Origin of the sequence: Halopseudomonas pachastrellae (genome assembly GCF_900114765.1) — a bacterium.
Lineage (GTDB): Bacteria > Pseudomonadota > Gammaproteobacteria > Pseudomonadales > Pseudomonadaceae > Halopseudomonas > Halopseudomonas pachastrellae.
The window spans coordinates 57,672-113,198 of the sequence record NZ_FOUD01000014.1 but is presented as its reverse complement, the minus strand read 5'-3'; the positions used below and the strand labels follow the sequence as shown (position 1 = coordinate 113,198).

Here is a 55,527-nt window from a genome sequence, read left to right as displayed (position 1 = left end):
CATGCGTCATATCGGCCGCCTGGGCATGGCCGTGACCGATGTCATGCTCGGCCGCTCCGAGCTGAGCCCAAGTGCTGACGACAAGCGCTTTGTCGACCCCACCTGGAGCCAGAACCCGCTCTACCGCCGCTATATGCAGACCTACCTGGCCTGGCGCAAGGAGCTCAACAGCTGGATTACCAGCTCCAACCTGCCCGCTCAGGATGTCAGCCGCGCCCAGTTTGTCATCGCACTGATGACCGAGGCGATGTCGCCGACCAACACCGCCCTCAACCCGGCCGCCCTCAAGCGCTTCTTCGAGACCGGCGGCAAGAGCCTGATGGATGGCCTGACCCACCTGGCCAAGGACATCGCCCACAATGGCGGTATGCCCAGCCAGGTCAACATGAATGCCTTTGAAGTGGGCGGCAACCTGGCGACCACCAAGGGCTCGGTGATCTTCCGCAACGAGGTATTGGAGCTGATCCAGTACAAGCCGCTCACCGAAGAAGTGTTCGAGCGCCCGGTGCTGGTAGTACCGCCGCAGATCAACAAGTTCTATGTCTTCGACCTGTCACCGGAGAAAAGCCTCGCGCGCTATCTGGTCAACAGTCACATGCAGACCTTTGTGGTCAGCTGGCGCAACCCGACCAAGAGCCACCGTGAGTGGGGCCTGAGCACCTACATCGAAGCCCTCAAGGAAGCCATCGACGTGGTGCTGGAAGTGACCGGCAGCAAGGACCTGAGCATGCTCGGCGCCTGCTCCGGCGGTATCACCACGGTATCGCTGCTGGGCCACTACGCCGCGCTGAAGGAGAAAAAAGTACACTCCTTCACCCTGCTGGTCAGCGTGCTGGATACCGAGCTGAAAACCCAGGTGGCGCTGTTTGCCGACGAGCGCTCGATTGAGGCCGCACGGCGCATGTCCTATCAGAGCGGCGTGCTGGAAGGCCGCGACATGGCGCGTATCTTCGCCTGGATGCGACCCAATGACCTGATCTGGAACTACTGGGTCAACAACTACCTGCTCGGCAACGAACCGCCGGTATTCGATATCCTGTTCTGGAACAACGACACCACCCGCCTGCCGGCCGCACTGCACGGCGAGTTCCTGGAGCTGTTCAAGAACAACCCGCTGACCCGCCCCGGCGCGCTGGAAGTCTGCGGCACACCGATCGACCTCAAGCAGGTCAAGAGCGACTACTTTGTCATCGCCGGCCTGAACGACCACATCACCCCCTGGGAGGCCTGCTACAGCTCGGCGCAGCTGCTCGGTGGCAAGTGCGAGTTTGTGCTGTCCTCCAGCGGCCACATCCAGAGCATCCTCAACCCGCCGGGCAACCCCAAGGCACGCTTCTTTACCAGTGGCGAGATGACCGGCGACGCCAAGCACTGGCTGGAAACCGCCACCAAGCAGTCCGACTCCTGGTGGCAGTACTGGCGCGACTGGCTGCATGCCCGCGGCGGTAAGCGCAAGGCTGCGCCGGCGGTGCTCGGCAACGACAACCACCCAGCGCTCGAACCGGCGCCGGGTACCTACGTTCACGAGCGCTGATCGGCGCCCAACAGAGACCCGCCTATGCCGCAGTCCTTTGTCTTTCGCACCATCGAGCTGGACGGCCAGTACCTGCGTACGGCCGTGCGCCCGGGCAACAGCGCCCTGCCGCCGCTGCTGGTCTTCAATGGTATCGGCGCCAACCTGGAACTGGTGTTCCCCTTTGTCGAAGCACTGGACCCGGACCTGGAAGTCATTGCCTTTGACGTACCCGGCGTGGGTGGCTCGTCCACCCCGGCCACGCCCTTCCGCTTTCCGGGCCTGGCCAAGCTGGCGGCACGCATGCTGGACTATCTGGACTACTCCCAGGTCAACGTCATCGGCGTGTCCTGGGGCGGCGCTCTGGCGCAGCAGTTTGCCTACAGCCACCCGGAGCGCTGCAAGAAGCTGATTCTGGCAGCCACCTCCGCCGGCGCCGTCATGGTGCCCGGCCGCCCCTCGGTGCTGCTGAAAATGGCCAGCCCGCGGCGTTACATCCAGCCCTCTCACGGGGTGAACATCGCGCCGGACATTTACGGCGGCGCTTTCCGCCGTGACCCGCACTTGGCCGAGAAACACGCCGCCAAGGTGCGCTCTTCCGGCAAGCTCGGCTACTACTGGCAGCTGTTTGCCGGCCTGGGCTGGACCAGCGTGCACTGGCTGCACAAAATCCGCCAACCGACGCTGATTCTAGCCGGCGATGATGACCCGATCATCCCGCTGATCAACATGAAGCTGCTGGCCTGGCGTATTCCCAATTCCGAGCTGCACGTGATCGACGATGGCCACCTGTTTCTGGTGACCCGCGCACAGAGCGTGGCGCCGATGATCATGGCCTTCCTGTCGGAGGAAAAGCAGCCAGCGGTGATTCGCCACGCGGCCACCCTGAGAGCCCCCAGAGCATGACGTTCAAGCCGCCAGCGGGCCGAGCGAGACCTCGGCCACAGTGCCCGCACGGCAGCCATTGCCGCTCGCCGCATTTGCGTTAGACTGCCAGCGACCTCCTCGCCACGGATCAGGACAGCTGGATGCCCGACCACCCCCAAGGACGACTGCACACAACCGCTATCCGGGGGGATATATCCGCCACCTTGCTTGCCCTGCTACGCAGCCTGGCAACCCAGCCCTGTCACCACGCCGGCTATCTGCGCCAGACCCTTGAGGAGGTGCTGCTCGCCGTGCAGGGCAGGCTGGACCTGAGCCCGCTGAACGACGACCCACGTTTTACTCACCCCGGCTGGCAGCGGCCCGCCGCCCAGCGCCTGCTGCAACTCTGGCAGGCCTGGCAACAGCCGCTGGCGCAGTGGCTACAGGGCCTGCAGCTGGCCGACCATGAGCGCGCCCAACTGCGCTGGCTGCTCGACCAGCTGGCCGCCGCCGCAGCCCCCAGCAACAGCCTGCTGAACCCGGCGATTCTGGCCGAGGCCCGCTCCAGCGGTGGGCACAGCCTCTGCCGGGGAGCGCACCACCTGTGGCAGGATCTGGCCAGCGGGCGCCCCTTCGCGCAGCCCAACCTGGACACCCAGTACCGCCTTGGTACTGACCTGGCCTGTACCCCGGGTCAGATAATCGCTCGCCACGCCGAGTTCGAGCTGATCTGCTATACCCCGCAGCAGCCGCAAGTGCATGAGCGCCCGCTGCTGCTGGTACCGCCGCCGATCAACCGCTTCTACCTGCTTGACCTCAGCCCCGGCAACAGCCTGGTCGAGCACGCGATGGAGCAGGGGCTGCAGGTTTACCTGATCAGTTGGCGCAACCCCAACCCCAGCCACTGCAACTGGGGCCTGGGGCGTTATGTCAGTGCCTGCCAACGCGCCCTGAATGAAACCCGCCTGCACAGCGGCACTGCTCAGGCAACCCTGACCGGTATCTGCAGCGGCGGTCTGATCGCGGCCCTGCTATGCGCCTGGCAACAAGCCGCCGGCTACGCGCAGCAGCTCAGCGCCCTGAGCCTGCTGGTCACCCCGCTCGACACGCGGCTGGACACCGATCTCATGCGTCTGAACGGCCCTGCCACACGCCAACGCCTGCGCCGCCAGGCCTGGCAACAGGGTTATCTGGATGAGCGCAGCAGTGGCGCCGCCTTTGGCTGGATGCGCCCGGAGCAGCTGGTCTGGACACCCGCCGTTACCCGCTACGGGCTGGGGCGCGAGCTACCCTGCAACCCGGTGGTGTACTGGGGGCACGATCACACCCGCCTGCCGGCGCAACTGGTAGACGACCTGCTCGACCTGTTTGACCGGGACCCGCTGGGCCAGCCGGGCAGCCTGCAGCTCAACAGCGAGGCGATCGACCTCACCAGCATCACCCTGCCAAGCTGGCATCTGGCCGCCCGCCGCGACCATATCGTGCCCTGGCACAACGCCTATCCCGGCACCCGAATGGGCGGCAAAAAGCACTTTACCCTGTGTCACAGTGGGCATATTCAGGGGTTGCTGTGCCCACCGGGCCACCCTCGCGCGCACTATCACAGCGGCCCGGCCGTTAGCGATAACGCCGAGAGTTGGCTGGCCACGGCCGAGGCGCAACAGGGCAGTTGGTGGCCCGCCTGGAGCAACTGGCTAAAAGACCACAGTGGCCCCTTGGTTAAGGCCCCTGCCAACGAAGACGGCGGCCTTGGCGCGGCACCCGGCCGCTACGTTCAACAGCACTGAGGAGCATGATGAAAACCCGCGACCGAATCCTGCTGTGTACCCTTGAGCTGTTCAACGAGCACGGCGAGTCCAACGTCACCACGCTGGAGATTGCCAACGAGCTGGAGATCAGCCCCGGCAACCTCTACTACCACTTCAAGGGCAAGGAAGCGCTGCTCGACGCGCTGGTCGATGACTTTGTGCTCAGCACCCGCAGCCTGCTGCTGAGCGACGACAACCCGGACGACGTCGAACCGGAAGACCTCTGGCTGCTGCTACATCTGTTGTTTGAAGCTATCGCCACGCACCGCTTTCTGTTCCAGGACCTGTCCAACCTGATGAGCCGCTACCCGGCCCTGCGCCAGCAGATGCAGCCCTGGATCACGGCCCTGCGCCAGCGCCTTGAGCAGGTGCTGCAGGCCCTGCACGCCAGCGAACACCTGCACGCGGACGATGGCGAACGCAACCGCCTGCTCGACGCCCTGTGCCAAACCTGCCTGTTCTGGCTGGACTACCAGCGCGTCTGCCACCCCAACGACCTGGACCCGGCCAGCGGCGTGCAACAAATGCTCGGCCTGCTGCAGCCCTGGCTGGATGCCGAGGGGCGGGATTGGGTGCAGGGGTTGATTGCGCGCTACGGTTAATTTACGCCATAAAAAAACCCGCGCTGCCGAAGCAGGGCGGGGTTCTGGTGCTGCAAGGTAACTCAGGACTCGGCGGGCTTGTCCGCCGCCGGTGCACTGGCCGGAGCCGGTGAGGAGGCGGTGGGTGTTGCTGCCGGAGCCTTCACGGCCGGTGTCGCCTTGGGCTTGGCAGGCGCCTTGGGCTTGGCGGCCGCACGCGGCTTGGCCGGAGCCTTGGGCTTGGCTGCTGCTGTGCTTGCCTTGGCCGCTGCCGGTTTGCTGGCAGTGGTCTTGGCAGCAGGCTTGGCTGCAGCAGGTTTAGCTGCCGGCTTGGCCGCAGTGCTGGCGGCGGGCTTGGCTGCCGGCTTGCGCGTGGTGCGCGGCTTGGCAGCCGGTTTGCTCGCTGCCGGGCTAGCCTTGGCCGCGACCTTGGGTGCAGCGGTCTTGCCGCTGGCCAGGCCTTCAATCAGCTTGGTCAGCTCGTCAACCTTGGCGTTCAACGCCTTAACTTCAGCCTGCGAGGGCACTCCAAGGCGGGAGACAGCACTGTTGAGACGCTTGTCGAACGCATCTTCCAGCTCGTTCCACTTGCCGGTCAGCTTGCCCTTGGCCTTGTCGGCCCCGGTCTTCGCTTTTTCCAGCGGGTTCTTACCGGACTTGGCCTTACCCTTGAGGGTGTCGACCTGCTTGTCGATCTCGGCCTTGGCTTTCTTCTCGGCAGCCTCACCATCCTTGATCAGGTTTTCGAAGAGCTTGACGCCCTCCTTCCCGACCTTGGCGTAGGCGCCCAGACCTGCCAGCCAGATCTGACGCGAATAGTTTTCGATATCAGCGACCCAACCCGGATCCTTGTCCTTCTTCTTACCCGCCATGGAGCAACTCCTCTGTGACCTTACTTGCTTTGCAGTGACTTGAGTGCAGCACTCAGATCATCCAGCTTAGCAGACAGCTGATCAATATCCTTCTTGCTCGGAATACCCATACGACCCAGGGTAGAAGCAACGCGCTCGTCGAATACTTCTTCTACCTTGCTGAAACGGCCGCCGGTTTTCTCGTGCACTTTTTCCTTGAAGGATTCGATGCGGCTGTTGGCTGCTTCAACCTGGCTGGCAACCAGCTCCTTGCCCTGCTTCTCGACTTCTTCACCTTCGCTGACCAGCGACTTGAAGTAATCGGCGCCTTCCTTGCCGGCCTTGGCATAGGCACCCAGGCCTGCCAGCCAGATCTGATGAGCGTATTTCTTCACGTCAGTGGCAAAACCAGCGGCGTTGTCTTCGATTTTCTTTGCGGTGTTCTTGGCCATGTTCGTAACTCCGTTAATCAGTAGATTGAGGTACTGCAATGGACCGATTGGCGATCCTTACAGCCAAAGCTACGCGGCAAAATTAGAAAACACATACTAATCGGCAAAAAACATCGCAACGGTGTCTGCACACCTGAGTGGTTCGCGCTGCCGCGTCAGGCCAGATACTTGTCCAGCGCCTTCTGCACTTCGCTCTTAACCATGCCGGCCATGGGCGTGAGCATCATCCCCAGCTTCACCTGCACTCGCACATCGGCATCGGTTACGGTGATGCAACCATCGGCACCGCTGCGCTTGAAGTGCAGTTGGTCGCCTTCCCAGCTGCACTTGGCGTCCAGCTTCTGGGCCAGCTTGTCGGCCAACTTCTGAGCGCGCTCCTTGGCCTGTTCCTTACCAAGGTCGTGTTCACGGGTGATATCTACGGTGGCCATCAGCTCATCCTCACGGTGGTGTCAAAGCTCGCCAGCATGCCGCAAACTGCGCAGCGCGTCACCACCAAAGCAGGCGCAGTGCAAGGCGCGGCATTTGGGCAGCGCTTCTGGCGGCAAAAAATGGTTAGAATGGAGCGGAATTTGCCAGCGCAGAGCCAAGTCATGAGCGATCAGCACGAGCACGAAAAAACCACCCACTTTGGTTACCAGACCGTCGCCGAGTCCGAAAAGGCTCAGCGCGTCGCCGAGGTCTTCCACTCGGTAGCCGCCAAGTACGACATCATGAACGACCTGATGTCCGGCGGCATCCACCGCCTCTGGAAGCGCTTCACCATCGAGCTGTCCGGCGTGCGCACCGGCAACCGGGTACTGGACATCGCCGGCGGCACCGGCGACCTGACCCGCCGCTTCGCCAAACGCGTGGGCCCGACCGGCGAAGTCGTCCTGGCCGACATCAACGCCTCCATGCTCAAGGTTGGCCGTGACCGCCTGCTGGATCTGGGCGTGGCCGGCAACGTACGTTTTGTCCAGGCCGATGCCGAGGCACTGCCCTTCCCGGACAATTATTTCGACTGCATCACCATCGCCTTTGGCCTGCGTAACGTGACCCACAAGGACGCCGCCATCGCCTCCATGCTGCGCGTGCTCAAGCCGGGTGGCCGGCTGCTGGTCTTGGAGTTCTCCAAGCCCAAGAGCGAGCTGCTGTCCAAGGTGTATGACCAGTACAGCTTCAAGCTGCTGCCGATGATGGGCAAGCTGGTGGCCGACGACGCCGATAGCTACCGCTATCTGGCCGAATCCATCCGCATGCACCCGGACCAGGAAACTCTCAAGGCCATGATGGAAGAAGTCGGCTTTGCCCGGGTGACCTACCACAACATGACCGGCGGCATCGTCGCCCTGCACCGGGGCGTCAAACCCTGATGCTCTCCGGCGCGCTGCTCCGCGCAGCCGAGCGCAGCATCGCTGCGGCCCTGGCTCGCGACCCGGTCACCGCCAGGCGCATCAGCGCACTGGCCGGCAAACGCATTTTGATCAGTAGCCGTCAGCCTGACTGGCAGCTGTGGCTGATGCCCGCGCACGGCACCATCAACCTGACGACTACCAGCGACGCGCCGGCCGATGTTGAACTGCACGCCCCCGCCAGCCTGCTCGCCCGGCTGCTGGTCAGCAGCGACCGCAAGGCCGTACTGCAGGACCCGGACGTCGAGCTGCTGGGCGACAGCCAGGTACTGATCGCGCTGCAGAATGCGCTGGCCGACCTGCAGCTCGATGGCGAGGCCGAGTTAGCGCGCTGGCTCGGCCCGGTCGCCGGCCATGCCATCGGCAGCGCCCTGCGCCGCAGCCACCAGTGGGGCCGTGACAGCCGCGCCAGCCTGCGCCAGACGCTGGCCGAATACCTGACCGAAGAAAGCCGCCAACTGGTCGGCCAGGCTGAAGCCCGCGCCCGCGCCGAACAACTGCATGACCTGCGCCTGCAACTCGACCGCCTGGAAGCGCGCGTCGCCCTGCTCTCTCCCACCAATCCGGACTCGCCCGACGCATGAGACTCACCGCCTTCGTGCGCCTGCTGCGCATCCTGCACATCTTTACCCGTTATCGTCTTGACCAGATTCTGCTGGACCTGCCGCTGCCGCTGCTGGGCCGCCTGCTGCTGCAACTGGGCCCATGGCGCCTGCGCCCGGCCCCGAAAGACCTGAGCCGAGGCGCGCGCCTGCGCAAGGCCTGTGAAGATCTGGGCCCGGTGTTTATCAAGTTTGGCCAGATTCTCTCCACCCGCCGTGACCTGATGCCCGACGACATCGCGCTGGAGCTGGCCCGTCTGCAGGACAAGGTGCCGCCCTTCCCGGGACCAAAAGCCCGCGCGCGCATCGAGGAGCAGCTGGGCGAGCGCATCGAGGATGTATTTGCCAGCTTCAGCGACGAGCCGCTAGCCTCCGCCTCGGTCGCCCAGGTACACGCCGCACGCCTGAAAGACGGCAGCGAGGTGGTGGTCAAGGTGGTGCGCCCAGGCATCGGCGAGACCATCGACCAGGACATCCAATGGTTGTTCGTCGCCGCACGCCTGCTGGAAAAGCTGTCCACCGAAGGTCGCCGCCTGCGCCCGGTCGAGGTGGTCGAGGACTACGAAAGCACCATTTTCGACGAGCTGGACCTGTACCGCGAAGCCGCCAACGCCTCCCAGCTGCGCCGCAACTTTGAAGATTCGGAGCTGATCTACATTCCCAAGATCTACTGGGACTGGTGCCGTCACAAGGTACTGGTGATGGAGCGCATCGAGGGCATCCCGGTGACCGACCTGCCGGCGCTGGCCGACCAGCGTACCGATATGAAGAAGCTTGCCGAACGCGGCGTGGAAATCTTCTTTACCCAGGTATTCCGCGACAGCTTTTTCCACGCCGACATGCACCCGGGCAACATCTTCATCTCGCGCAAGCACCCTTGGGAGCCGCAATACATCGCCATCGACTTTGGCATCGTCGGCAGCCTGACGCCCGAGGACCAGAGCTACCTGGCACGCAACCTGATGGCCTTCTTCAAGCGCGACTACCGCCGCGTCGCCCAACTGCATATCGACTCGGGCTGGGTACCGGCTGACACCCGCGTGAACGAATTTGAAGCGGCGATTCGCAGCGTCTGCGAGCCGATCTTCGAGCGCCCGCTGAAAGACATCTCCTTCGGCCAGCTGCTGCTGCGCCTGTTCCAGACCGCCCGCCGCTTCAACATGGAAGTCCAGCCGCAGCTGGTGCTGCTGCAAAAGACCCTACTGAACATCGAAGGGCTGGGCCGCCAGCTGTACCCCGACCTGGACCTCTGGAGCACCGGCCAACCCTATCTGGAGCGCTGGATGCGCGAGCGCATGCTGCCGCAGAATCAGGTCAAGCACTGGCAGCAGCATCTGGAACGCGTACCCGCGCTGATAGACAGCGCCCACCGCGCCCTCGACAACCTGGCCGACGCACCGCTGCGCGAGCAGCCGCCGCAGCGCCCACGCTGGCCACTGCAACTGGCCGGTATCGCCCTGGTGGTATTTGGCGCCAGCGCGCTGGGCGGCGACGACCCGCAGCTCTGGCTGCACGCCGCACCCACCCAGTGGGCGCTGATCGCCCTGGGCGGCTGGCTGATTCTGCGCCGCAGATAGTCAGCCGCGTGCATAACTGGCACACTTGCACCATTGAACGAACGACGACCCGCCATGACTGATTCAACCGCCGCCAATGACTGGCTCGACAGCATCAACTGGGATGCCGACGGCCTGGTTCCCGCCATCGCCCAGGATGTACACACTCAGCGCATTCTGATGATGGCCTGGATGAACCGCGAAGCCCTGCAACTGACCGTACAGGAAGGCCGAGGCATCTACTGGTCGCGCTCGCGCCAGCGCCTGTGGCGCAAGGGCGAGGAGTCGGGCAACGTGCAACAGCTGCACGAACTGCGGCTGGACTGCGACGCCGACGTCGTCATCCTGCAGGTCGAACAGATCGGTGGCATTGCCTGCCACACCGGCCGGCAGAGCTGTTTTTATCGGGTTCTGAAAGATGGCCAATGGCAGACCGTCGATGCCGTCATCAAGGACCCCAAAGAGTTATACGAGCACCCAAAACATGTCTGACACCCTGAGCCAACTGGCCGCCGTGCTGGAGCAACGCAAGCAGGCGTCTGCCGACACCTCCTACGTTGCCAGCCTGCACGCAAAGGGCCTGAACAAGATTCTCGAAAAGGTCGGTGAAGAGTGCACAGAGACACTGCTAGCCGCCAAGGACTGTCAGCACAGCGAGGACAAATCGGACCTGGTATACGAGACCGCTGACCTGTGGTTCCACTCACTGGTCATGCTTAGCCATCTCGGCCTTGGTCCCGATGACATCCTGAAAGAATTGGCACGCCGCTTCGACCTGTCCGGTCTTGAAGAAAAGGCGTCCCGCAGCAAATAAACTGGGCAATAGGCCCCGGAGGCAAAAATGGGTTTTGGTGGCATTAGTCTGTGGCAACTGCTGATCGTACTGGTCATCGTGGTACTGCTGTTCGGCACCAAGCGGTTGAAGAACATCGGCGGTGATCTGGGCGGCGCAATCAAGGGCTTTCGCAAGGCGATGAACGACGAGGAAAAGCCCTCGGTCGAGAACAAGCCGGGCGAGACGCTGGATGCCAAGGCCGAAGAGCACAAGCAGGACTCCCAGTCCAAGCCGTAATCTGCCAGGTCCCGCCCCATGTTCGACATCGGCTTTATGGAAATGCTGGTGGTGGCGATCATCGCCCTGCTGGTTCTCGGCCCGGAGCGTTTGCCCGGCGCCATACGCACCGTCAGCCTGACCATTGGCCGCATCAAGCGCGGCTTCTCGGACGTGCGCTCGCAGGTTGAGCGCGAACTGGGCGCCGACGAGATCCGCCAGCAGTTGAACAACGAGCGCATCCTCGCCGAACTGGAAAAGCAGGGGCTGCACGCCGGCAGCCCGAGCAACCAGACAAACGCCCGACCGGGCGGTAACCAGAGCGTCACACAGCCGACGCACACTGGCGCGACCGCAGAGCAACCCCGTGCCGAGTCCGCCAATGAGCAGCAAGACACCCGCCATGAGCAACCCTGATCTGCCGCCCGTCAAGAGCGGCGGCGACATGCCGCTGGTCGCCCACCTGACCGAGCTGCGCTCGCGCCTGCTGCGCATTGTGCTGATCTGGCTGGTGATCTTTGCCGGCCTGTTCTACTTTGCCAACGACATCTACGCGTTCATTTCCGAGCCGCTGCGCGCGCTGCTGCCCGAAGGCACCAGCATGATCGCCACCGATGTCGCCTCGCCGTTCCTGACCCCCTTCAAGCTGACGCTGATCAGCGCGCTGTTTATCGCCATGCCCTTTGTGCTGCACCAGGTCTGGGGCTTTATTGCACCCGGGCTGTACAAGCACGAGAAGCGCCTGGCGGTGCCGCTGCTGGCCTCCAGCATTCTGCTGTTCTACGGCGGCATGGCGTTCGCCTACTTTGTGGTGTTTCCACTGGTGTTCGGCTTTTTCACCAGCGCGGCGCCGGATGGCGTAGCAGTGATGACCGACATCAACAGCTACCTGGACTTTGTACTGACGCTGTTCATGGCCTTTGGTCTGTCCTTCGAAATTCCAGTGGCCACCGTGCTGCTGGTGCTGGTCGGCATCGTCGATGTGCAGAGCCTGAGCAAAGCGCGCCCCTACGTGGTGGTCGGCTGCTTTACCGTCGGTATGGTCCTGACCCCACCGGACGTGATCTCCCAGACCCTGCTCGCACTGCCCATGTGGCTGCTGTATGAAGTCGGTATCGTCTTCAGCCGTCTGGTCCGCCCGCGCACACCGGAAGAGCCGCAGGACAGCCCGCAGGCATGAACCTGCTGCTGCTCGAAGACAGCGACTTCACCGATCCGCAGCATGTACGCCTGACTGGCCGCAGGCTGGCGCACATGCAGGACATCCAGCAGGTCAGCGCCGGCGACACCCTGCGCGTTGGCCGCATCAACGGCCTGATGGGCAGTGGCAGCGTGCTGGAGCTGGACTCGCGCAGCGCCCTGCTGCGCATCGAGCTGAGCGAAGCGCCCCCGGCCAAATTGCCCCTCACCCTGCTGCTGGCCATGCCCAGACCCAAGATGTTTCGCCGCATCCTGCAGCACTGCGCGACCCTGGGCGTACCCGAGATCATACTGCTCAACAGCTACCGGGTAGAAAAGAGCTTCTGGCAGACGCCGTTTCTGCAACCCGAGGTGGTACGCGAGAACCTGCTGTTGGGCCTGGAGCAGGCCCGCGACACCGTGCTGCCGACCGTGCGGATCGAAAAGCGCTTCAAGCCCTTTGTCGAAGATCAGCTACCCGCCATCATCAACGAGCAACTGGCGCTGGTTGCCCACCCCGGCGACTACCCCGCCTGCCCGCGCGGTATCGACCAGCCGCTAACCCTGGCCATCGGTCCGGAGGGCGGCTGGATTCCCTATGAGGTCGACAAGCTGGTCGAGGCCGGCATGCAGCCGGTGCAGCTCGGCGAGCGCATCCTGCGCGTGGAAACCGCCGTCACGGCGCTGCTGGCGCGCTTGTTCTGAAGCAGCCCACTGAACCGGCGCCGCGCCACCCGGTCTGAATCAGCATGCATATCACCACAGACCTCCCCGATCTGCTGGCCGGCCCGCTGGTTCGCCGCGTAGAACCCGAGCGCGTCTTGCTCTGGCTGGTCGCCAGCCGGCCACTGCAACTGCGCGCGACGCTGCAACCAGACAACGCTGCAGCACAACACCTCGATCTGAACGATACCCGCGTGATACCCATTGGTAAGTACGCCTACGTTCACCTGCTGAGCCTCAGCCCCGATACGCCCTTACCGCAGGATCAGGTCATTCACTACGACCTGCAGTGGGATAGCGAGCAAGGCAACGGGCTACGCCGCACCGCCCCGCATCTGTGCCACGGCGACGAGCTGCCCTCGCTGATGATCGCCAGCGACAACCGCCGTCTGCTACACGGCTCCTGCCGCAAGCCGCACTTTGCCGGCGAGGATGCACTGGTGCGCACCGACAGCTGGCTGGCCGAACGCCGAGACCAGCCAGAGCAGCGCCCTGCCTGGCTGCTGATGACCGGCGATCAGGTTTACGTAGACGATGTCAGTGGCCCGCTACTGGTTGCTGTGCATCAGTTGATTGCCCGACTCGGGCTGTTCGACGAAGCATTGGAAGGCGCCACCGTCGCCGACAGCCAGGCCCTGTATCAGTCTGACGACACCTACTATCGCCGCGAGCAACTGCTGCCGGATGTGCCCTCGAATATGGCCGTGCGTGACCGTTTCTTTGGCGGCGTACGCAAACCGGTGTTTACCTCGGCCAACGCGCACAACCACCTGATCAGCCTGGCCGAGATGCTGGCCATGTACCTGCTGGTGTGGTCGCCGGTTCCCTGGCGCCTGATTCAGCCGGCGATGCCAGACGGGCTGAACGACGAAGAGCGCCAACGTTACCAGAGCGAACAGCAGCAGATTGATGCCTTTGTCGAGGGCCTGCCGCAGGTCGCCCGCCTGCTCGCCCATCAGCCCAGCCTGATGATCTTTGACGACCACGACGTCACCGACGACTGGAACCTTACCGCCGACTGGGAGCGCACCGCCTACGGCCACCCCTTCTCACGCCAGATCATCGGCAACGCGGTGCTGGCCTATCTGCTGTGCCAGGGCTGGGGCAACGATCCCGACGCCGTGGCAGAACCGCTGGATGCGCTGACCCAACTGCTGGAGAACGCAAAGCGCAGCGGCAGTATGGATGTCAGCGAGCAGGACGCCTGCATCGACGCCGTGCTGCGCTTTCACGGCTGGGAGTACCAGATTGCCGGCACGCCCAGCCTGGTCGTGCTGGATACCCGCACCCGCCGCTGGCGCAGCGAGCGCAGCCCCTTCCGCCCGTCTGGCCTGATGGACTGGGAGGCGCTGACCGAGCTGCAGCAACGCCTGCTGGACCAGACCGCTGTGGTCATCGTCTCGCCCGCACCGATGTTCGGCGTCAAACTCATTGAAGGCATCCAGAAGCTGTTCTCCCTCGCCGGTCACCCGCTGGTAGTCGACGCCGAAAACTGGATGACCCACCGCGGCGCTGCCAAGGTGCTGCTCAATATCTTTCGTCACGGCCGCACACCAGGTAACTACGTCATCCTCTCCGGCGACGTGCACTACTCTTTCGTCTACGACATCGCCATCCGTCATCGCGAGCACGGCCCGCAGCTTTGGCAGATCACCAGCAGCGGCCTGAAAAATGCCTTCCCAACGCGTCTGCTGGACTGGTTTGACCGGCTTAATCGCTGGCTTTACGCCCCGGCCTCCCCGCTGAACTGGCTGACCAAACGCCGGCGCATGCGCGTCAGCCCGCGCGATCCAGACCGCGCCAGCGCCGGCGAGCGCCTGTGGAACGGCAGCGGCATCGGTCTGGTTGAGCTGGATGAACAGGGCCGCCCGGAAAACGTCAGGCAGTTGGATGCGCGAGGCCTCGATGTCGACTTCCCGCCCCGCGACACCGCTGATCCGGCAAGGTGAGCATCAAGCACTCGCAGCCCGGCCCGTGCTTGCTATGATCAACAGCGTTATCTGAGGAGACCCACCAATGCGCCCCTACCCGCTTATTCTTGCCGGCCTGCTGACCGGCTGCGCCAGCGTCAGCCACGACACACGGCTCAACGACGCGCTGAGCGAACAGTTCGGCTCGGAGCTGCCCCGCTACCAGAGCGCCCTGTACGACCTTAACGGTGACGGCGTTGACGACGCACTGATCTACGCCCAAGGCCCCAACTGGTGTGGTAGCGCCGGCTGCACCCTGTTTGTGCTGCAAGGCAGCGAGCACGCCTTCACCCTGCGCTCCAAAACCACCATCGTGCAGCTTCCCCTACGGGTGTCCGCGCACAGCACTGATGGCTGGCGCGACCTGATCGTACATGCCAGAGGCGCAGGCGACGTCGTCTTGCGCGCCACCGACAGCGGCTACCCACTGAACCCGTCCATGCAGCGCCCGGCCACGGCGACAGAGCTGCAAAGCAGCGAGATACTGCTAGAGTACCCAGAGAATCCGTAACGCCGTTGGCATGCATCAAAGCGGTTAGCTTTGCTCGCAGTGCTACATCCGGGAAGAAGGATTTTCGCCCAGAGAGGCCCTCCGGACTTTTCTCGTTGAAGTGGTGAGCAGGTTTCTCTGCAGTCCCCAGTACACGCTGGCTGCCGGCAACCTGATAGGCTTGCTGCGTGGCTTCGATGCGGCTGGCAACAGCGGTAAGGTCGCCGCCGGCTGGCAAGGTGTAAGAACAGTCAGGTCAGGCTTGCGCCAGAAGTTTTATCCGAGCCCACTTTTGTTGTCGCTAGGAAGGCAAAAAGCAAGCCCCTAGCGCTGCTTGCTCTCACCCCAGTGTTGCATTCTGTGCCTCAGTAGCAAAGTCAGCAATCAGCTGATAATCAGCCTGGCCTTTCGCGAATTTTTTGAGGGCTGGCACTAGGTAATAGAGCAGCAGTTCCACATCAGCATGGCTCATCGGCAGGCCCGCTCTAACGCAAGATAGAAGCGCACTTGTAGACATAAATGAAGCGAACGACTCATAGCCAAAAGCGCCAGAAAAAGGAAGTTTCTTAAAATAATAATTAGCCAATCGCTTTTGATCACCGCGCCTCCACGATCGGTGAGACATAAGCCAAAAGGCCTCGCCATAATCTACGGAGTCAATGGGGTATGTGCTTATCAGCCATTCAGCCGCATGTGCAGACTCCATCTTCGCGAGATATCTGCAAAGCGATCTCTGTTTTTCATTCACACCCTGCTCACCTTGAGTTAAATACGCTTTTAGGTAGGCCAGAATTACTGCTTAAACCAGCAGCTTGTTGTCAAAGCCCGTGAAGCGGCGCTCGTGCTTGGGAATCAGTATCGGCGCGAAGCTGCCGTCCCAGTCTCTTGGATGTCCAACTGCAAAGGGCCGTCTCGGTCAGCACAGTCTTGCCGCTGGTGCCGTTACGCTGATTCTCGCTGACCTCTGGGCGCTCTGCACCCACCGGCTAACCCAAGTGATGGCCAAGCTCTGCGCCCAGTGCGCGCTCTACCAGCGCCTTCTTGAACGCCATCGAGATGTCTTGGATCGCCTCGGCCGTCATTGGGCCTTTAACGAGCTGTTCGACCAGTTCCTTGGGGATGGAGGGTAGGTCTCTTTTGGCCTTGACGGCCGGGGTCTTTTGGGTCGGCATGCCTAGTCCTCGTAACGCATGTTAAGCCCGAACACAAAATTGCTGATACTCCCGGTGCCCCCTTTTTTTGGTCCAATTTATCCGGAACGACTAGCCTGAAGCTCCCGCCTAGATGACTCCAACATATTGGACCAATTTTTAAAAAGCTGATTCTCGCCCGCTACAGAAGGGTCTGCCGCCGGCATATACCGAACAATAGGAGCAACAGACTCCGGATAATCGAAATCCGCATACAGCTCCTCAACAATCCCCAATGGATCTTGATACTTACCCCTATTTATAAAGACCCAAAGAAAACTCAAAAATATCCACGCCTTCTCTGAGCCCCCAACATCTCGCACATCCTTAACAGCAAGGCGACCAACGCACTCCCGAACATCATTAGCATCATCGCCAGTCAGGCAGGCCAGCTCATACTGCTCTGCAGGAGACTCAGCAGAAAGCCTTTTAACAGCATATTCAACAACTCCCGTCGAAGTTAAAAAACCACGATCCAGACCGTACTCAATGTCTCCCCAACTCAACCAAGGTGCTTCTGAAAAGCAGAACCCACCATCTAAGACTATATGCATACCTTACCTCTTATCTTGGCAATCTAGATGGAACTTGGTTGGGCGTGCCCGTAATTCTTCCGGCAGGGATAAACCTCTGATGTGTCAACTCACCCTTCGAATTGACGAGCCACTCGAATATCCCCGACTTGCCATCCACAGCCCCTTCCATCTGGGTAAGGTTGTACGACTTTCCATCCCCGCCACGAATAGTGAAAAGCCTTCCTTTCGCTGGAATCTGGTCAATCACATAACTGGGAGCACGATGAAGAGGGTCATCTTGAAGTGCACTCCCGACAGGTTGTGCATTTCTTATCTCTTGGGCTGCATAACCTGCTCGCTGCCTCTCGAAAAGAGCCACATTCGATGCAGAGTCTGTTGCTTTTGCCCCTCCCAACGTCAAATTAGCCCGTTGGATATCCTCCTGCAACTTCGCAGAAGCGGCATTTCTGAATGGCTCCAGCTCCGCAGGACTGGGTGGCTTGCCTGCTGCCAGATTGTCCAGCTTGGCGACGACACTCGCAAGACCATCGGGCAGTGCCTCTCCGGCTTTGTGTATAACCGCAAACACGCCTAGCAGCTTCGCTACTTTGGCGGCTGGGCCAATGGCGTCGAGCACACCGGGCTCCAGTACGTCACCGACCACCGCTGCCCCGTCCTTGACGTAACCGGTGGCAACCAACATCTGGTCACGATTCTCCCGCCAGCCTGGGGCGTACAGGTCAAGTTCGGCATCGGACATACCGGTCAGAGCTGCGTCTTGCGCGAGCGACAGTTCCTGCTCCAGTGCTACAAGGTAGTCCTCTGTGGCCTGGGCCTCTACCCAGGCTGCCATCGCAGCAGGGTCTTCGGCTAGTTGCAGCAGCTGTTCGGCCTGTTGCCGATTGGCCTGTTCTGCATAGGCATCCCACTCGCGCTGCGCGGCCTGCACGATGGCGTTGTTGGCTTGCGCCAGTTCTGTGATTTGGCGAGGGCGGAACGCCGCCTCTGCCACCGCTGCTGCTTCTCCACGCAACCCATCCAGGGCGCTGCGGCCGGCCTGAATTTCTTCCATGATGAGCTGACAGTTGCCACTGACGTCGCATGCAGCCAGGCGTTCTCGGTTCGCGTCGCTGACCTCAAGATAGCGGTCACGAATCTGCTCGCAGTCACCTCGCTCATGACAGCCTTCTATTTCTTGCTCAAGGCGCTCGACATCCTGGTGATTCAAAAAGTTGTAGTTGGTTGCGTTAGCTGCAACCCAGGCGCCCGTCTCAAGCTGGTCTTCGCTACCGTCCGGGTCTAGCAGGGCGGCGGAGAGCACACCTATAAGCTGGGAACTCATGAGCACCAGCGCCTCGCGCTGCTCATCCGGCAGACCGGCAAACTGCGCATTCAGGTCAGCAACCACCAACTCATTGACGCCGGCCACCAGCGCGCCACTGGCAAAGTCCCCGCCATAGGCCTCTGCAGCCAGGCCGCCCATCAGGGCATGCAGTAGCACTTTCTCGGCGCTGCCACTGGGTAACTGGTAGCGATCACCCAGATCACCCACCAGATTGAAGCCGTAGGCGGCAAAGGTGTTGACCAGGGCGTTACCCAGTACCTGACTAAAATCGCTGTCTTCGCCCAGGGCGCGGTATAGCGCGGTACTGGTAGTCCCTTGCAGTGCCTGATTGGCAGCAAAGCGGCCAACCCCTTCTACCGTGCTCAAGTCAACAACGACCTGTCCGGTAACAGGGTTTGTCTTGGTCCCCAGTAGATTGTCGTATACGCCAGCGGTGAGACCCGCCGTGGCGCCGGCCACGACATAGCCTTTCACGGCGTCGCTGGAGGTAATGTCGTCAAATACAGCCCCCAGGTCTCCGCGATTGTTGACGGTGCTGACGACCGCGTTGGTGGCGGCGCTGGTGGCGACGGCGCTCGTTACCGCCCCGGCTGTACCCCCGCCTGCCAGGGCGCTGGCGCCTGGGCCGACCATGGCTGCCACTACAATGGCAATCACCAATTGCGCGCCAGCGCCCAGCCCGGAGTGGCTGTAGCTGAAGCTGTCGTGTACTTCCTTGACGTGGCGCCAGTCCACGTCGCCGCGGGCTTCCATTTCCTTGAGCCAGGCCAGGCCAGGCTCGGCGGCGACCATGGCGTCGATGGTCTGGCTGACGGTCTGCTGGTTGATCTCGCGAACATCGATCTGCACGCCTTCGGCAGCGCGGATGATCAGCTCGCCCTGGGCCTGCAGCTGGCTCTGGATCAAGGTCTGGTCGGTATCGCCCTGGCCTTTGGCCGATTGCCAGGCCCAGCTGCTCTTGCTCTTCTCGTGGGACTCCTGGTGCAGGTCCAGCACGCCTTCAAACACCACACTGCCGCCGCTACTGAGCGTGAGGTCGGCGCCGCTGGTGAGCTGGCTGGCCTGGTGCAACTGGTCGCTGCCGCTGACCAGCGTGAGGTCGCCGCCGGTTTCGATCTCGGTGCCCTGCTGGGTTACGCGGGTGACGGTGTCGCTACGAAACGATGTGCGCCCGAAGGAGCCTTCGGACTTTTTCTCGTAGAAGTGGTGATCAAGGTTCTCTGCCGCCACCAGGGCCAACTGGCTGCCGGCAACCAGATAGGCTTGCTGCGCGGCCTCGATGCGGCTGGCTACGGCGGTGAGGCTGTCGCCGGCCAGCAAGGTTACATCAGCGCCGGACAGCAACTGCGCACCTTGCTGCGCAATCTCGCTGTCTTCACGGGTGACCTTTTTATCGCTGCGACGATAGCGGTATTCGCTGTGCTGTTCGTTGGCGGCAGCAGCGATAACCAGATCGCCCTGGGCGCTTAGAGTCAGGTCTTCTCCAGCCTCCAGCTGGCTGGCGACGACAGCCAAATCATTGCCGGCGCTGGCGTTCAGGTCACCACCAGCACTGACCTCGCTGCCGTGTTGGGTGACAGCGCTACTTTCCCAGTAGTGGCGGCGATCCTGCCGGATGGCCAGGCTGCGCTCTTCGGTGGCACTGACAATCAGATCCTGGCCGGCGCCAAGCTCGACATCGCCCCCCGCCTGGATGACCGCCCCCTGATTAATCAGGTTACCGCCCGCCTGCATGCTGAGGTCGCCGGTTGCTTCGATGCGCGCAGCGCTATCCAGAATGGTACCGGCCTGCCGTGCCCGTCCGGCGGTGTTGTCGTAATAGCTGGCAGTGCGCTCGTTAAGGATATCCCCGCCTGCGGTCAAGCCGACCTCAGCTCCGCTGATAATGCCGCCTCGCGCATTGTCGATGCTTTGCTGGGCGATCAACTGGATACGCTCGTGTGCTTGCAGCAATCCGCTGTTATCGATACTGCCAGCGACGATGCTGAGGTTTTCGGCGGCACGCAGTGTGCCCTGATTACGCAGCTCGCCGCCGCTGATCAGGGTGACGTCTTGCCCCTGAATCAGACTACCGGTGGCCGCCAGACGGCCTTCTGCCTGGGCCAGATAGAGCACGGGCACCAGTACGCTCTCGCCCATGACCTCATGCTCTTCCAGCCAGACGATGTCGTGGGTCAGGGCGGCAACTTGTTCGGCACTGAGCGCTACGCCCAGGCTGAGGTTGAGGGCTTCACGGCTGGCCAGCGCATTGTCCATGAGGTATCGGTACATGGCTTCGTCACTGGTCAGGCCAGCAAGATAACGCGCGCCCGTGCGTGCGGTCACCGCGTCACGCATCAACCGTTGCTCATACAGACCATCGCCCAGGCGCTTGAGCGTCTGCCCCGGATCCAGCCCGAGTTGAGCAAGCAGGTACTCAGAACCCAGAAACTGGCCCAGGTTGGTCAGTGCCGGGTTGGTTTCAATCAGATACGGATGCGCGCCGGCCTGGGGCACGCTGACACCGGTTGGGGTGGTCGCGTCCGGGCTCTGACTGGCAGGCGTTTGTACCAGACGGAACAACCCCTGTTGGCCGTCGGGCAGGCTGAAACCGGGTAGGGTGAGCGGATTGACTTGCTGTTGTTGCAGGTCTGCCGGCAACTGGGCATTGACCTGAACTTGCATGATCTCGCCCAGCGTGTCGGCAACCTCCTGTCGGGCCGGGTCATCAGCCCAGGCAGGCAGATCGTTACCCAGCTCGCGACTGTTCTCCAGCACCTGACTGGCCTGGATCAGCAAGTCACCGCCGGCCTGGATGACGGCGGGGGCATTGGCGTTAAGCGCGGTGACGGTGGAGAGGTCACTGACCAGGCTGTAGCGGGCCAAGGCCTCAAGCGGCAGTTCCTTGGGTAGCTCTGCCGCGTTGTAGGGGGTAGAGGTAGTTACGCCGAAAGCGCTCGTCAGTACCGTCAGTGGTGCGTCCGGTATTCCATGTGCGAATACGCTCGGTGCGCCCACCGACCGCACCGAGGTTATGCAGGCGCTCGGCGTTGATGGACAGGTTGCCGCTAGCCGACAGGGTGCTGAACTGGTTTGCCACCTCAACGGCACTGACACTCAGATCACCACCGGCATGCAGCAGGGCCGCGCGGGAGTCTTCGACTATCTGACTGTCGTAGACCTCGCGAGCAATGTAGTCGACGTTGTGATGGTCACCACCGCAGTCATAGCAGTGCACCGTCATCTCGCCTTCCTGCAACACCTGCTCTTCGCGGAACACCGCCTTGCGGTTGTTCAGGCTGACAACATTCAACTGCATGTTGCCTGCCGATTCGATGTTGCCCGACACGTTGGCCAGACTCTGCGCAGATGTGGCCGGATCAAGCCCGCTGACGCTCAGGCTGCCCAGGCTGTATATGTCGGCATCCAGGTTGACGCTGTGATCCACATGCAGCAGCAGGTTATTGCCACTGAACAGCACCCCTAGGTGGTTGTAGAGCTGCTGACTGAAGACCTGCAGCTGATCGGCGGCACCCAGGACACCCCGATTGTCTATGTTGCCCGCCCGGACATTGAGACTACCCAGTACCGTCAGTTGGCCGTTGTTATTCAACGCACCGGTTGTCTGCACGCTGGCGTTGCTGCCGCCCAGAATACCGCCGATGTCGCTGGCCCCTGCCTCCAGGTCCAGGCTGCCGGCTTGCAGTGCCAACTGATCAATACTGGCCAGAGTGCCATAGCTGTCGTAGTGCCCGCTGAGAGCCAGATCAACACTGCCATCACTGGCCATGTAGCCATGATTGGTCCAGTTGTGCCCCTGCCCTTGCAGGGCCGTTTGCGCCAGTATCTGACTGGTGGCGGTCTGGCTGAGCTGATCTACCTCCAGCACGATGCGGTCGGCGTGCAACAGGCTGCCCTGCTGCCAGGCATCAGGGTTTTGCTCCAGCAGATCCAGTACGGTCAGCAGCTGCTGTTGCCGCGCCACGCTGGTATCACCCAGAAACGGCCCGAGCCCCTGGGCGAGAGAGTCAGCTACAAAGCCAGGCCAATCCTGGGTCAGTACCTCTCGGTAATAGTCAATCCACTGCTGCGCGGTGTAGTCGCTGTTCGTGGTCAGAAACAACGGCAGCAGGCTGTCGTTGTTGTTCAGTTGTTCGGCGTCGATGGTCAGTAACTGGCGAGCAAAAAGACTCCCATGCATATTGCTGAGGTGCTGTGCCGAGATCGCGAGGCTGCCCTCGGTGGCCGCCACGCTGCCCAGGTCATTGTCGACGCGCTCTGCCACCTGCAGGCTGACGTCGTGCGCCTGCACGCTGCCGTTGCGGTTATTTAACCAGCGGCTTACCACCTGCAGCGCGCCCTGCAAGCTGGACATAAGCCCACCTTGGTTGTCCAGGCCATCGGCTTGCAGCAAGGTGTCGCCATCACCGGCCAACAGCATGCCGTTGCGGTTGTTCACCAGCCCGCTCACATCCAGGCTCAGTGCTCCGCTGGTGGCCTGCAACACACCGCTGCGGTTGTCTACCTCTGCGGCAGCTAGGTGCAGGCCCTGATCACCAAGCAGCCGGCCCGCCTCGCTGTTGTCCAGCTTACCCTCAAGCTGCAGATCGGCTTGTCCCTGGGCGTATACCACACCTTGGACGTTCGCCAACTGCCGGGCACGCAGGTTAAGGTCAGCCTCGCTAAGAATCTGCCCTGCCAGACTATTATCGAGCAGCTGGGCCTGCAGACTTAGCTGGTCGCTACTGGCCAGCAGACCGGCACGATTGTCCAGCAAGCCTGCAACCTCAGCCTCAAGCTGCTGACCCGCGCTGATTTCACCCTCGCGGTTATCCAGCCCACTGGCCGCTACCTGCAGGTCTGCGTTGGCCACCACCGAGCCTTGGCGGTTATCAATGGCATTGTCAGCAATCAGCGCCAGATTGCCGCCACTGACCACAACGCCCTGCAGGCTGTTGTTGAGTTCGCCGACGCGCAGTTGCTGGTCAGCGGCGCTCACCAGCGCGCCTTCGCGGCTATTGTCGAGACTACCGGCCACCTCTACCGTCAGGCTACCTTGGCTAGACAGCGTGCCCTGATAACTGTTGTCCAACCGCGTGGCAGAAACGTCCAGATGATCGACCGCACTAACCTGGCCGTCGCGGTTGTCCAGTTGACCAGCTCTGAGCTGCACACTCGTGCTCCCCAGAATTTCCCCACTCTGGTTGTCCAGGTTGGCGCTGTTCAGATGCACAGCTTGCGCGCCGCTAAGCAGACCGAGACGGTTATCGAGCTGCTGAACATCCAGCGTCAGCGCGGCATCAGAGATCACCTCACCGGCATGGTTGTCGAGTCGCTCGGCGCTCACATGCACACCTTCGCGCGCGGCCAACGTCGCGCTGCGGTTGTCCACCTGCTCTGCCGTAACAGTCAGTTCGCCAGAGGCGAGCACTAGCCCGGCGTTGGCAACCTCGTCTGCTTGCAAGTCAATATTGGCGCTGGCTTGCCGACTACCGGCGAGGTCGATACCGGCCTCAAGTACGCCGTGGTTGTTAACCCGTTCGGCCTGCAGTCGCTGACTGCCACCACTGGCCAGGGTGCCGGTGGTGTCGATCTGGCCACTCGCCTGCAAGGCCACCTGACCGCCTGCGTAACCTTGGGCCAGGTTGATATCGGAGGCAGCCATGGTGATATCACCGCTGGCCGCAGCCCGCCCAATCGTCAGTTGCCCCTTGGAGTCGATCTGAATATCGCCGGCGGTGGCGGCCATATCACCCAACAAACGCACGCCTACCCCGTGCTCGGTACCGACCAGACGAATGGCGCCGGCATACATACCGCCTAGTGCCGAGCTGTCTATTGCGAGTTGCGGTGCTTGGCTACCGTCGTCCGCTCTAGGGGTGACGGCCAAGGTACTGGCGTCCACATCATTGCGGCCGGTCACCACGTTCAATTGGTTGGCGCGCAGCTCGGCGTTGAGCTGCAGACTGCGGGTAATAAGATCAAAGCGCTCGACGTTGCTAGCATTGAGGCCGGCGCCGTCAAGGGCGATCTGCCCTTGGTCCACCTCAAAACGCTGGAGCTGACCTTCGTCGACAATAGGCTTGCCGGTGCTCAGAGTGACTTGCGGCGTATTGAGGAAGCCACAGCCATCACAGGTGATACCGTGCGGGTTGGCTACGATGACGCCAGCACTCTGGCCGGCCACCTCGGTGTAACCCTGTAACTGGCTGGGGTTGGTACCGGTTATCTCGTTAAGAATCAGCCCCGCAGCCGCACCATTCAGATTGGGGTTGCCGTGAATCAGGCCACCCAACTCCGTGCCCTGGATCCCACTGGCGTTATTCAGAATTAGGCCCTGCTCCCGAACGTTGTAATCCGTAAAGCGGTTATGAGACAGCCCGCTGGCATTGGGTGTAGCGATATTGATAACCGGCACACCATTGCCGGCCTGGGTCAGTGCGGTGTTGCCGCCGGCTGCGGCGTCTACCGCCAGATCTGCCGCGACGCTGACCAGCGGGTTAAACACCAGCGCACCAATCAGCAAGCGGGCAACAGTCTTGAACAGGGGGCTACGCACGTCCATGGGCGGAATTCCTTGCAGGGCTGATCAGAAAAACAGGTCAACGCGAAAGTAGAGAGGGTGTTCGCCTCGGGCTATAACACCAGGGCGAGAAAGCGACTGGGCTAGCGTCAGGCTGGCGGCCAAATGCGGCCCACGGGCAGACAGCTCCAGCGCACTGCCGCTGAGCCGGCCATGCCGCCTGCCGTTATAAGGCGTACCGCTGATCGCGCCCAGGTCGTATCCCACTGCGGCGCCCAACTGCGAGAGCCATGGGCGCAACTGTAGATTGCTGATGGGGTACTGCCAGCGCAGGTTGCTGCGCCAGTAATACCCGCTATCGCCGCTGAGGGATTGGTCCTTGAAGCCACGCACCGAAGCCAAACCACCCAGGCTGATGCGCTGGGGCGAGAACAGCACGTCGCTGCTGTATTGCCCGCTAAGCAGACTGTCGACACTCAGCCGCTGACCGAGCAGCTCAAACGGCTGGAGGTAGCTGGCCGTCAGACTGTACTTGTCATAGCGGGCGACCGGCTGTCCAGCACCTGACGCATCATCTGACTGCGCATCAAAGGCGCCGATACCCTGCTGCCAGCCAACATCCAGGTTGACGAACGCGTTACCCAGCCGACGCCCGTGATTGGCTCCCAACTGCAGCTCACTGAGGCGGTGACTGGAGGTGGTCAGCAAGGCGTCTTCCAGATAATTGCGGGTACGCAGGTGAGCTACCCCTAGGCAGAGCGCCGTCTTGCCCAGGTTGTCGCGGTGCACCACGCGTTCGGCCCCGAACTGATGGCCTTTGCTTTCGCCGTCGCTCTCATACATCAGCCCACCCGCTTCCCCTCGGGTGCGGTAGTAGCTCTGGTTGTAGCTGTAATCGAGACGCCACCACCCCAACGGCAACGAATAGAACAGACTCTGGCTGGCGGAGTGGCGCCAGTGATCGCTGACAGCATCCTTACCACCGCGCAGGCGTAACTGATCACCCAGCCCCAGTGGGCTGTCCCAATCCAGCCCTATGCCCCACTGCTGCTCGCCGGTGCTGCGCTGACCATCGTTATGTCGGCTCAGAGAGGCGTGCCATGGCTTGCTGCGCTGGCCTTTGAGCTGAACGCGGCTACCGCCAGGCTGCTCGCCGGGCAGCAACTCCAGCTGCAGTTGGCGGGATGGCAGCCGGCTCAACTGATCAACCAGTTGCTCCAGCTCACGGAGGTTGAGCCGCTCCCCCGGCTGACCAGGAAAGCCCATTGCCAGCTCGCGCTCACTGGCCAATGCGGAACTGTCCAGCCCCTCCAGCACACCTTCGACAACCAGAACGTCCAGCTCACCATCGCTGAGGTCCTGCTGGGGTAGGTAGGCTCGCGAGGTGACATAGCCGCGGTCAAGGTAGAACCCGGTGATGGCGGCGAGCAGATTGTTCAATTCTGCGCTGCCAAGGCAGCGCCCGATAAAGGGCAACAACAGCGCATCCTGCTGCGCCTGAGTCATCAACCCAGCACCGCTGAGACGGATTAGCTGGATAGCAAAACACTGCGCCTCAGGCTGAGAGCTGGCAGGCGGCACCACCGCCCGCTCCCCAGGCAACTGTTGCAATTCCTGAAGTCGGAGGCGCTGCTCTTCAAGCACCCGCTCCTGACGCTCACGTATCAGTTCTCGATCACCGGGCAGCGCTTGAGCGTGCGCAAGGCCACAGCCAAACAGCAATAGCATTGCCGCAATACAGGCAGACTTACTCATGATTCCTTCCCTGGCGTTGCGCCGTGCACTGGCTAGCGCCTGACGCACTTTCAAATCCTTTTTTCAAGCGCGCGGATTATTCCTGTACATGCGATATCCGCCTACAGTGATGACGGAGAAATGCGGACCACTGCTCAACCGCTCAGGCAATTTGCCACTGCACCAAACGACCATGGTGCAGCCAACACACAGCCTATGAACCAGGGTCAATCATCAGCCCACAGCGCAGGCGCGCAGCAGTCATGGCCGATGTCTGGTACCACGGAGACCTGTGCGCCAGGAATGGTCTGCGCGCTGGGCGCAAAGCTGGCAGGCGGGACCTGGCGGTCCTGTTCGCCAAAGAACAGCCGACGCCTGACCTGCGGGCGCCAGTGCTCGATATCAGCCGGGTTGAGCGATGCAAACAGCGGTGTGTAGTCGTGCAGGTCTGCCCAGAGAGCCACGTCGGTCGGCGCTGCCAAGGTTACCACCTCGACTACTGCAGGCACCCGCTCGGCCAGCAGCAGCGCCAATACACCGCCGCCGGAGTGGCCCACCAGCGTCAGCGAGTCGATCTGCGGCTGACGCTGCAACCAGCTCTGCAGCCCCTGCGCCATGGCCGCTACCACCTGATCGGAGTAGCGCCCATAGGTCCAAAGCATGGCGTTGCAGGCGGGCTGAGCTGACGCCTGAAAATAGCAGGGGCGCCCCAAGTACAGGGACGGGCCTGGCAGTGAGGCCATCCAGGTCAGCGCTGGCAGGTTGCGAGGCGATGGGTCATCGGCGATGACCCGACCGCCAGCGCGCCAGGGTCGCCCGTCGCCCTCGATGTAAATTCGCGCGTGTCGGCCTGCAGTCGCTCGCTCAAATCCCTGCAACATGAAATCGGCTGCGGGCAGGCTGACCGGTTGCAGGCCGGCAAGCCGCGCCTGCGATGCCAGCCGCTCGACGGGCGACGCTGCGCAGCCAGCCAGTATGGCCGGCAGCATAAGAAGTCCGGCCGCGCGCCACAGGGCGAACGGCCGGTTAATCAGGGGCCGGGGCCCCTGTTTGTGCACTGTCAGATCAGAAACGCTGGCGGAAGCGCACTTCAAATGAGTACTCGTCATAGTCGTCATAGCCAACCAGCGTATTGCCCTGCAGCGACAGGCTGCGTGCGTCACTCATGGTTTTGGTCAGCCCCAGGCCAATGCGCCCGTAGTTTGAACTTTGCGACGGCGTTTGACTGACAAACACGCTGCCCGGCGCGGTCACGAAGGACATCGGCACGGCCGTGCCATCGTTTTCAAACTCGTGCTCCCAGGCCAGACGCAGGTCGCCTTGCAGACTGTCGGAAAACGCATAAACCGTGCTGAAACCCAGCTCGGACACCAGCGAGTCGATATCGGTACTGCCAACCCGCAGGGCAGCTGGGCCGCCTTTCTCGGTAAAGCCGTCTACCGATACGTCGGTGTAATGCAGATAGGCGAAGGGCTCAAGCGTCACACCGGTAAGCGCGTAGGCCTTGGTGAGGCCGAGCGAGGCGCTCCAGATGTCACCGCGGGTTTTGCCCTTGACCAGGCCAAAGCCGGTATCACGGTCCGTCTCGAAGTGCGCGCGGCTGAAGCCCAGGTTCCCTTCCAGAAAAACATCACCGCCCAGTGCCTGGGAGGCATAGGCCGTGATGCCGTAGGTGTCAGCCTCGGAGCCACCAGAAGCGCCACTGTAGTTGGCATCAGAAGCGGAATAGGACAGCGCCACACCCACCTGGGTGTCGTCACTGAGGTAGCGGTCTACCCCGGCCAGGAAGGTGTAGGTTTTGCTGTCAAAGCCGGCGGCTGTGGCCGAGCTGTCGTAGTCGCCACGGGTGTAGATGCCACGAATGAAGTAACCCACCTCGCCCTGGTCAGCCGAGGCTGCGCCGCCACGTGCCTGCTGCAGGCTGTTGATCAGGTCGGACGACAGCGCAACATTGCCGTTGCTGTAGTCCATGACATCAATGTCACGGCTGGCGTAGCCGGTGCGACGCATGTCGGCCAGGCGACTGGTCAACGTCCGGCGTACGTTGCGGGTGTTGGAAATGGCGGTATGCAGCATCTGGTTAACCTGATACTGACTCAGCTTGCGGTACTGCTCTGGAGCAGTAATCTGCTGGCCCAGGGTCTGCAGCTGCTGGTTGCTGGTGCTGGCGATGGCACCACATATCTGGGCGGCAACGCCACTGGCGGAGGCGCAGTCAATACCCACTACCGGCACCTGACCTACTGCGATATCGGCGACCAGCTTGGCCAATTCGCCACTGAGTGCAGCCAGGGCGGCCGCATCGGTGTACACGCTGCGCAGCCCGTCGATGTCCATCGCGGTACCACCGCTGGCCAGCGCCAGCTCGGTGTAATCGGCTTCGGTGGTGCCGTAGGCCGAGGTCAGCAGGTAGCCCTGCACCTTGGTAATGACGCCATTGGCATCCTTGACGTAGGCGTAGCCGGTATCCGGGTCGCTGCCGACGATGGCAATTGCCGGGTTGCCGTTCTTGTCGGTAAAACGCTGGCTGACCACCGCGTGTACCACGGTGTTGTACTGAGCCAGCTGACCTTGAATGTAGCTCTTCTCCAGCGCCGTCATACCCGCAGGCAGATGGCTGGTATCCAGCTGGTAAAAGTCGTCATCGCGGTCTTCGTCAGTGATCAGCATGATGGACGAACCGGCGCTGGGGCGAAACTCGAAATAGCGGTAGATATAGTCGATCGCGCGGTAGCCATCTTCGGTGCCACCGCTGGTTTCCAGCTCCGGAGTCACGCCATCAAATGCCTCGGCGGAGCCCCACAGCGGGGTACTGTCACTATCGAGGTTGAGGTGACGATACAGCGCGTAGCCTTCTTCGCGCCCGGCCTCACCTGCAGATATTGTCTGGCCTGAACTGCCGCCAAAACCCATCAGGCCGTACTGGTTGAGGGTGACATTCTGGTCGTTGAGCAGGCTGTCGAGGTTTTTTACGTAGGTGCCGATAAAAGCATTGTGCTCACCAGCCATGGAGCCGGACTCATCGATAGCGACTACCATGTCGAGCGAGGAGGCGGCGTGCAGAGTCCCGCCGCTGATGGCTGCACCAATCAGCGCAGCGAGCAATTTGGGTTTGCAGAGGGTCATAGGGCAGTGCTCCTTGTCTGCTGTTCCGGCCCCTGCCGGGTACCGGGGTTCCTGTATTCCCGGAACACCTGCAACAACACATGGCAAACAACGGTACTGCCAGTGACATCATGTCGGTCGTGCTTCCTGGGGCTGATGAGCTTGCCGCCGGCCGCTGGGTAACGCCGCATCGAGGCGACTAGCGCAGGCACGCACGTGCGTGAAACTCACCGCGCGCATACTGATCCTCCGGCACGGAAAATGCCCGTACTATTTTCAGAAAAAGTGCGACCTGGCTCGCAAATTCAGAATTCGGGAGTGCAGAATTCGCCGGTGATGCCCGCTGCAGAGCGCAATCCGGCCATCAACCAGCTGCCTGCAGTTGACCCAACAACCCTGCCCCTCCACATAATAGGTCTCATTTACCCACGCTGGAGCCAGCCCATGTTCATTGCCATGAACCGTTTCAAGATCAAGCCCGGTCACGAGCAGGACTTTATCGATATCTGGAAGAACCGCGACAGCCTGCTGGCCAGCGTGCCGGGCTTCAAGAACTTCAACCTGCTGCAGGGCCCGACCACTGAGGAATACACGCTGTTTGCCTCCCACGCGACCTGGGAGTCGCGCAGCGCCTTTGAGGACTGGACCCACTCCGAGGCCTTCCGCGCCGCCCACGCCAATGCCGGCAGCCGCCGCGAGATCTACCTGGGTCCGCCGCAGCTGGAGTGTTTTGAGGTCGCGCTGTAAGCCACTGATTGAAGGAGTGCAAGGATGCAACACAAACTCGGCCTTGCTGGCCTGCTCTGCCTGTCCCTCAGCGCCTGCGGCGACGCACCCCAAGAGCCGCTGAACAGTCGCGCCAATGGTCTGGCCTTGCCGACCGGCCCGCATGAGACCATCACCGTCAGCGGCAAGATGACGTTCTGGATGTACGAAGGCGACGCCGGCTGCTACGGCAGCCTGCTCACCGGCGGTCAGGAGGTCGAGCTGTGGATTGATGCCGATGCCTGCGGCGACACCGAGTACGCCGAGAACGCGCCAGCCAGCGTCGACATCACCTGGCGCGAAGACAACCAGTGGGGGCCAGGCAACACCTATACGATCACGCGCGTCAACTGAGCATTGAAAGGCCATGCGCAGTTAGCTGACCTGCCGTTGCTGTTTGGCTGTTAACGCACGCGGTCCAGACTCTGCACCGTCAAATCCAGCGCCTTGTACATATCCAGCCGCGCGGAATGCCCAACGTCCGGGTTGTTCAGGTCGTTGGCGCGCTCGGACGGCAGAATCGGCGCGGTCAGATCGTCGCCCTCGGTGGGCTCAAAATCGTATTCCTCACCAATGGTCATCGCGCTGCGGCGCAGCAGCATGCGCAGCTGATCCGGCTCCAGCTCGGGGTTGATCGACAGCATCGCGGCCAGCAAACCCGCTACCAGCGGCGTGGCGTAGGAGGTGCCGCAATGCACGTCGCCTTCTTCATCAGCCTTGGCCGTTGAGGAGCGCACGCAGGCTGCGGCGGTGATATCCACGCGCATGTCGATATTCGAGGCCTTGCGCTTGACGGCGTACTGCGCATCGTCAACCGGCACGTCTTTCTCGCTGCGCTGATGGCCACCCACCACAAACAGCTGATCGGTAACGAAGGAGGACGGTAGCCGGTATTCATCACGGCCCGAGAACGAAGAGCCGTTGCCCGCAGAATTGACCACAACGACGTTCGGATGCTCTTCACGCAGCCAGAGGAAGAACTCCTCCAGCAACTCTTCATAGCCGCTCATGGCAGTGCCCGAGCGTACCAGCGAGTCGATAGGGTCGCCGTTGACGTCGATCGCGCCAACGCGATGAATACCCCAACTCCAGTTCAGCACACGAACGCCGTCTTCCACCATGTTCACCGAGGCCGCGATATTGGCCGTAATACCGGCGTCGGAATCGCGCCCGACTATTACCTCAAAGCCGGGGCCAACATCGTCCAGCCCGCGTAAAAACCCGCTATTGCCGCCCTTGTCCCAGGCTGCCGCGAATATACCGCTGACGGTGCTGCCATGGCCGTCGGGCTTATCGGCATCACGTGCGTACAGGCACAAACGCCGACTGTCGGTGCGGCAGTCACCACCGGTGTAATCGCCAAAATCCGGCGCGTCAAAATCGACGTCACGCTCGATTACGCCGATACGTATCGGATGCGTCTGAACGTCGCCGCTGTCCTGCTGCAGCCGGCGTTGATAAAAATTCACCGCATCAAGAAAACGGTTAGCGGCCCACTCCTCATTGTCGGCCGGCGGGGCACTGGCGGTGTCCGCTTCAATGCTGTCTTCTGCGCCCGACTCCTCGATTACCACCGCGTCCACGCTCACCTCACCGCCCAGGCGCAATACCGTTGCATCGCGCTCGTCCAGGTTCTTCGCGGCCAGGCGCAACTGGTAGGTGTTGAGCGGCGGAATCATGCCGACCACCCTGGCATCGTACTTCTCTGCCAGCCGCTTGGCCTCTTCCAGCCCGTCGTACTCTTCTTCAATGACCACGCTGACCAGATCAACATAGGAGGTGAGTCCATCCATGTTCTCGGCCACTTCGTCTTCCGTCGCCGCCAGCACGTGGCTGGAGCCGAGCGACAGCCAAACCGGATTGCTCTGCCGCCCCTGTTGCTCCAGCACCAGCGGCCCGCTGCGCTTGCCGTTACCATCAACCTGCAACTGCAGCGATTCGCCGTCGCTGCCAACATGCTGCTGGGCCAGCCGCTCGCCGTTCAGCCGCGCTTGCCATTGGCCGGACTGCAGACCTTTTACCTGCAAACAGAATGTCTGCGTTTGCGTCTGCAGCAAATCACCGCAGCGCTGCAACTGTTGGATACGAATCGGCTCCGGCTCCGCAGCGGTAACGGGCAGCGTCAATAACAGCAGCGCAGACCACAGGCCGCGCTTGATGGGGAAAGTACAGGTCATTCCTTGCTCCGCCAGCACCGGCGACGACAGGCCGCCGATAGTTGTCATGCGTCTTGATATCCTTCCGACTCGCAAACGGCAGAATGTTTCAATGCCTGGACACGTTGGCGCTACGCGCAAGGTATCTGCGCCCCGGTAGCGCGGAGCAACACACGGGTCGGCCGGCCTCCAGGCGCACAGCCGTTCACTCGCTTGCCTCGTCCATAACCCCCATGAATAGCGGCCCAAAGTGGGTTTGCCGCGCTCACCCCCTCCTGCCTACACTGCACCATTGCGCGACTACTACTGAGCAGGGACACCACTATGAGCTTTGATACCCCCCTCTATCTATGCGGCCCGCTGCGCGAGCCGAAACAAATGCTGGCCGATCAGGAATACAGCGGTCACTCCTCGATCCACGACGACAGCATGGCCGAGAAGCTGGGCTTTCGCGCCGGTCCGATCGAAGGCCCGACCCACTTCAGCCAGTTCACGCCGCTGCTGGTCGAGATCTGGGGTCAGCAATGGTTCGAGAAGGGCTGTTTCTCGTCGCACTTCCAGAACATGGTGGTCGAAGGCGAACAGGTACGCGCCTTTGTCGAGCGCCCGGCGCCGGGCCAGACTCGCGTGCGCTGCTGGGCCGAGAAAGCCGATGGCACGCCCGTGCTGGAAGCCAGCGCCAGCATTGGTGCTGCACCGGGCGAGAGCCTGCTGTACGAGCGTATGGCCAAGCTGCGTGCGCCGGAAAAACTGGTGATCCTCTCTGACCTGCACGTGGGCATGAAGGGCGCGGTAGACGAGAAAGTACGCATGGACCCAGACCAGAACATGGGCAAGCTCTACCCGTTCTCGCTGAACCAGAAGCTGGCCGGCATCACCGAAAACTCCAGCTGGTACTCCGATGGCAGCCGCACACCCTGGGGCCGCGCCGTGATTCCGACCGAGATGGTCAGCGTACTGGCCGAGTACACCAGCAAAGACGCCGAATTCCCGGTCAAGCAGCCGGTCATCGGCCTGTTCGCCGACCAGGAAATCCGCATGATCGACGGCCCGCTGCTGGTCGGTGAGGACTACCTGATTCGCCGCGAAGTGGTCGCCCTGTCCGAGAGCAAGCGCACCGAGTCCTACTGGGTGCTGTCACGCATCTACGACGCCAGCGGCGAGGTGCTCAAGGCCGAGATGCTGCTCAACCACGCCACCCTCAAGCACTCCTACGCCAACTACGAAGCCGAGGCCGCCGCCCTCTGAGGCAGATCGTCGCCGGGTATTGCGCGCGTACCGAAGGCGGTGGGACTATCAATGCTCCACCGCTCCGGAGGACCGCCGCATGCCCACTGCATCTACCAACCGTGCCCTGGCCTTCGCCGGCACACTGATGCTCGTCAGCCTGCCGGCCCACGCCTTGCGCTGCGGCACCGATATTGTCGATGAAGACGACCTGATGTTCGAAGTTGAACAGGCCTGCGGCCCGCCGTTATCGCGTCAGGTCATCGGCTACGTAGACAGCCTGGTCTACGGCGACCGCATCCGGGTCATGAACATTGAAGAGTGGATCTACAAGATCAACCGTAATCACTACAGTCTGGAATTCGAGGGCAACCGCTTGCAGCGCATCACCCGCATTCGCTGAGCAGTGAACTCAATAACAACAAGCGCACTCCACAAGAGACACGCGCAATAACAGGCGAGGATATACCCAGATGGGCAAGACACTGGTAATCGGCAGCACCGGCCAGATTGGCCGCCAATTGCTCCCCCTGCTGCAACAAAGCGGGCTGGAGGTTGCAGCCCTGGCACGCAACCCGGCCAAGTTGGCGGGTATCGACGGTATCGAGATCATTGAGGGTGACCTGGAAGGCAACTTCGAGCACGCCTTTGCCGGCTGCGACCGGGTGGTATTTACCGCCGGCTCAGGCGCCAGCACCGGCCCGGACAAAACCCTGCTGATCGACCTCTGGGCTGCGCGCAAGGCAGTCGACTACGCCCTCAAGCACCACGTAAAGCACTTTGTCATGGTCAGTGCGCGCGGCGCCGACAACCCGGACCGTGGCAACTCGCCGATCAAACCCTATCTGGTCGCCAAGTGCTTCGCCGATGAGTATCTGCAGCGCTCCTGCGTGCCCTACACCATCTTGCGTCCGGGGCGTCTGACCGATGACGCCGCCACCGGGTGCATCACCACCCGTCGCCCGGAAAACCCGGAGCAGCAGCACATCACCCGCGCCGATACCGCGCGCATCATTGCCCATGTGCTCAAGAGCGGGCAAAGCAAGAACGCGGTCTACGAGCTGTATCAAGGTGCGACGCCGTTCGCTGATCTGATCGCCTGACCCCGCCCAGAGCGGCGCCAGCCGCGACCCTGTCCCAGCGCTCTGGCATACTCGGCAACCAGCAGGCAGAGGCCGTGCTGGTCGCCGCTCGGCCGCCAGCATGCTGCCCGACCCGCACCGTCACTTCAGGGAGGATTCGCATGCACTGCTTCAACCATCCGCAAACCGCCGCCATCGGCACCTGCAAATGCTGCAACCGCGGGCTGTGCACCGATTGCGCAAGCGATCTGGGACACGGGCTGGCCTGCCGCGATCGCCATGAAGCACAGGTCGAGGCGATGAACATGATCATCGAGAAGAACGCCCGCATCTACGCAGCGGCGCCGAAGAATATCCTCATTGGCCCGGTCTTTTTTCTGCTGCTGGGGCTGCTGTTTGCCGGCTTCGGCTACTTCTCCTCCGGCGGCATCACCGACCTGCCGTTCCTGATGGGCCTGGCCTTTATCATCTTTGCCATCGTGTCTTACGTGCGCAGCCGAGCGCTGTTTCGTGAGGAGCCATGAGCTGTCAGCGTATTCTGATTCTCGGCGGCTACGGCAACTTTGGTAAGCGCATCACCGAGACGCTGGCAGACACCGCCGATATCACGCTGATCATCGCCGGGCGGCGCAGCGCGCCAGCGCAGCAACTGCAAACCCAACTGCAACCGGCAGCACGCGCTCGCCTGGAGACAGCAGAGCTGGACCTGCACGCCGCCGACTTTGAGACCAAACTCGCAGCGCTCAAACCTGACCTTGTGATTCATACCGGCGGCCCCTTCCAAGGCCAGGATTACCGCGTCCCACGGGCCTGCATCGCCGCCGGCTGCCACTACATCGATCTGGCCGACGACCGCCGCTTTGTCTGCGATATCAGCCAGCTGGACGACGCAGCACGTGCGGCGGGAGTACTGCTGGTCAGCGGCGCTAGCTCGGTGCCGGGGCTGTCATCCTGTGTCATCGCTCACTATGCCGATCAGTTCAGTCGGCTCGACGATATCGATTTTGCGATTGCGCCGGGTAATCAGGCCGAGCGCGGCGAGGCAACGGTGCGAGGCATTCTCTCATACACCGGACACCCGATTCGGGTCTGGCAAGCGGGCCGCTGGCAGCAGGTGTACGGCTGGATGTCACTCCGGCGCCTGTACTTCGACGCCACCATCGGCCGCCGCCCACTGGCCAACGTTGATATTCCTGATCTGGAACTGCTGCCCGCCGCCTATCCGACCCTGCGCAGTGTGCACTTTCAGGCCGGACTGGAACTGGGCCTGCTGCACTACGGCATGTGGTTGATGGCCGGGCTCGCACGTATTGGCCTGGTCCGTGACTGGTCGCGCTGGAGCAAACCCATCGTCCGCGCCAGCGAATGGTTCATCCGCTGGGGTACCGATACCGGCGGTATGCAGATCAACCTGCGCGGGCTGGACCACCAGCAGCAGCCGCTGCACCTAAAATGGGTACTGGGCGCCACAGAGGGGATCGGGCCGTACATCCCGACGCTGTCAGCCCTGATCCTCGCCCGTCGGCTGGTCAGCGGCGAGCTGAGCGAGCGCGGCGCCATACCGTGCATGAACCTGTTCCCGCTGAGCGCCTTCGAGCAGGAGGCCCAAGGGTTGGCCATTTATCACCAGCTGGAAACCCACCGTGGATAACTACCTGCTGCTCAAGCTGCTGCATATCCTGGGCGCCGTGGTGCTGGCCGGCACCGGCAGTGGCATTGCCTTTTTCATGTTCATGGCCCACCGCAGCGGCAACGTGCAGGCGATAGCGGTAACCACGCGCCACGTGGTGCTGGCCGACTGGCTGTTCACCGCGCCCGCCGTGGTGCTGCAGTTTGTCACCGGCCTGCTGCTGACCCATCGGCTGGGGTTCAGCCTGACCTCGCCCTGGTTTCTCAGCGTAATCGGCCTGTTCATCTTTATCGGGCTGTGCTGGCTGCCGGTGGTCGCGATTCAATACCGCCTGCGCGCACTGGCCAATGAGGCGCTGGAAACCGGCGTGCTGTCAGCCGCCTTTCATCAGCAGATGCGCTGGTGGACAGCGCTGGGCATACCCGCCTTCGCATCCATCCTGCTGCTGTTCTGGCTGATGGTATTCAAGCCGCTGCCGCTGGTCTGAGCCGATGAGCAGAATCGAGCAACTGCTTGCCCGCCTCAGCCTGGCGCTGCTCTGGCTGCTGACCGCTGCCGTCTCACTGACCGCCGGCAAAGCGATAGGTGTTGAAGTGCTGCAAAGCGCCGGCATCCCAGAACCGCTGATCGACCCGCTGATCTGGGCGGGCAGCGTGCTGGATCTGGGGATTGGCCTGTGGCTGCTCAGCGGCCGGGCGCTGCGGTGGTGTTGCACACTGCAGCTGGTGGTCATTGTCGGCTATTCGCTGCTGCTCAGCCTGATGGCCCCCGCATTCTGGCTGCATCCCTTTGGCCCATTGAGCAAAAACGCGCCGATTCTGGTCCTGATCTGGCTACTGATGCGTCACCATGACAAGGCTGCTGCGCTGGCCTAAGGTGAAAGCAACACCCACCCGCCGGAGCCATACCATGACACACACCAAGCCCCTTGAAGGCCGTTGTCTATGCGCCGCCGTCAGCGTCAGTGCCAGCGTGTCACACCGCGACCTCGGCGCTTGTCATTGCGACACCTGCCGGCGCTGGGGCGGCGGGCCGCTGCTGGCGGTGGAGTGCGAGGATCAGGTCACGTTCAGCGGCGAGGCGCATATCGGCGTGTATGCGTCATCCGACTGGGCCGAGCGCGGTTTCTGCAAGCACTGTGGCACCCACCTGTTCTACCGCCTGCGCGAGCAGCCCTTCTATGCGATTCCGGTCGGGTTGTTTGATGAACAGGACAGCTGGCAGCTGAACCGCGAAGTCTTTATCGACCAGAAGCCCGCCTACTACTGCTTTGCCCAAACCACCCTGCAGCTCACCGGCGAGGAGCTGTTCGCTCTGCACGGCGCCAGCTGACCATAAACCATCCTTATGGGCCGACAATCTCCCCCATTGGAAGCATTGACGGCTCAGGCGCCTGCGCGGAGTCTGTCCCCTGCGCTTCCCAACAACAGCAACAAAAGGATCATGCGATGTTCAGTCACATCATGCTCGGCGCCGACGATCTGGAAAAATCCAAAGCCTTTTACGACGCGACCCTGGGCGTTACCGGCTGCAAGCCCGGCTTTACCGACCCCAAAGGGCGCATCTTTTACATGACCCCAACCGGCGTCTTTGCCATCACCAAGCCGATCGACGGTGAGGCAGCCAGCTGCGGTAACGGCAGCACCATTGGGTTTGCTATGGACAGCCCCGAGCAAGCCGATGCCTGGCACGCTGCGGGTCTGGCCAATGGCGGCACTGCCTGTGAAGACCCGCCGGGCGTACGCGAGGGTGCCGGCATGAAGCTGTATCTGGCCTACCTGCGTGACCCGTCCGGCAACAAGCTCTGCGCCATGTACCGCATGCCCTGAGGTCTTCCCTCTTGTCGGCAAGGCAATCCGGCTGGCGTCGCCGCAGCCGGATTGCGCACAACCCGGCAAAAAATAACAGTCTGTTCCAGCGCTCCCACCCTGCGTAACATCGCCTGATCAACCGAGGCGCCGCGCATGCATCACTGGGTCTACCTGATTATCGCTATCGTATCTGAGGTGGTTGCCACCTCTGCCCTGAAAGCCAGTACCGGCTTCAGCAAACCCCTGCCCTCAGCCCTCGTGGTGGTTGGCTATCTGGTGTCGTTCTACTTTCTTTCGCTGACGCTGAAGACCATTCCGGTTGGCGTTGCCTACGCCATCTGGTCAGGCGTGGGTGTGGTGCTGATCTCGGTGGTGGCCTGGCTGTTGTACGGGCAAAAGCTGGACCTGCCGGCACTGATCGGCATGGGCCTGATCATCAGCGGCGTTATGGTCATCAACCTGTTTTCTAACACCGCCGGGCACTGACTCAGCCCGCCACCAGCCGCTGTGCATCCTCACCAAAGGCCGCGGCGGGCCGTGCTTCGATATCCCGCGCACCCACCGGCTCAGCGCATTCAGAGCACACCATCACCGGTTTCATGCGCTGACCACAGCCCTTGTGGTAATGCTCGATGGGCGCGCCGCGCTCATCAGCCATCCAGGTGTCGCCCCAGCTGACCAGCGAGAGAATCACCGGATGCAGGGCCAGCCCCTTGTCGGTCAGCCGATATTCCTCACGCAATGGCTTTTGCTGGTAGGGCACCTTGACCAGCACCTCATGTTCGACCAGTTTTTTCAAACGGTCAGCCAGCAGGTGGCGGGTCAGGCCGATACGCCGCTCAAAGGCATCGAAGCGCCGCACACCTAAAAAGCAGTCGCGCAGAATCAGCAGCGTCCAGCGGTCGCCAACCACAGCAAGCGTGCGGGACATGGAGCAGGGTTGGTCGCCAAGTTCTTCCCAGCGCATGAATAAATCCTCCGAGTCAGAACGCAAGAATAGTTTGACAAGTTCCAAAATGAAACCCACTATCGAGTCAGTTCCAAAAAAGAACCATAGATAACTGAGGACTTTGCCATGACCACACCCGCCCCTGTAGCCGTTGTCATCGGCGCCGGTGACGCCACCGGTGGCGCCATTGCCCGTCGCTTTGCCCGTGAAGGCTTTACCCTCTGCGTGACCCGCCGCAACGCCGATAGCCTGACCGAGCTGGTCAACCAAATCGAATCTGACGGCGGCAAAGCCCATGCCTTTGGCTGCGATGCCCGCAGCGAAGAGGAAATGGTGGGGCTATTCGAGCAGATCGAACGTGAGATTGGCCCGGTTGAGGTTGCCATCTTCAACATTGGCGCCAACGTGCGTTTCGGTATCACCGAGACCACTGCGCGGGTTTATCGCAAGGTGTGGGAAATGGCAGGCTTCGCCGGCTTTCTTACCGGCCGGGAGGCCGCCAAGGTCATGTTGCCGCGCGGCAAGGGCACCATCATCTTCACCGGTGCCACCGCCTCGCTACGCGGCGGCTCGGGCTTCTCGGCTTTTGCCGGTGCCAAGTTCGCGCTGCGCGCGCTGGCCCAGAGCATGGCCCGCGAACTCGGCCCGCAGGGCATTCACGTTGCCCACCCAATCATCGACGGCGCCATCGACACCGCCTTTATCCGCGATAACTTCCCCGAGCGCTATGCCCTGAAAGATCAGGATGGCATCCTCAACCCTGACCATATTGCCGACCAGTACTGGGCGATTCACGCCCAGCCGCGTGACAGCTGGACCCATGAGCTGGATCTGCGCCCCTGGATGGAAACCTTTTAAACCCGCTCTGGAGAGAGTCATGAGCAAGACTATCGAGTTCTACTTCGACGTCGGCAGCCCGGCGAGCTATCTGGCCTGGACCCAGCTGCCAGCCATCGCCGAGCGCACTGGCGCAACGCTGGTGTACAAGCCCATGCTGCTGGGCGGCGTATTTATGGCCACCGGCAACAGCTCCCCGGCGACCGTACCGGCCAAGGGCGCGTACACCCGTATCGACCTGCAGCGCTTTGCCAACCGCTACGGCGTCACCCTGAATCAGAACCCCTTCTTTCCAATCAACACCCTGCAACTGATGCGCGCCGTTGTTGCCTATCAGGACACCCCCGAGTTCGACCAGCTGCTGACGGCCATCTTTGAGGCGATGTGGATCAGCGAACTGAACATGGGCGAGCCCGAGGTCATCGGCAAGGTGCTGGTTGAGGCGGGCTTTGCCCCCTCAGAGGTCATGGCCAAGGCGAGTGATCCGGCGGTGAAAGAGAAGCTCAAGAGTGCCACCGAAGAGGCTATCGGCCGCGGTGTTTTTGGTGCACCAACCTGCTTTGTCGATGGTGACATGTTCTTCGGCCAGGACCGTCTGGACTGGGTCGAGGCCGCCGCGCGCGGTTGAAGAAGCAACACCGACGGCAGCCCGCCGCTGCCGTCGGTCGTCTGGCCCCAGCAGGCCCGCTGATAGCCATTGACGACCACCCCGGCGAAGCCTACATTCGCCAGCGATGAGCAGTGTTCCGGCGTCCTGCCCCTGCTCAGGGATTCCCTGTCCCATCCTATCCTCTGGGTACTCGAATGCTGTCCCTTGCGCTCAAGTGTGTGCTGGGTGCGCTCGCCGTGCTGATGATTGCACTGCTGGCAAAAACCAGAAGTTTCTATATCGCCGGGCTGGTGCCGCTGTTCCCGACGTTCGCCATCATCGCCCACTACATCGTGGGCAGCGAGCGACTGGCCAGCGACCTGCGCAGCACCGCTATCTTCGGACTGTGGTCGCTATTGCCCTACGCGGCGTATCTGTTTTCGATTGTGCTATTGAGCGAGCGCTTCACGCTGGTGGTGACACTCACCCTTGGCGCGCTGGCGTGGGCGACGGCGGCAGGCCTGCTGCTGACCGTCTGGACGCGGGTGTATCCAGCTGTCTGAGCCAGTGCCCGATTACACCTCAAGCAGGAAGGTGACCGGACCATCGTTGACCAGATGCACCTGCATATCGGCACCAAAGCGGCCGGTTGCGACCTGCGGGTGCAGCGCCCGCGCCTGCCCAACCAGATAATCGAACAGCGCCTCGGCGCGATCCGGTGGCGCAGCGGTAGAGAAGCCGGGGCGACGACCCTTGCGGGTGTCGGCGGCCAAGGTGAACTGGGACACCAGCAACAGGCCGCCCTGCACGTCAGTCAGTGAATCGTTCATGCGCCCGTCAGCGTCGGTGAACACGCGGTATTCCAGCAGCCGCTTGAGCAGCTTGTCGGCACTGGCCTCAAGGTCCTGCGGCTCGATGCCAACCAGCACCAACAGGCCCTGATCAATCGAGCCGACAATCTCCCCTTCCACCTCAACCCGGGCCTGACTGACCCGTTGCAGCAATCCCTTCATGTCACTCGGCCTGCGGTGTCAGATTGAGCAACTGGCGCGCCATATCGCCGGTCGCACGTACCAGCGCATCGGCAATGCCGGGCTCAGAGGCGGCGTGGCCCGCATCGCGGATGATGTTCAGTTCACTGCCGGGCCAGTGCTGATGCAAGGCATAGGCGTTATCCAGCGGGCAGACCATGTCGTAGCGCCCATGCACGATGATGCCGGGAATATGCGCAATGCGGTCCATGTTGTTAAGCAGCTGGTCTGGCTCAAGGAACGTCTTGTTGGCAAAGTAATGACACTCGATCCGCGCGATGGCATAAGCCCGGCGAGCATCGCTGAAGCGCTCGATCACCTGCGGGCTGGGCCGCAGGGTGGCGCAGCGCCCCTCCCAGATCGACCAGGCCTTGGCCGCGTGCATGCGGCAGATCTCGTCATCACCGGTCAGGCGGCGGTAATAGGCCGCCACCATATCCTCGCGCTCTTGCTCCGGAATCAGCTCCAGATAGTCCTCCCAGAAGTCCGGGAAGATATGGCTGGCGCCCTCCTGATAAAACCAGTGGATGTCCTGTTCACGGCACAGGAAGATGCCACGCAGCACCATACCCATGACCCGATCAGGGTGCGCCTGGGCGTAGGCCAGCGCCAGTGTGGAGCCCCAAGAACCACCAAACAGTACCCACTTGTCGATGCCCAGGTGCTCACGCAGCGCTTCCATGTCAGCCACCAGGTCAGCGGTGGTGTTGTTCTCCAGGCTGCCGTGCGGTGTGGAGCGACCACAGCCGCGCTGATCAAAGGTCACGATGCGGTACAGCGACGGATCGAAGAAACGCCGGCTCAGGGCATCACAACCGGCACCCGGCCCACCGTGGATAAACACCACTGGCAGCCCGTCCGGCTGACCGCTTTCATCGGCGTAGAGCACATGGGGTGGTGACACCGCCAGCTCGTGGCGGGCGAAGGGTTTGATCTCCGGATACAACAGCTGCATGATGGGGCTCCCTGGCCTGAGCAGGCGCCGGCGCCGCTCACCTCACGTTGGAAAGCCCCACATTACTGACCCGCGAGGCTGCTGTCACCTATGCGTTTGCTGCTTGCACTGACCCTGCTGCTCGGCCTCGCCGGCTGCGGCCCATCCAGCCCGGATGCACGCCTGAATCAGGCCATTGAAGACTTCCAGAGCGCTATTGAAGAGCGCGACCGCAGCGCCGTGCTGGCGCTACTGCACCCCGAATTCAGCGCCCAGGACGAGTACGACACGGAGTGGGCAGGACGTACTCTGCAGCTGATGTTTTTGCGCAACCAGCGCATCGGCGTGCTGGTGACCAGCCAGCAAACCGACATCGATCCCGGCTACCCGGAGCGCGCCGACAGTAGCGCCCGTGTCACCCTGACCGGCGCCGAGCGTTTTATCCCCAATAGCGCCGGCCAGTACGATCTCAACCTGGTGTGGCTGGACGACGACGGCGAGTGGCTGCTGCGCAGCCTCGACTGGCAGCCGGTTCGCTGATATGCACGCGCCCGATTACGCTGCGCTGGCGCGCATCGCTATGGGGCATATCACCCAGGTCTACCCCCATAGCGGCCCGCAAAAGCTAAAAAGCGCCAGCGACTGGCTACCCCCGGAACAGGCTCACCCGCTGTTTTGCGGCAGCTACGACTGGCACTCCTGTGTGCACAGCCACTGGCTGCTGGTGCAGGTACTCAACGTCGCGCCGCAGCTAGCCGAGGCGGAGGCCATCCGCCAGCGGCTGCTGCAGTTCAACAGCGCCGCCGTCGCGGCCGAGATAGCGACCTTTGAGCGTCAGGGCGCAGGCTTCGAGCGGCCCTACGGCTGGGCCTGGTTACTGAAACTGCAGGCAGAGCTGCTGATCAGCAACGAGCCGGCCGCAAGCCACGCGGCGCACATCCTGCAACCGCTGGCGATGCTGGTGCGTGAGCGGCTGATGGCCTACCTGCCGCGCCTGCCCTATCCAATTCGCAGCGGCCAACACAACAACACCGCCTTCGCCCTGCTGCTGGCCCTCGACTACGCCAGCAGCGCGCAGGACCAGCCGCTGGCGGCGCTGTTGCACCAACGCAGTGTGGAATGGTTTGCCGATGACGTGGCCTGCCCGGCCTGGGGCGAACCCGGCGGTGAAGACTTTCTCTCCCCCAGCCTGCAGCAGGCGGTGCTGATGCAGCGGCTGATGGCGCGCGAAACCTTCGCCCCCTGGCTGGCGGCGTTCTTGCCGCAGCTGGCGCATGGGCAGCCCGCCACCCTGTTCCAGCCCGTCAGCGTACTTGAGCGCAGCGACGGCAAGCTGGCGCACCTGGACGGCCTCAACCTCAGCCGCGCCTGGTGCTGGTTTCTGCTGGCCCAAGGCGGGCCGCACCTGCAGGCCACCGCCGAGGCGCACCTGCACGCAGCGCTGGCTCACCTGCAGGACGACTACATGGGCAGCCATTGGCTGGCTACTTTCGCCCTGCTGGCGCAACAGGCTCAGCGCAGCTTGGTCTCGCGCAGCCTGAGCATGTAATCCGGCGGCGCAAAGCTGTCGGCGCGGGCCTGCGCCCAATACTTCTTGAACAGGTGCAGCTCAGCGCGGCCATCGAGCAGCACACCCGGCTCCAGAAACTCGAACAGCTCGCTGTAGGGGCGCACCTCGTAGCGCGAGACGCGGCGAATAATGTGCTCCGGCCCCAACTCGCTCGGATGCTTCAAGCCAGCCGCCTCCAGCATGTGCGACAGCGCCAGCACGGTATTGCGGTGGAAGTGATAGACCCGCTCGCTCTTGTCGGCCACATCTAGCCGCGCGCTGCGGCTTGGGTCCTGGGTGGCGACCCCGCTCGGGCACTTGTCGCTGTGGCAGCTCAGACTCTGGATGCAGCCAAGCGCAAACATGTAGCCACGCGCCGCGTTGCACCAATCAGCGCCAACCGCGAGGGTGCGGGCGATATTGAAGGCGGTGGTGATCTTGCCGGCAGCGCCCAGGTGAATCTTCTCGCGCAGGTTGGCCCCGACCAGGGTGTTGTGTACCAGCAGCAGGCCGTCGGTCATCGGCGTACCCAGGCGGTTGATAAACTCCAGCGGCGCTGCACCGGTACCGCCCTCACCGCCATCAACCACAATAAAGTCCGGGTGCTGGCCGGTTTCCAGCATCGCCTTGACGATGCCAAACCATTCCCACGGGTGACCAATCGCCAGCTTGAAGCCCACCGGCTTGCCGCCGGACAGGGCGCGCAGCTGGCCGATAAACTCCATCAACTCCAGCGGCGTGGAGAACGCAGAATGGCTGGCCGGCGACACCACATCTTCACCCACAGGCACGCCGCGGGCCTCGGCAATTTCCGGCGACACCTTGGCCCCCGGCAGGATACCGCCGTGGCCAGGCTTGGCACCCTGCGACAGCTTGATCTCGATCATCTTGACCTGCGGCAGGCGCGCGTTGCGCTCGAACAGCGCGGCATCAAAACCGCCCTCGGCGCTGCGGCAGCCAAAGTAGCCAGAGCCGATCTCCCAGACCAGATCGCCGCCGGGGCGCAGGTGATAACGGGAGATCGAGCCTTCACCGGTATCGTGGTAGAAGCCGCCCTTTTGCGCACCGGTATTGAGCGCCAGAATGGCGTTGGCCGACAGCGAGCCGAAGCTCATGGCGGAGATATTGAACACGCTGACATCGTAGGGTTGGGTGGTGTCGGGGTGGCTGCCCACCCGCACACGGAAATTGCTGTCAGCAATATGCACCGGCGCCAGCGAGTGGTTAAGCCACTCGTAACCTTCTTCGTTCATGCGGTTGAGCGAACCAAAGGGCTTCTTGTCGAGCACATTCTTGGCGCGCTGATAAATCACACTGCGCTGCTCACGCGAGAACGGCAGCTCGTCGGTGTCGGACTGAATGAAATACTGACGCAGCTCCGGGCCGATGGACTCCAGAAAATAGCGAAAATGCGCCAGCACCGGGTAGTTACGGCTGATGGTATGGCGCCGCTGGCAAACATCCCAGAGCCCAAGCAGGGCCAGCGCCAGCAACGGCACCGCCAGCAGCCACCACAGGGGCGACAGCAGAGTCAGGGCCAGGGTAAACAGAGCACCCAGCACGCAGAGCAGCCAGGTGAGAAAACGCAGCGGTAATGCAGTGAGGCGCATGCGGCCGTCCTTATTGTCGGTACATCAGGCCTGACGATTGATAGCATATCCCCGACACCGCTGCACGGCCGGTGCGTTAGCACATCGACAGACAAGGTGCATTAAACAGTTCACCACGCCAGGCGCCGCGCAGGGTGCCAGCCATCACCAGCAACCAGAGCAGTGCCAGGGCCACCACCAGCGCCTGCCCAAACAGACTGAAGAACGCCAGCTGCAGCACCTCGGCCAGCTTCAACGTGGCCAGCGCATAGACCCCCAGCGGAAAGGTAAAGGCCCACCAGCCCAGATTGAACGGAATGCCGTCGCGCAGATAGCGCCCCAGAATCAATAGCGCCAACAACAACCACCAGAGCCCCAGCCCCCAGAGCAGCAGGCCACCAATCACACCGAGCCCCTGCGCCACGGCGCCCACCCCAGCGAGCCCCTGGACGGCAAACACCGTGCTCGCGTCATTACCCAGCAGCAACAGCCCCAATGCGCCGGTGCCGAGCGGCCCCAGTGCCAAAAGGCTGGACGCCGCCATATTGGGTGTCGGCAACTTGTGCACCGCCATGCGCAGCAACAGAATCACCAGAATGCTCAGAGCCACCGGCACCGAGCAGGCCCAAAGCACATAGCTGGTAATCAACACCAGGTAGGCGTCGGCCGGTGGCAACAGGGGAATCATCAGCCCACCGCTGGCCGCGGCCACCTCGGCGGCGACCACCGGCAGCAGCCAGACCGCGGTCATTTGATCGATGCTGTGCTCCTGACAGGTAAACATCAGATATGGAATCCCCACCCCACAAGCCAATGCCAGCGCCACGTCTAGCCACCAGATCGGCAGCATCAGTGCCAACACCCCCTCTCCCCACAGCGCCACACCGTAGCTCGGCAGCCCATTCAGCAGCGTTGCCAGCGCCATGGGGATGGTGCCGATGAACATCGACACCGTCGCGTGACCGAAGATGCGCCGCGCCTGATCGAAATAGCACAGCCAGCGCAATGCGTAGAGCACGCAGAACAAGGCGAATAGCAACAGATTGGCCACCCACAGCCCCTGCCCCAGTGCCGGAGCACCCAGCTGCGGCAAGGCCAGCGCCAGAATGCCGGTACCCATAACCACAGCAAACCAGTTAGGCGTGAATTGACGGATGACTTCGCGCGGGCTGTCCAGCTGATGCAGCGGGCGCAACTGCGCGGGGTTCGGATATAAACGTGGCATGGTGGCTCTCCGGTCGAAATGCAAAACCATTCTAAGCACCTTTAAAATCGATATAAGCGCGTATTTCCTGTTTGCGTTATCGGCTTTACCGAATGAAGGAAGCACACCGGCTGGCACTCTTTGTGCTTGACTAGAGTAAGCAGTCACACGAGAAAAACAGCATGACGCCTTCCGATCTTGCCTGTCAGGCGCCAGACCACCGACTGATCAGCCTGCAAAGCACCTGCCTGATCGCAGCCTGGCTGCACGAGCAGCAGCAACCTATCGACCCGGTACTGGCTGGCTCCGGCCTCAGCCCGAGCGACCTGCAAACACCCGCGCGCCTGATTACACCGGAGCAAGAGCAACAGGTCTTCGCCAACACGGTGGCCTTGGCCGGGGACCCGCTGGTCGGCCTGAAACTGGGCCAGCGCATGCGCGTCTCGGCCTATGGGCAGCTGGGCTACGCCATGCTCTCGGCCCCCACCTTGCTAGATGCGCTGCAGGTGATGCTGGCCTTTCCGGTGCTACTGGGCAGCTACTTTCGCCTGCAGCTCGAGTCCTTGCCCGATGGCCTATTGGCCCTGCGCGCGGACCACTACCACGAGGCGCCAGCCCTCCAGTTGTTCAACGTCGAGCTATGTCTGTCATCAATCAAGGCAATGCTTGACGACGCCCTTGGCCGCCCGCTGCCGCTGCAGGCGGTGCACCTGAGTGGCGAGCTGCCGGCGCACGCAGAGCACTACCCTGACTTCTTTGGCACCTGCCCCGTGCAGGTCGGCCAGAGTGCCGAGCGCCTGGTGTTTGCCGCCGATGCGCTGCAGGCCAGCCTGCCGCTGGCCGAGCCGGTCACGCACTTTGAGGCGGTGCGCCACTGCCGCAGCGTTCAAGACAGCTTTCGGCCGGAAGCTTCCCCGTTGATCAGCCAGCTGAGCGCCCAGCTCGAACAGCAGCTGGACGCCCCGCCCTCTCTGGAGCAACTGGCCGCCCAGCTGCACTGCACCAGCCGCACCCTGCGGCGACACCTGCAGCGCGCTGGGTGCGGCTACCAGCAGTTGCTCGACCGCTTGCGCTTTCAGCGCGCCAAGTTGCTGCTCAACCGGGAGCAGGTACCGATCTATGCCATCGCCGAGCAGTTGGGCTTCAGCGAGACCGCCAGTTTCCGTCACGCATTTCAGCGCTGGTCAGGCACGACGCCACGTGCCTGGCGCCAGCAACTGCCGAGCGCCACCCCAGCACACTAAATCCCGTCACCGGACATCAGCCCGCCCGGCGGGTGTCCGTTTCGATCCCCTTTCTGTCCCTCTGCAACATTTCCTGCGGCCGCGCTGCGCGCCATGATCGATGGCAACCGAGTCACCAGCCACAGGATTTTCCATGCAGACGTTCTACAGCGACGACCATCGCCTGCACCACGCCAACGCCGAACTGAACAACGGCCAGCTCATGCCCTGCTTCGAAAAACCCTCACGCGCCGATATGGTGCTGGAGCAGGTAAAACGAACCGGATTGGGGCCGATCAGCGAGCCGCAGGACTTCGGCCTGGCACCGATCAAGCGCGTCCACGATCCGAAATTTGTCGACTTCATCCAGCAAGCCTGGGAGCGCTGGAGCGCACTGGGCCGTGAACACGACATGCTGCCCCTGGCCTGGCCGCCGCGCCGCATGCCTGCCCGCTGCCCCGAGGACATCGACGGCCAGCTTGGCTACTACAGCTTTGATGCCGGCGCGCCGCTGACCGCCGGCAGCTGGCAGGCGATCTACAGCAGCGCGCAGATCGCACTCAGCGCTCAGGCGCACCTGTGTGCCGGCGCCAAGAGCGCCTTTGCCCTATGCCGCCCGCCCGGGCACCACGCCGGCATCGACTACATGGGCGGCTACTGCTACCTGAACAACGCCGCCATCGCCGCGCAGGCCATGCTCGACCAAGGCGCCAACAAGGTGGCCATCCTCGATGTGGACTTCCACCACGGCAACGGCACCCAGGACATCTTCTACCAGCGCCCGGATGTGCTGTTCACCTCGATTCACGGCGACCCGCTCAACGAGTACCCGTGCTTTGCCGGCTACGCCGACGAGCGCGGCGAAGGCACCGGCCTTGGCTACAACCACAACTACCCGCTCCCCGCCGGCAGCGACTGGAGTATCTGGTCGCAGGCGCTGCGCGATGCGCTGCGGCAGATCGCCGGGTTCGGCGCGGATTATCTGATCGTCTCGCTCGGCGTGGACACCTACCTGGCCGACCCGATTTCCAGCTTCAAGCTCGACAGCCCCGACTACCTGAAGATGGGCGAACTGATCGCCGGGCTCGGGCTGCCCACGCTGTTTGTCATGGAGGGCGGCTACGCCGTGGAAGAAATCGGCATCAACGCCGTCAACGTCCTCACCGCTTTTGACGCTACTGTCACCACTCAGGGAGAAGCCCAATGAAACTGGCAAGCAAATTGGGGCTGATCGCCCCGCTGGCCGCACTGTCGTTCAGTGCGTTGGCCGCCGACCAGGTGAAGATCTACAACTGGTTTGACTACACCCCGCAGGCCACGCTGGACGGCTTTCAGGCCGAAACCGGCATCGCGCCAACACTGGACACCTTCGACTCCAACGAGGTACTGGAAGCCAAGCTGCTGTCAGGCCAGTCCGGCTATGACGTGGTCGTGCCCAGCGACAGCTTCCTCGCCAAACAGCGTCAGGCCGGTGCCTTTCAGCCGCTGGACAAGAGCCTGCTGCCGAACCTCGGCAACCTCAATCAAGAGCTGATGACAGTGCTCGAAGGCAGCGACCCGGGCAACCAGTACGCCGTGCCCTACATGTGGGGCACCAACGGTATCGGCTACAACCCGGAGAAAGTCCGCGCCGTTTTGGGTGACGATGCCCCGGTCGACTCCTGGGCGCTGGTCTTTGATCCGGCGAACATGGAGAAACTGGCCGAGTGCGGCGTCGCCTTCCTCGACTCGCCTTCGGAAATCCTGCCGGGCGCACTGCACTACCTGGGTCTGGACCCGAACAGCACCAAGAGCGAAGACTACGACGCAGCCGTCGCCATGATGAGCAAAATCCAGCCCTACGTGCGCTACTTCAACTCCTCGCGCTTCCTCAACGATCTGGCCAACGGCGAGATCTGCGTAGCGGTCGCCTGGTCCGGCAGCATCCTGCAGGCTGATGCGCGCGCGCAGGAAGCCAACAACGGCGTGCACGTCGAGTATCGCATTCCGAAGGAAGGTGCGCAGGTCTGGTTCGACCTGATGGCCATCCCGAAAGACGCCCCGAACCCGGCAGCCGCCCACGCCTTTATCAACTACCTGCTCAAGCCAGAGGTGGTTGCCGAGATCAGCAATCTGGTGGGCTACGCCAACCCGAACGCTGCGGCGACTGAACTGGTCAACGAAAGCCTGCGCAACAACCCCGGCGCCTATCCACCAGCAGAGGTGCAGGCCCGCCTGTTCACCCTCAAACCGCTGCCCATGGCCGCCGAGCGCGTGCGCACCCGTGCCTGGAACAAGATCAAGACCGGGCAGTAAGACCAGTCTGAGTTGAGCCAATAAAAGACCCGCAGCGATGCGGGTTTTTAACACCTGCCAAGATCACACACCCATCGGTTTCACCCCGATCCAGGCGCCATGCAGGTAGAACGCAAAGGCCGCCCAGGCCACCAGACCGACCACGACCACCACCGCATCCATCACCGGCTTACCCTTGCCGTAGCTCACACCGGCGGCGCGGTCGCGCTTGCGGGAAACCACAAACAACGCGGTCGCCCAGGCGAGGAAGCCGCCAAACAGCAACAGGTCGGCCAGCGAGCCGTTGGCAATCAGGTGCGCCAGTGCCCAGAACTTCACACCCAGCAGCATCGGGTGACCAACACGCGCCTTGATGCAGGAACCGGGAATATAGGTGGCGACAATCAGGATGAATGCCGGAATGGTCAGCAGCGCGGCCAGATGGCGCGTCCAGACCGGCGAGATCCACAGCCAGGTCGGGCTCATGCGGGCCTGGCCGTAACCGTAGATGATCAACACAAAGCCGACAATCGACACCAGCGCATACATGCCCTTCCAGGCCAGCGGCCCTTTGGCTGCGATGAACGAGGCGCGTTTGTCAGCGGCGAACAGGCGTGCGGAATGCATGCCCAAAAAAAGTATCAGGCCCAGAATCAGCAGCAGCATCACGGAACTCCGTTGTTATGGTTATGGTGCGCCGCTCTACTTTGGAGCGGCGTTGCCATCTTACTCCAGCCGTGCTTTCAGAGAAGCGCCCTCTTCGCCCTCCAGTACCAGTGCGCCGGTTTCATCAAGGCGGAAACGGCTGGCCTGCTCCAGGCTTTGCACAAAGCGCGTCTCCTGCTGGTTCAACGAGGGGGCACATGCCTTACGGGTCGTCGCGACCTGCGTGACCGTCAGGTTGCGCCCTTGCACCTCGTAGGCACCGACATAGTTGTTGCAACTGGCGCGGCCAGACACGCGGCCGTCGTTACCAAAGTTGAGCGTCACTCGCGAGCGGTCAATGATGCCACCGCCGTTGATGTCTTCAACCACCCACTCGCCTGCCTGTAGCACCAGCGCGCCCGCCGGCTCACACTCGGGGAAGGTGTCGCCCTTGATGGTTAGCATGCCCTTGTCGCCCTTGTTCCAGAAACTGGTGCTGCTATCGCCCGGCACCTCATAACGAGCACCCGAGGCACTGACAACCTGCTCCATCAGGTACTGGCCATGCACACCCTCAATCAGCGCCTGCTCACCGCTGAGCGTCACTCGCACCGGAGTACCGCCGCACTGCAGAATCATCACCCCGCGGGTTGGCAAGGTGTCAGCACCAGGCGGCGGCGGAGCCTCATCTTTCCCGGACAGGCCGGCACAGCCGACCAGCAGGCTACTCAGCAATGCCGTTGCCATCAGGCCTTGGCGTTGAGTCATCTTCTATCTCCTTGATGGGGTAAACATCGACCAAGCATAGCCTCAGGCAACGCTCACGGCACCCTCCAATCCCTCAGGCAGGTGCACCAGGCCTTCGAGATAGAGCACTGCATGGCCGCTGATCTGTACCCGATCATCGCCCACCTCGCAGTACAAATGACCACCGCGCGCCGATGCCTGATAGGCGTGCAGCGTGCGCCGCCCCAGCCGTTCAGCCCAAAGCGGCGCCAGGCCGGCGTGGATGGAGCCGGTCACCATATCCTCCAGCCCGCCATTGGCCGGCCAGAAATAACGCGAGACAAAATCCACTTCGCGTCCGGGCGCAGTGGCAACCACATCCCGAGGCGCCAGGCGCGCCAGCCGTTGTGGATCAGCCTGCAATGTGTGCACCGCGTCCTCGTCGGGGTAGAGCGCAAACCAGGCCTGATCACTGACCAGTACCTGCTCGGGTGACAGCGACAGCCCGGCCAGCAGCTCCGGCGGGGCCTGGGTGACGGCAACCGGAGGCAGCAGCGGCGCAGACATGTGGATCAGGCCACTCTCACCGCGCGTCAGCTGCAAATCACCCACGGCAGCGGCACTGAAGGTCAATGCCTGGCAGGCCGGGTCACGACTGAACAGCACATGCGCGCTGGCAAGGGTGGCGTGGCCACAAAAGTCGATCTCGGCCAACGGCGAGAACCAGCGAATGGCGAAGTGGCCTGGCTGCTGCTCAACCAGAAAAGCGGTTTCCGACACGTTATTTTCGGCGGCAATGGCTTGCAACACCGCGTCATCCAGCCAGTGCGGCAGTGGCATCACCGCCGCGTAGTTGCCACCAAACAAGCGGTCGGTAAAGGCATCAACCTGATAGAGGGCTAATTTCATCGCGCAGCTCCAGCAGCAAAAGGTTCAGCCTACTTCAGTCAGTCGCCAGCGCAGCAGCACAGCCGCGACTGCAAGCAGAAGTACAGTTGAGCGCGAATATCAGAAGCCACGCCCTTCATTACGCAGAAAAGCCGACTCCTCGGCGGTAGTCGGGCGCAGCAGCACTTCGTTGCGATGCGGATAACGGCCGAAGCGCTTGAGTATCTCCAGATGCTGACGCTCGGAACGCAGGTTGTCCTCCAGCCCAGGTGCGCTGAACAGCATCATGGCCTGCTCGTGAATGACCATGGACTCGCTGTGCATGAACGGCATGTACATGAAGGCGCGCATTTTCAATGGCAGCGCCTGATCGGCACCGCCGGCCACCGCCTCCTGCGCCAGCACCAGAGCCATACCGTCGCTGGCGAATGAGCGCGCGGTGCCACGCCAGATATTGCGTGAGAACTGGTCCAGCACAATGATCTCGGCCAACCGGCCCAGCGCCGTACCACGCCAGTTGATCAGCTCACCACGCTCGGCACGCGCATGCAGCGGCCCAAAGCGCTCACGAATAAAGCGGTCAAGACCCGGGTCGGCGCGCCACCACTGCACCGGCTGCAACTCACCAAACCAGAATGCGATTACTTCATCGACCGGTGTCACTCAACGCCTCCACTCCTGTTGCTGCCTTACCTATTACCTATGCTCGGTCTGAACAGTACCGCGCGGATCGGTTCCCGAGATCTGGCGGCTAACCAGACCAGCCGGTGAGGATCAGCGCTGGCCGGGATCGTTCAGATGGCCGCGACAAACCGCAGCCAGCTTGTTACCGACCGAGGCCGCTCTGCCATCAAAGGGTTCGCAAAACCAGAGCGCCAGCTCCTTGGCGCCCTTGTCCTGGTAATACCCCCAGCCGTGCCAGTCATCCTCGCCTGGCGTCTGCACCCTGCTTATCCCCAGCGCGGCCATGACCGCGTCGTAGAAAACGGTTGCCCGCGGCAGATCGTTGGTACCCAGGGTGATATAGGAAAACATGCGGCCTCCAGGAGAGGAATCAGCCAGCCGCCAGCATACTCCAGGGGCTGCGCCCTGTTCACTTTTTAGACATCAATCTAAATCTTGGTTATTATGCGCGCCTGCTGAGTTATCAGCCCATCACATTGCCGACCAGAATAATCATCTTATCGGTGCTTTTATGCATTAACTCCAGAAGTTAATCGCTTTTTTACCGCAGACACGCTGCGAATCATGGCCCGCCCACTGACGCGCCAGAATACTTTCGACAATAAATATGTGAATAGCCTCTATGTCAAAATCCAATATCATCGCCATTGCTTCGCCACCCGCGTCCGAGTTTGATGCCGACGCCGTACGCCACCAGCGCTTCAAGGTCTACACCGCCAAGCAGCTGGACCAGATTCCGCAGCTACAACAGCTCAGCGCCGAGCGGCGCTTCGAGATGCAGGTGGTTGCCAGCGTGCTGCCCTTTAGGGTCAACCAGTACGTCATCGACGAACTGATCAACTGGCAGCAGGTACCGGCCGACCCGATCTTTCAGCTCACCTTTCCGCAGCGCGGCATGCTCAAGCCGGAGCATTACGATCGCGTCGCCGAGGCCATGCGCAATGAACTGCCGGCAGCCGAGCTCAAAGCCCTGATCAGCGATATTCGCGGCGAACTCAACCCGCACCCGGCCGGCCAGTTGGAGCACAACATTCCGATGTTGGACGGCGAAGTCGTCGAAGGTCTGCAGCACAAATACCGCGAAACCGTGCTGTTTTTCCCCAGCTCCGGTCAGGTCTGCCACAGCTACTGCACCTTCTGTTTTCGCTGGGCACAATTTGTCGGCGACAAGGACCTGAAGATCGCCGCGCGTGAATCCAACCAGCTGCAGGACTACCTGCGCGCCCATCCGGAAGTCACCGACGTGCTGGTCACCGGCGGCGACCCGCTGGTGATGAAAACCCGCAACCTGCGGGCCTACCTGGAGCCGCTGCTGAGCGAGGAGTTTGACCATATCCGCACCATTCGCATCGGCTCCAAGGCACTGACCTTCTGGCCCCAACGCGTGGTGACCGATGATGACGCAGAGGACCTGCTCGCCCTGTTCCGCGAGATTCAGGCCGCCGGTAAACACCTGGCGCTGATGGCCCACTACAACCACTGGCAGGAGCTGGAGCCGGCCATCGCCCGCGAAGCCATTCGCCGCATCCGCGACACCGGCGCGCAGATCCGCGCTCAAGGCCCGCTGCTGGCCCACATCAATGACGATGCCAAGGTCTGGGCACGCCTGTGGCAGACCCAGGTGGAGCTAGGCATCATCCCGTATTACATGTTCGTCGAGCGTGACACCGGCGCCCGCCACTACTTCGAGGTACCGCTGGTCAAGGCCTGGCAGATCTATCGCGATGCGATGCAGCAGGTCTCGGGTATCGCCCGCACCGCGCGCGGCCCCTCCATGAGTTCGCACCCGGGCAAGGTAGAAATTCAGGGCGTCACCGAGATCAACGGCGAGAAGGTCATTGCCCTGCGCATGATTCAGGGTCGCAACCCCGACTGGGTGCAGCGCCCCTTCTTTGCCAAATACAACGAAGACGCCACCTGGCTCAATCACCTTGAGCCTGCCTTTGGTGAGGAACGCTTCTTCTTCGACGACTGAGGGCAACATTGATCAATTCCACCTGCCCTCTGCCCGGCTTGTTGAGTTGATCAGCGCGCCCTGACGCGATACGCCCGGTGGTTCAGCATGCCACCGGGCTCTTTTATACTGCACGCCTCACCCCCTGAGATCCGTGCATGAAGCCCCAACTGATCCCCACCGCAGACGTTGATCGTCTCGATACCTGGCAAAAATACCGCAAGGGGCTGTGCGACAGCTGTCGCGCCACCTGCTGCACCCTGCCGGTAGAAGTTCGCCTGGACGACCTGATCCGCCTGGAGCTGGTGGATGAGTTTGAGCGTGGCGAGCCGCTCAAACACATTGCCAAACG

Annotated in this window: 58 protein-coding genes and 1 pseudogene (2 of these 59 running past the window's edge); 37 read left to right on the top strand and 22 right to left on the bottom strand. The window is 62.2% G+C overall.

What is annotated here, in order from left to right:
• The 4 genes from phaC to BM116_RS12225 form a co-directional block, all read left to right on the top strand.
• Window positions 1-1,534, top strand: the 3' portion of a protein-coding gene (gene phaC, locus BM116_RS12240; protein WP_083724873.1) for a class II poly(R)-hydroxyalkanoic acid synthase. 149 nt of this gene lie to the left of the window's left edge; 1,534 of the gene's 1,683 nt are visible here — the last part of the coding sequence; its start codon lies beyond the left edge, outside the window; the stop codon is at window positions 1,532-1,534.
• Between the two features lie 24 nt (window positions 1,535-1,558).
• A complete protein-coding gene (gene phaZ, locus BM116_RS12235; protein ID WP_083724875.1) occupies window positions 1,559-2,419 on the top strand; it encodes a poly(3-hydroxyalkanoate) depolymerase in 861 nt (286 codons plus the stop codon).
• Between the two features lie 122 nt (window positions 2,420-2,541).
• On the top strand, window positions 2,542-4,167 hold the full coding sequence (locus BM116_RS12230; RefSeq protein ID WP_083724877.1) for a PHA/PHB synthase family protein: 1,626 nt from the start codon (window positions 2,542-2,544) through the stop codon (window positions 4,165-4,167).
• Window positions 4,168-4,175: 8 nt separating this feature from the next.
• A complete protein-coding gene (locus BM116_RS12225; protein WP_083724879.1) occupies window positions 4,176-4,790 on the top strand; it encodes a TetR/AcrR family transcriptional regulator in 615 nt (204 codons plus the stop codon).
• 62 nt (window positions 4,791-4,852) lie between these two features.
• On the opposite strand, the gene BM116_RS12220 is transcribed toward BM116_RS12225, so the two are convergent.
• From BM116_RS12220 to BM116_RS12210, 3 genes are all read right to left on the bottom strand, one after another.
• Window positions 4,853-5,641, bottom strand: coding sequence for a phasin family protein (locus BM116_RS12220; RefSeq protein WP_083724881.1), 789 nt, complete (start codon window positions 5,639-5,641; stop codon window positions 4,853-4,855).
• A 20-nt stretch (window positions 5,642-5,661) separates the two neighbouring features.
• A complete protein-coding gene (locus tag BM116_RS12215; protein WP_083724883.1) occupies window positions 5,662-6,072 on the bottom strand; it encodes a phasin family protein in 411 nt (136 codons plus the stop codon).
• A gap of 155 nt (window positions 6,073-6,227) precedes the next feature.
• Window positions 6,228-6,503, bottom strand: a complete 276-nt coding sequence (locus BM116_RS12210; protein WP_083724885.1) for a polyhydroxyalkanoic acid system family protein — start codon at window positions 6,501-6,503, stop codon at window positions 6,228-6,230.
• A 162-nt stretch (window positions 6,504-6,665) separates the two neighbouring features.
• Between BM116_RS12210 and ubiE the strand changes: the two genes are divergently transcribed.
• From ubiE to BM116_RS12155, 11 genes are all read left to right on the top strand, one after another.
• Window positions 6,666-7,427 (top strand): bifunctional demethylmenaquinone methyltransferase/2-methoxy-6-polyprenyl-1,4-benzoquinol methylase UbiE, encoded by a 762-nt coding sequence (gene ubiE, locus BM116_RS12205; RefSeq protein ID WP_083724887.1) that lies wholly within the window; start codon window positions 6,666-6,668, stop codon window positions 7,425-7,427.
• A complete protein-coding gene (locus tag BM116_RS12200; protein WP_083724890.1) occupies window positions 7,427-8,050 on the top strand; it encodes a ubiquinone biosynthesis accessory factor UbiJ in 624 nt (207 codons plus the stop codon). The genes ubiE and BM116_RS12200 overlap by 1 nt, the downstream gene beginning before the upstream one ends.
• Window positions 8,047-9,645, top strand: coding sequence for a ubiquinone biosynthesis regulatory protein kinase UbiB (ubiB, locus tag BM116_RS12195; RefSeq protein ID WP_083724892.1), 1,599 nt, complete (start codon window positions 8,047-8,049; stop codon window positions 9,643-9,645). The genes BM116_RS12200 and ubiB overlap by 4 nt, the downstream gene beginning before the upstream one ends.
• 54 nt (window positions 9,646-9,699) lie before the next feature.
• Window positions 9,700-10,116, top strand: coding sequence for a phosphoribosyl-AMP cyclohydrolase (gene hisI / locus BM116_RS12190; RefSeq protein WP_083724894.1), 417 nt, complete (start codon window positions 9,700-9,702; stop codon window positions 10,114-10,116).
• Window positions 10,109-10,438: a phosphoribosyl-ATP diphosphatase gene (locus BM116_RS12185; RefSeq protein WP_083724896.1), complete on the top strand. Its 330-nt coding sequence runs from the start codon at window positions 10,109-10,111 to the stop codon at window positions 10,436-10,438. The genes hisI and BM116_RS12185 overlap by 8 nt, the downstream gene beginning before the upstream one ends.
• Window positions 10,439-10,465: 27 nt before the next feature.
• Entirely contained in the window at window positions 10,466-10,696 is a 231-nt protein-coding gene (tatA, locus tag BM116_RS12180; protein WP_083724898.1) for a Sec-independent protein translocase subunit TatA, read from the top strand.
• Between the two features lie 18 nt (window positions 10,697-10,714).
• A complete protein-coding gene (tatB, locus tag BM116_RS12175) occupies window positions 10,715-11,092 on the top strand; it encodes a Sec-independent protein translocase protein TatB (RefSeq protein WP_083724900.1) in 378 nt (125 codons plus the stop codon).
• Complete coding sequence (gene tatC, locus BM116_RS12170) at window positions 11,079-11,855, top strand: twin-arginine translocase subunit TatC (protein WP_083724903.1); 777 nt, start codon at window positions 11,079-11,081, stop codon at window positions 11,853-11,855. The genes tatB and tatC overlap by 14 nt, the downstream gene beginning before the upstream one ends.
• A complete protein-coding gene (locus BM116_RS12165) occupies window positions 11,852-12,559 on the top strand; it encodes a 16S rRNA (uracil(1498)-N(3))-methyltransferase (protein ID WP_083724905.1) in 708 nt (235 codons plus the stop codon). Before tatC ends, BM116_RS12165 begins: the two co-directional genes overlap by 4 nt.
• A gap of 44 nt (window positions 12,560-12,603) precedes the next feature.
• Entirely contained in the window at window positions 12,604-14,526 is a 1,923-nt protein-coding gene (locus BM116_RS12160; protein WP_083724907.1) for a metallophosphoesterase family protein, read from the top strand.
• 67 nt (window positions 14,527-14,593) lie between these two features.
• Window positions 14,594-15,058, top strand: coding sequence for a COG3650 family protein (locus tag BM116_RS12155; protein ID WP_083724909.1), 465 nt, complete (start codon window positions 14,594-14,596; stop codon window positions 15,056-15,058).
• A 319-nt stretch (window positions 15,059-15,377) separates the two neighbouring features.
• Here BM116_RS12155 and BM116_RS12150 read toward each other — a convergent pair whose 3' ends face one another.
• The 8 genes and pseudogenes from BM116_RS12150 to BM116_RS12115 form a co-directional block, all read right to left on the bottom strand.
• Entirely contained in the window at window positions 15,378-15,785 is a 408-nt protein-coding gene (locus tag BM116_RS12150; RefSeq protein WP_083724911.1) for a hypothetical protein, read from the bottom strand.
• A 57-nt stretch (window positions 15,786-15,842) separates the two neighbouring features.
• Window positions 15,843-16,209, bottom strand: a pseudogene (locus BM116_RS12145) (transposase); the annotation flags it as partial.
• Window positions 16,210-16,286: 77 nt separating this feature from the next.
• Complete coding sequence (locus tag BM116_RS12140; RefSeq protein ID WP_083724913.1) at window positions 16,287-16,781, bottom strand: DUF2247 family protein; 495 nt, start codon at window positions 16,779-16,781, stop codon at window positions 16,287-16,289.
• 10 nt (window positions 16,782-16,791) lie between these two features.
• Window positions 16,792-19,821, bottom strand: coding sequence for a DUF637 domain-containing protein (locus BM116_RS12135; RefSeq protein ID WP_235846750.1), 3,030 nt, complete (start codon window positions 19,819-19,821; stop codon window positions 16,792-16,794).
• A 1,135-nt stretch (window positions 19,822-20,956) separates the two neighbouring features.
• Complete coding sequence (locus tag BM116_RS19175; RefSeq protein ID WP_083724917.1) at window positions 20,957-24,631, bottom strand: filamentous hemagglutinin N-terminal domain-containing protein; 3,675 nt, start codon at window positions 24,629-24,631, stop codon at window positions 20,957-20,959.
• A gap of 24 nt (window positions 24,632-24,655) precedes the next feature.
• Window positions 24,656-26,317, bottom strand: a complete 1,662-nt coding sequence (locus BM116_RS12125) for a ShlB/FhaC/HecB family hemolysin secretion/activation protein (protein WP_328586208.1) — start codon at window positions 26,315-26,317, stop codon at window positions 24,656-24,658.
• 233 nt (window positions 26,318-26,550) lie between these two features.
• Window positions 26,551-27,312, bottom strand: a complete 762-nt coding sequence (locus tag BM116_RS12120) for an alpha/beta fold hydrolase (protein WP_083724921.1) — start codon at window positions 27,310-27,312, stop codon at window positions 26,551-26,553.
• A gap of 76 nt (window positions 27,313-27,388) precedes the next feature.
• Window positions 27,389-29,449: an autotransporter family protein gene (locus tag BM116_RS12115; protein WP_083724923.1), complete on the bottom strand. Its 2,061-nt coding sequence runs from the start codon at window positions 29,447-29,449 to the stop codon at window positions 27,389-27,391.
• Window positions 29,450-29,872: 423 nt separating this feature from the next.
• On the opposite strand from BM116_RS12115, the gene BM116_RS12110 reads away from it, so the two are divergent.
• Window positions 29,873-30,175 (top strand): heme-degrading protein HmuQ, encoded by a 303-nt coding sequence (locus BM116_RS12110; protein WP_083724925.1) that lies wholly within the window; start codon window positions 29,873-29,875, stop codon window positions 30,173-30,175.
• Between the two features lie 24 nt (window positions 30,176-30,199).
• Complete coding sequence (locus BM116_RS12105) at window positions 30,200-30,547, top strand: hypothetical protein (RefSeq protein ID WP_083724927.1); 348 nt, start codon at window positions 30,200-30,202, stop codon at window positions 30,545-30,547.
• 50 nt (window positions 30,548-30,597) lie between these two features.
• Here the strand turns inward: BM116_RS12105 and BM116_RS12100 are convergent, their stop codons facing one another.
• Complete coding sequence (locus tag BM116_RS12100; RefSeq protein ID WP_083725072.1) at window positions 30,598-32,370, bottom strand: S8/S53 family peptidase; 1,773 nt, start codon at window positions 32,368-32,370, stop codon at window positions 30,598-30,600.
• Between the two features lie 303 nt (window positions 32,371-32,673).
• Between BM116_RS12100 and BM116_RS12095 the strand changes: the two genes are divergently transcribed.
• From BM116_RS12095 to BM116_RS12050, 10 genes are all read left to right on the top strand, one after another.
• A complete protein-coding gene (locus BM116_RS12095) occupies window positions 32,674-33,597 on the top strand; it encodes a hypothetical protein (RefSeq protein WP_083724929.1) in 924 nt (307 codons plus the stop codon).
• 79 nt (window positions 33,598-33,676) lie between these two features.
• A complete protein-coding gene (locus BM116_RS12090; protein WP_083724931.1) occupies window positions 33,677-33,979 on the top strand; it encodes a DUF2845 domain-containing protein in 303 nt (100 codons plus the stop codon).
• A gap of 70 nt (window positions 33,980-34,049) precedes the next feature.
• Entirely contained in the window at window positions 34,050-34,679 is a 630-nt protein-coding gene (locus tag BM116_RS12085; RefSeq protein ID WP_083724933.1) for an SDR family oxidoreductase, read from the top strand.
• 140 nt (window positions 34,680-34,819) lie between these two features.
• Complete coding sequence (locus BM116_RS12080; RefSeq protein WP_083724935.1) at window positions 34,820-35,182, top strand: hypothetical protein; 363 nt, start codon at window positions 34,820-34,822, stop codon at window positions 35,180-35,182.
• Window positions 35,179-36,309, top strand: a complete 1,131-nt coding sequence (locus BM116_RS12075; protein WP_083724937.1) for a saccharopine dehydrogenase family protein — start codon at window positions 35,179-35,181, stop codon at window positions 36,307-36,309. Before BM116_RS12080 ends, BM116_RS12075 begins: the two co-directional genes overlap by 4 nt.
• A complete protein-coding gene (locus BM116_RS12070) occupies window positions 36,302-36,775 on the top strand; it encodes a DUF2269 family protein (protein WP_083724939.1) in 474 nt (157 codons plus the stop codon). Before BM116_RS12075 ends, BM116_RS12070 begins: the two co-directional genes overlap by 8 nt.
• Before the next feature lie 4 nt (window positions 36,776-36,779).
• Window positions 36,780-37,163 (top strand): DoxX-like family protein, encoded by a 384-nt coding sequence (locus BM116_RS12065; protein WP_083724941.1) that lies wholly within the window; start codon window positions 36,780-36,782, stop codon window positions 37,161-37,163.
• Between the two features lie 34 nt (window positions 37,164-37,197).
• Window positions 37,198-37,620 carry a GFA family protein gene (locus BM116_RS12060; protein WP_083724943.1) on the top strand — a complete coding sequence of 141 codons (423 nt, stop codon included), beginning with the start codon at window positions 37,198-37,200 and terminating at the stop codon, window positions 37,618-37,620.
• Between the two features lie 116 nt (window positions 37,621-37,736).
• A complete protein-coding gene (locus BM116_RS12055; protein WP_083724945.1) occupies window positions 37,737-38,117 on the top strand; it encodes a VOC family protein in 381 nt (126 codons plus the stop codon).
• A 135-nt stretch (window positions 38,118-38,252) separates the two neighbouring features.
• On the top strand, window positions 38,253-38,585 hold the full coding sequence (locus BM116_RS12050) for a DMT family transporter (protein WP_083724947.1): 333 nt from the start codon (window positions 38,253-38,255) through the stop codon (window positions 38,583-38,585).
• Between the two features lies 1 nt (window position 38,586).
• On the opposite strand, the gene BM116_RS12045 is transcribed toward BM116_RS12050, so the two are convergent.
• Window positions 38,587-39,066, bottom strand: coding sequence for a winged helix-turn-helix transcriptional regulator (locus BM116_RS12045; RefSeq protein WP_083724949.1), 480 nt, complete (start codon window positions 39,064-39,066; stop codon window positions 38,587-38,589).
• Window positions 39,067-39,174: 108 nt separating this feature from the next.
• On the opposite strand from BM116_RS12045, the gene BM116_RS12040 reads away from it, so the two are divergent.
• The 3 genes from BM116_RS12040 to BM116_RS12030 all read left to right on the top strand — a co-directional run bounded on the left by BM116_RS12040 (window position 39,175) and on the right by BM116_RS12030 (window position 41,037).
• Window positions 39,175-39,906, top strand: coding sequence for an SDR family oxidoreductase (locus BM116_RS12040; RefSeq protein ID WP_083724951.1), 732 nt, complete (start codon window positions 39,175-39,177; stop codon window positions 39,904-39,906).
• A 19-nt stretch (window positions 39,907-39,925) separates the two neighbouring features.
• On the top strand, window positions 39,926-40,513 hold the full coding sequence (locus BM116_RS12035; RefSeq protein WP_083724953.1) for a 2-hydroxychromene-2-carboxylate isomerase: 588 nt from the start codon (window positions 39,926-39,928) through the stop codon (window positions 40,511-40,513).
• 179 nt (window positions 40,514-40,692) lie between these two features.
• The gene (locus BM116_RS12030) at window positions 40,693-41,037 is read left to right on the top strand and encodes a GlpM family protein (RefSeq protein WP_235846749.1); all 345 of its coding nucleotides are present in this window, start codon (window positions 40,693-40,695) and stop codon (window positions 41,035-41,037) included.
• A gap of 12 nt (window positions 41,038-41,049) precedes the next feature.
• Here the strand turns inward: BM116_RS12030 and dtd are convergent, their stop codons facing one another.
• Window positions 41,050-41,487 (bottom strand): D-aminoacyl-tRNA deacylase, encoded by a 438-nt coding sequence (gene dtd, locus BM116_RS12025; protein ID WP_083724957.1) that lies wholly within the window; start codon window positions 41,485-41,487, stop codon window positions 41,050-41,052.
• A gap of 1 nt (window position 41,488) precedes the next feature.
• A complete protein-coding gene (pip, locus tag BM116_RS12020; RefSeq protein ID WP_083724959.1) occupies window positions 41,489-42,460 on the bottom strand; it encodes a prolyl aminopeptidase in 972 nt (323 codons plus the stop codon).
• A 90-nt stretch (window positions 42,461-42,550) separates the two neighbouring features.
• Between pip and BM116_RS12015 the strand changes: the two genes are divergently transcribed.
• Entirely contained in the window at window positions 42,551-42,979 is a 429-nt protein-coding gene (locus BM116_RS12015) for a hypothetical protein (protein WP_083724961.1), read from the top strand.
• 1 nt (window position 42,980) lies between these two features.
• Window positions 42,981-43,988: a DUF2891 domain-containing protein gene (locus BM116_RS12010; RefSeq protein ID WP_083724963.1), complete on the top strand. Its 1,008-nt coding sequence runs from the start codon at window positions 42,981-42,983 to the stop codon at window positions 43,986-43,988.
• Here the strand turns inward: BM116_RS12010 and BM116_RS12005 are convergent.
• Window positions 43,952-45,598, bottom strand: a complete 1,647-nt coding sequence (locus BM116_RS12005) for an FMN-binding glutamate synthase family protein (RefSeq protein WP_083724966.1) — start codon at window positions 45,596-45,598, stop codon at window positions 43,952-43,954. The genes BM116_RS12010 and BM116_RS12005 overlap by 37 nt on opposite strands.
• 76 nt (window positions 45,599-45,674) lie before the next feature.
• Window positions 45,675-46,802 (bottom strand): SLAC1 family transporter, encoded by a 1,128-nt coding sequence (locus BM116_RS12000; protein WP_083724968.1) that lies wholly within the window; start codon window positions 46,800-46,802, stop codon window positions 45,675-45,677.
• A gap of 161 nt (window positions 46,803-46,963) precedes the next feature.
• Here BM116_RS12000 and BM116_RS11995 point away from each other — a divergent pair, with 161 nt between their 5' ends.
• The 3 genes from BM116_RS11995 (at window position 46,964) to BM116_RS11985 (ending at window position 50,299) form a co-directional block, all read left to right on the top strand.
• Window positions 46,964-48,025, top strand: coding sequence for an AraC family transcriptional regulator (locus tag BM116_RS11995; protein WP_083724970.1), 1,062 nt, complete (start codon window positions 46,964-46,966; stop codon window positions 48,023-48,025).
• Between the two features lie 133 nt (window positions 48,026-48,158).
• Complete coding sequence (locus tag BM116_RS11990; RefSeq protein WP_083724972.1) at window positions 48,159-49,211, top strand: histone deacetylase family protein; 1,053 nt, start codon at window positions 48,159-48,161, stop codon at window positions 49,209-49,211.
• 2 nt (window positions 49,212-49,213) lie between these two features.
• On the top strand, window positions 49,214-50,299 hold the full coding sequence (locus BM116_RS11985) for a polyamine ABC transporter substrate-binding protein (protein WP_407920315.1): 1,086 nt from the start codon (window positions 49,214-49,216) through the stop codon (window positions 50,297-50,299).
• 63 nt (window positions 50,300-50,362) lie between these two features.
• On the opposite strand, the gene BM116_RS11980 is transcribed toward BM116_RS11985, so the two are convergent.
• The 5 genes from BM116_RS11980 to BM116_RS11960 form a co-directional block, all read right to left on the bottom strand.
• The gene (locus BM116_RS11980; protein WP_083724976.1) at window positions 50,363-50,944 is read right to left on the bottom strand and encodes an NnrU family protein; all 582 of its coding nucleotides are present in this window, start codon (window positions 50,942-50,944) and stop codon (window positions 50,363-50,365) included.
• A gap of 60 nt (window positions 50,945-51,004) precedes the next feature.
• Window positions 51,005-51,691, bottom strand: a complete 687-nt coding sequence (locus BM116_RS11975; RefSeq protein ID WP_083724978.1) for an META domain-containing protein — start codon at window positions 51,689-51,691, stop codon at window positions 51,005-51,007.
• A 42-nt stretch (window positions 51,692-51,733) separates the two neighbouring features.
• Window positions 51,734-52,558 (bottom strand): PhzF family phenazine biosynthesis protein, encoded by an 825-nt coding sequence (locus BM116_RS11970; RefSeq protein ID WP_083724980.1) that lies wholly within the window; start codon window positions 52,556-52,558, stop codon window positions 51,734-51,736.
• Window positions 52,559-52,657: 99 nt separating this feature from the next.
• The gene (locus BM116_RS11965) at window positions 52,658-53,200 is read right to left on the bottom strand and encodes a DUF924 family protein (protein WP_083724982.1); all 543 of its coding nucleotides are present in this window, start codon (window positions 53,198-53,200) and stop codon (window positions 52,658-52,660) included.
• Between the two features lie 111 nt (window positions 53,201-53,311).
• Window positions 53,312-53,572 carry a VOC family protein gene (locus tag BM116_RS11960; RefSeq protein WP_083724984.1) on the bottom strand — a complete coding sequence of 87 codons (261 nt, stop codon included), beginning with the start codon at window positions 53,570-53,572 and terminating at the stop codon, window positions 53,312-53,314.
• A gap of 271 nt (window positions 53,573-53,843) precedes the next feature.
• Between BM116_RS11960 and BM116_RS11955 the strand changes: the two genes are divergently transcribed.
• Together BM116_RS11955 and BM116_RS11950 are read left to right on the top strand one after the other, a co-directional pair.
• On the top strand, window positions 53,844-55,196 hold the full coding sequence (locus BM116_RS11955) for a KamA family radical SAM protein (RefSeq protein WP_083724986.1): 1,353 nt from the start codon (window positions 53,844-53,846) through the stop codon (window positions 55,194-55,196).
• Between the two features lie 137 nt (window positions 55,197-55,333).
• Window positions 55,334-55,527, top strand: the start of a protein-coding gene (locus tag BM116_RS11950; protein ID WP_083724988.1) for a YkgJ family cysteine cluster protein. Its footprint extends 205 nt past the window's final position; 194 of the gene's 399 nt are visible here — the first part of the coding sequence; it begins with the start codon at window positions 55,334-55,336; the stop codon falls past the right edge of the window.

Bases quoted from the DNA above. Each gene is read 5' to 3' on its own strand.
- phaZ (WP_083724875.1), top strand. From the start codon at position 1,559: ATGCCGCAGTCCTTTGTCTTTCGCACCATCGAGCTGGACGGCCAGTAC.
- BM116_RS12230 (WP_083724877.1), top strand. From the start codon at position 2,542: ATGCCCGACCACCCCCAAGGACGACTGCACACAACCGCTATCCGGGGG.
- BM116_RS12225 (WP_083724879.1), top strand. From the start codon at position 4,176: ATGAAAACCCGCGACCGAATCCTGCTGTGTACCCTTGAGCTGTTCAAC.
- BM116_RS12220 (WP_083724881.1), bottom strand. From the start codon at position 5,641: ATGGCGGGTAAGAAGAAGGACAAGGATCCGGGTTGGGTCGCTGATATC.
- BM116_RS12215 (WP_083724883.1), bottom strand. From the start codon at position 6,072: ATGGCCAAGAACACCGCAAAGAAAATCGAAGACAACGCCGCTGGTTTT.
- BM116_RS12210 (WP_083724885.1), bottom strand. From the start codon at position 6,503: ATGGCCACCGTAGATATCACCCGTGAACACGACCTTGGTAAGGAACAG.
- ubiE (WP_083724887.1), top strand. From the start codon at position 6,666: ATGAGCGATCAGCACGAGCACGAAAAAACCACCCACTTTGGTTACCAG.
- BM116_RS12200 (WP_083724890.1), top strand. From the start codon at position 7,427: ATGCTCTCCGGCGCGCTGCTCCGCGCAGCCGAGCGCAGCATCGCTGCG.
- ubiB (WP_083724892.1), top strand. From the start codon at position 8,047: ATGAGACTCACCGCCTTCGTGCGCCTGCTGCGCATCCTGCACATCTTT.
- hisI (WP_083724894.1), top strand. From the start codon at position 9,700: ATGACTGATTCAACCGCCGCCAATGACTGGCTCGACAGCATCAACTGG.
- BM116_RS12185 (WP_083724896.1), top strand. From the start codon at position 10,109: ATGTCTGACACCCTGAGCCAACTGGCCGCCGTGCTGGAGCAACGCAAG.
- tatA (WP_083724898.1), top strand. From the start codon at position 10,466: ATGGGTTTTGGTGGCATTAGTCTGTGGCAACTGCTGATCGTACTGGTC.
- tatB (WP_083724900.1), top strand. From the start codon at position 10,715: ATGTTCGACATCGGCTTTATGGAAATGCTGGTGGTGGCGATCATCGCC.
- tatC (WP_083724903.1), top strand. From the start codon at position 11,079: ATGAGCAACCCTGATCTGCCGCCCGTCAAGAGCGGCGGCGACATGCCG.
- BM116_RS12165 (WP_083724905.1), top strand. From the start codon at position 11,852: ATGAACCTGCTGCTGCTCGAAGACAGCGACTTCACCGATCCGCAGCAT.
- BM116_RS12160 (WP_083724907.1), top strand. From the start codon at position 12,604: ATGCATATCACCACAGACCTCCCCGATCTGCTGGCCGGCCCGCTGGTT.
- BM116_RS12155 (WP_083724909.1), top strand. From the start codon at position 14,594: ATGCGCCCCTACCCGCTTATTCTTGCCGGCCTGCTGACCGGCTGCGCC.
- BM116_RS12140 (WP_083724913.1), bottom strand. From the start codon at position 16,781: ATGCATATAGTCTTAGATGGTGGGTTCTGCTTTTCAGAAGCACCTTGG.
- BM116_RS12135 (WP_235846750.1), bottom strand. From the start codon at position 19,821: ATGCAGGCGGGCGGTAACCTGATTAATCAGGGGGCGGTCATCCAGGCG.
- BM116_RS19175 (WP_083724917.1), bottom strand. From the start codon at position 24,631: ATGGACGTGCGTAGCCCCCTGTTCAAGACTGTTGCCCGCTTGCTGATT.
- BM116_RS12125 (WP_328586208.1), bottom strand. From the start codon at position 26,317: ATGCTATTGCTGTTTGGCTGTGGCCTTGCGCACGCTCAAGCGCTGCCC.
- BM116_RS12120 (WP_083724921.1), bottom strand. From the start codon at position 27,312: ATGCTGCCGGCCATACTGGCTGGCTGCGCAGCGTCGCCCGTCGAGCGG.
- BM116_RS12115 (WP_083724923.1), bottom strand. From the start codon at position 29,449: ATGACCCTCTGCAAACCCAAATTGCTCGCTGCGCTGATTGGTGCAGCC.
- BM116_RS12110 (WP_083724925.1), top strand. From the start codon at position 29,873: ATGTTCATTGCCATGAACCGTTTCAAGATCAAGCCCGGTCACGAGCAG.
- BM116_RS12105 (WP_083724927.1), top strand. From the start codon at position 30,200: ATGCAACACAAACTCGGCCTTGCTGGCCTGCTCTGCCTGTCCCTCAGC.
- BM116_RS12100 (WP_083725072.1), bottom strand. From the start codon at position 32,370: ATGACCTGTACTTTCCCCATCAAGCGCGGCCTGTGGTCTGCGCTGCTG.
- BM116_RS12095 (WP_083724929.1), top strand. From the start codon at position 32,674: ATGAGCTTTGATACCCCCCTCTATCTATGCGGCCCGCTGCGCGAGCCG.
- BM116_RS12090 (WP_083724931.1), top strand. From the start codon at position 33,677: ATGCCCACTGCATCTACCAACCGTGCCCTGGCCTTCGCCGGCACACTG.
- BM116_RS12085 (WP_083724933.1), top strand. From the start codon at position 34,050: ATGGGCAAGACACTGGTAATCGGCAGCACCGGCCAGATTGGCCGCCAA.
- BM116_RS12080 (WP_083724935.1), top strand. From the start codon at position 34,820: ATGCACTGCTTCAACCATCCGCAAACCGCCGCCATCGGCACCTGCAAA.
- BM116_RS12075 (WP_083724937.1), top strand. From the start codon at position 35,179: ATGAGCTGTCAGCGTATTCTGATTCTCGGCGGCTACGGCAACTTTGGT.
- BM116_RS12065 (WP_083724941.1), top strand. From the start codon at position 36,780: ATGAGCAGAATCGAGCAACTGCTTGCCCGCCTCAGCCTGGCGCTGCTC.
- BM116_RS12060 (WP_083724943.1), top strand. From the start codon at position 37,198: ATGACACACACCAAGCCCCTTGAAGGCCGTTGTCTATGCGCCGCCGTC.
- BM116_RS12055 (WP_083724945.1), top strand. From the start codon at position 37,737: ATGTTCAGTCACATCATGCTCGGCGCCGACGATCTGGAAAAATCCAAA.
- BM116_RS12050 (WP_083724947.1), top strand. From the start codon at position 38,253: ATGCATCACTGGGTCTACCTGATTATCGCTATCGTATCTGAGGTGGTT.
- BM116_RS12045 (WP_083724949.1), bottom strand. From the start codon at position 39,066: ATGCGCTGGGAAGAACTTGGCGACCAACCCTGCTCCATGTCCCGCACG.
- BM116_RS12040 (WP_083724951.1), top strand. From the start codon at position 39,175: ATGACCACACCCGCCCCTGTAGCCGTTGTCATCGGCGCCGGTGACGCC.
- BM116_RS12035 (WP_083724953.1), top strand. From the start codon at position 39,926: ATGAGCAAGACTATCGAGTTCTACTTCGACGTCGGCAGCCCGGCGAGC.
- dtd (WP_083724957.1), bottom strand. From the start codon at position 41,487: ATGAAGGGATTGCTGCAACGGGTCAGTCAGGCCCGGGTTGAGGTGGAA.
- pip (WP_083724959.1), bottom strand. From the start codon at position 42,460: ATGCAGCTGTTGTATCCGGAGATCAAACCCTTCGCCCGCCACGAGCTG.
- BM116_RS12015 (WP_083724961.1), top strand. From the start codon at position 42,551: ATGCGTTTGCTGCTTGCACTGACCCTGCTGCTCGGCCTCGCCGGCTGC.
- BM116_RS12010 (WP_083724963.1), top strand. From the start codon at position 42,981: ATGCACGCGCCCGATTACGCTGCGCTGGCGCGCATCGCTATGGGGCAT.
- BM116_RS12005 (WP_083724966.1), bottom strand. From the start codon at position 45,598: ATGCGCCTCACTGCATTACCGCTGCGTTTTCTCACCTGGCTGCTCTGC.
- BM116_RS12000 (WP_083724968.1), bottom strand. From the start codon at position 46,802: ATGCCACGTTTATATCCGAACCCCGCGCAGTTGCGCCCGCTGCATCAG.
- BM116_RS11995 (WP_083724970.1), top strand. From the start codon at position 46,964: ATGACGCCTTCCGATCTTGCCTGTCAGGCGCCAGACCACCGACTGATC.
- BM116_RS11990 (WP_083724972.1), top strand. From the start codon at position 48,159: ATGCAGACGTTCTACAGCGACGACCATCGCCTGCACCACGCCAACGCC.
- BM116_RS11980 (WP_083724976.1), bottom strand. From the start codon at position 50,944: ATGCTGCTGCTGATTCTGGGCCTGATACTTTTTTTGGGCATGCATTCC.
- BM116_RS11975 (WP_083724978.1), bottom strand. From the start codon at position 51,691: ATGACTCAACGCCAAGGCCTGATGGCAACGGCATTGCTGAGTAGCCTG.
- BM116_RS11970 (WP_083724980.1), bottom strand. From the start codon at position 52,558: ATGAAATTAGCCCTCTATCAGGTTGATGCCTTTACCGACCGCTTGTTT.
- BM116_RS11960 (WP_083724984.1), bottom strand. From the start codon at position 53,572: ATGTTTTCCTATATCACCCTGGGTACCAACGATCTGCCGCGGGCAACC.
- BM116_RS11955 (WP_083724986.1), top strand. From the start codon at position 53,844: ATGTCAAAATCCAATATCATCGCCATTGCTTCGCCACCCGCGTCCGAG.